Annotated in this window: 38 protein-coding genes and 1 pseudogene; 15 read left to right on the top strand and 24 right to left on the bottom strand. The window is 36.1% G+C overall.

Annotated features, from left to right (window positions below):
- Positions 1-347 precede the first annotated feature (347 nt).
- From U8D43_RS18070 to U8D43_RS18050, 5 genes are all read left to right on the top strand, one after another.
- Entirely contained in the window at positions 348-863 is a 516-nt protein-coding gene (locus U8D43_RS18070) for a hypothetical protein (RefSeq protein ID WP_335872579.1), read from the top strand.
- 16 nt (positions 864-879) lie between these two features.
- Positions 880-1,329 carry a transposase gene (locus U8D43_RS18065; protein ID WP_335872578.1) on the top strand — a complete coding sequence of 150 codons (450 nt, stop codon included), beginning with the start codon at positions 880-882 and terminating at the stop codon, positions 1,327-1,329.
- Positions 1,330-1,408: 79 nt separating this feature from the next.
- A complete protein-coding gene (locus tag U8D43_RS18060) occupies positions 1,409-1,597 on the top strand; it encodes a hypothetical protein (protein WP_335872577.1) in 189 nt (62 codons plus the stop codon).
- Positions 1,598-1,788: 191 nt separating this feature from the next.
- Entirely contained in the window at positions 1,789-2,691 is a 903-nt protein-coding gene (locus U8D43_RS18055) for a TetR/AcrR family transcriptional regulator (RefSeq protein ID WP_335872576.1), read from the top strand.
- Positions 2,679-4,286, top strand: coding sequence for an MDR family MFS transporter (locus U8D43_RS18050; protein WP_335872575.1), 1,608 nt, complete (start codon positions 2,679-2,681; stop codon positions 4,284-4,286). Before U8D43_RS18055 ends, U8D43_RS18050 begins: the two co-directional genes overlap by 13 nt.
- 106 nt (positions 4,287-4,392) lie before the next feature.
- On the opposite strand, the gene U8D43_RS21105 is transcribed toward U8D43_RS18050, so the two are convergent.
- The 3 genes from U8D43_RS21105 to U8D43_RS18040 are packed head-to-tail and all read right to left on the bottom strand — an operon-like array spanning position 4,393 to position 5,214.
- Positions 4,393-4,713 carry a GyrI-like domain-containing protein gene (locus U8D43_RS21105; protein WP_442893632.1) on the bottom strand — a complete coding sequence of 107 codons (321 nt, stop codon included), beginning with the start codon at positions 4,711-4,713 and terminating at the stop codon, positions 4,393-4,395.
- Positions 4,714-5,088: a helix-turn-helix domain-containing protein gene (locus U8D43_RS18045; protein WP_335872581.1), complete on the bottom strand. Its 375-nt coding sequence runs from the start codon at positions 5,086-5,088 to the stop codon at positions 4,714-4,716.
- The gene (locus tag U8D43_RS18040; protein WP_335872574.1) at positions 5,089-5,214 is read right to left on the bottom strand and encodes a hypothetical protein; all 126 of its coding nucleotides are present in this window, start codon (positions 5,212-5,214) and stop codon (positions 5,089-5,091) included.
- Positions 5,215-5,368: 154 nt separating this feature from the next.
- Between U8D43_RS18040 and U8D43_RS18035 the strand changes: the two genes are divergently transcribed.
- Positions 5,369-6,871, top strand: coding sequence for an HD domain-containing phosphohydrolase (locus U8D43_RS18035; protein ID WP_335872573.1), 1,503 nt, complete (start codon positions 5,369-5,371; stop codon positions 6,869-6,871).
- Positions 6,872-6,922: 51 nt separating this feature from the next.
- Here the strand turns inward: U8D43_RS18035 and U8D43_RS18030 are convergent.
- The 3 genes and pseudogenes from U8D43_RS18030 to U8D43_RS18020 form a co-directional block, all read right to left on the bottom strand.
- A pseudogene (locus U8D43_RS18030) lies at positions 6,923-7,842 on the bottom strand (MBL fold metallo-hydrolase).
- Positions 7,843-8,644: 802 nt separating this feature from the next.
- Positions 8,645-9,205 carry a hypothetical protein gene (locus U8D43_RS18025; RefSeq protein WP_335872571.1) on the bottom strand — a complete coding sequence of 187 codons (561 nt, stop codon included), beginning with the start codon at positions 9,203-9,205 and terminating at the stop codon, positions 8,645-8,647.
- A 9-nt stretch (positions 9,206-9,214) separates the two neighbouring features.
- Entirely contained in the window at positions 9,215-10,375 is a 1,161-nt protein-coding gene (locus U8D43_RS18020; protein WP_335872570.1) for an Alp7A family actin-like protein, read from the bottom strand.
- A 937-nt stretch (positions 10,376-11,312) separates the two neighbouring features.
- Between U8D43_RS18020 and U8D43_RS18015 the strand changes: the two genes are divergently transcribed.
- Entirely contained in the window at positions 11,313-12,806 is a 1,494-nt protein-coding gene (locus U8D43_RS18015; RefSeq protein WP_335872569.1) for a peptide MFS transporter, read from the top strand.
- 58 nt (positions 12,807-12,864) lie between these two features.
- Here U8D43_RS18015 and U8D43_RS18010 read toward each other — a convergent pair whose 3' ends face one another.
- The 3 genes from U8D43_RS18010 to U8D43_RS18000 all read right to left on the bottom strand — a co-directional run bounded on the left by U8D43_RS18010 (position 12,865) and on the right by U8D43_RS18000 (position 15,664).
- Positions 12,865-13,317 (bottom strand): hypothetical protein, encoded by a 453-nt coding sequence (locus U8D43_RS18010; RefSeq protein ID WP_335872568.1) that lies wholly within the window; start codon positions 13,315-13,317, stop codon positions 12,865-12,867.
- A gap of 429 nt (positions 13,318-13,746) precedes the next feature.
- Positions 13,747-14,604 (bottom strand): MBL fold metallo-hydrolase, encoded by an 858-nt coding sequence (locus tag U8D43_RS18005; RefSeq protein ID WP_335872567.1) that lies wholly within the window; start codon positions 14,602-14,604, stop codon positions 13,747-13,749.
- A 49-nt stretch (positions 14,605-14,653) separates the two neighbouring features.
- A complete protein-coding gene (locus U8D43_RS18000) occupies positions 14,654-15,664 on the bottom strand; it encodes a hypothetical protein (RefSeq protein WP_335872566.1) in 1,011 nt (336 codons plus the stop codon).
- 206 nt (positions 15,665-15,870) lie between these two features.
- Here U8D43_RS18000 and rluF point away from each other — a divergent pair, with 206 nt between their 5' ends.
- From rluF to U8D43_RS17975, 5 genes are all read left to right on the top strand, one after another.
- Positions 15,871-16,578 carry a 23S rRNA pseudouridine(2604) synthase RluF gene (gene rluF / locus U8D43_RS17995; RefSeq protein ID WP_335872565.1) on the top strand — a complete coding sequence of 236 codons (708 nt, stop codon included), beginning with the start codon at positions 15,871-15,873 and terminating at the stop codon, positions 16,576-16,578.
- Between the two features lie 1,010 nt (positions 16,579-17,588).
- Entirely contained in the window at positions 17,589-18,089 is a 501-nt protein-coding gene (locus U8D43_RS17990; protein WP_335872564.1) for a DoxX family protein, read from the top strand.
- A 513-nt stretch (positions 18,090-18,602) separates the two neighbouring features.
- Complete coding sequence (locus U8D43_RS17985; RefSeq protein ID WP_335872563.1) at positions 18,603-19,055, top strand: SRPBCC family protein; 453 nt, start codon at positions 18,603-18,605, stop codon at positions 19,053-19,055.
- A gap of 67 nt (positions 19,056-19,122) precedes the next feature.
- The gene (locus U8D43_RS17980) at positions 19,123-19,323 is read left to right on the top strand and encodes a hypothetical protein (protein ID WP_335872562.1); all 201 of its coding nucleotides are present in this window, start codon (positions 19,123-19,125) and stop codon (positions 19,321-19,323) included.
- Between the two features lie 651 nt (positions 19,324-19,974).
- Positions 19,975-20,157 (top strand): DUF3896 family protein, encoded by a 183-nt coding sequence (locus U8D43_RS17975; protein ID WP_335872561.1) that lies wholly within the window; start codon positions 19,975-19,977, stop codon positions 20,155-20,157.
- An 807-nt stretch (positions 20,158-20,964) separates the two neighbouring features.
- On the opposite strand, the gene U8D43_RS17970 is transcribed toward U8D43_RS17975, so the two are convergent.
- Positions 20,965-21,090, bottom strand: coding sequence for a hypothetical protein (locus tag U8D43_RS17970; protein ID WP_335872560.1), 126 nt, complete (start codon positions 21,088-21,090; stop codon positions 20,965-20,967).
- Between the two features lie 398 nt (positions 21,091-21,488).
- On the opposite strand from U8D43_RS17970, the gene U8D43_RS17965 reads away from it, so the two are divergent.
- Both U8D43_RS17965 and U8D43_RS17960 read left to right on the top strand, forming a co-directional pair.
- Complete coding sequence (locus U8D43_RS17965; protein ID WP_335872559.1) at positions 21,489-22,679, top strand: MFS transporter; 1,191 nt, start codon at positions 21,489-21,491, stop codon at positions 22,677-22,679.
- 526 nt (positions 22,680-23,205) lie between these two features.
- Positions 23,206-24,213 (top strand): DUF3231 family protein, encoded by a 1,008-nt coding sequence (locus U8D43_RS17960; RefSeq protein WP_335872558.1) that lies wholly within the window; start codon positions 23,206-23,208, stop codon positions 24,211-24,213.
- A gap of 344 nt (positions 24,214-24,557) precedes the next feature.
- Here U8D43_RS17960 and U8D43_RS17955 read toward each other — a convergent pair whose 3' ends face one another.
- From U8D43_RS17955 to U8D43_RS17900, 12 genes are all read right to left on the bottom strand, one after another.
- The gene (locus U8D43_RS17955; protein WP_335872557.1) at positions 24,558-25,616 is read right to left on the bottom strand and encodes an endonuclease/exonuclease/phosphatase family protein; all 1,059 of its coding nucleotides are present in this window, start codon (positions 25,614-25,616) and stop codon (positions 24,558-24,560) included.
- Positions 25,617-26,011: 395 nt separating this feature from the next.
- On the bottom strand, positions 26,012-27,226 hold the full coding sequence (locus tag U8D43_RS17950) for an ATP-binding protein (protein WP_335872556.1): 1,215 nt from the start codon (positions 27,224-27,226) through the stop codon (positions 26,012-26,014).
- 319 nt (positions 27,227-27,545) lie between these two features.
- Positions 27,546-28,970, bottom strand: coding sequence for an alpha/beta hydrolase (locus tag U8D43_RS17945; protein ID WP_335872555.1), 1,425 nt, complete (start codon positions 28,968-28,970; stop codon positions 27,546-27,548).
- A gap of 707 nt (positions 28,971-29,677) precedes the next feature.
- Complete coding sequence (locus tag U8D43_RS17940) at positions 29,678-30,454, bottom strand: sulfite exporter TauE/SafE family protein (RefSeq protein ID WP_335872554.1); 777 nt, start codon at positions 30,452-30,454, stop codon at positions 29,678-29,680.
- A gap of 210 nt (positions 30,455-30,664) precedes the next feature.
- On the bottom strand, positions 30,665-31,792 hold the full coding sequence (locus U8D43_RS17935; protein WP_335872553.1) for an MBL fold metallo-hydrolase: 1,128 nt from the start codon (positions 31,790-31,792) through the stop codon (positions 30,665-30,667).
- 41 nt (positions 31,793-31,833) lie between these two features.
- Complete coding sequence (locus tag U8D43_RS17930; protein WP_335872552.1) at positions 31,834-32,406, bottom strand: sulfurtransferase TusA family protein; 573 nt, start codon at positions 32,404-32,406, stop codon at positions 31,834-31,836.
- 216 nt (positions 32,407-32,622) lie between these two features.
- Positions 32,623-33,102 carry a DsrE/DsrF/DrsH-like family protein gene (locus tag U8D43_RS17925; RefSeq protein ID WP_442893631.1) on the bottom strand — a complete coding sequence of 160 codons (480 nt, stop codon included), beginning with the start codon at positions 33,100-33,102 and terminating at the stop codon, positions 32,623-32,625.
- Positions 33,103-33,153: 51 nt separating this feature from the next.
- Positions 33,154-33,381, bottom strand: a complete 228-nt coding sequence (locus U8D43_RS17920) for a sulfurtransferase TusA family protein (RefSeq protein WP_335872551.1) — start codon at positions 33,379-33,381, stop codon at positions 33,154-33,156.
- Between the two features lie 92 nt (positions 33,382-33,473).
- Positions 33,474-33,734, bottom strand: a complete 261-nt coding sequence (locus U8D43_RS17915; RefSeq protein ID WP_335872550.1) for a metal-sensitive transcriptional regulator — start codon at positions 33,732-33,734, stop codon at positions 33,474-33,476.
- A 438-nt stretch (positions 33,735-34,172) separates the two neighbouring features.
- Complete coding sequence (locus U8D43_RS17910) at positions 34,173-34,595, bottom strand: GNAT family N-acetyltransferase (protein ID WP_335872549.1); 423 nt, start codon at positions 34,593-34,595, stop codon at positions 34,173-34,175.
- A 335-nt stretch (positions 34,596-34,930) separates the two neighbouring features.
- Complete coding sequence (locus U8D43_RS17905) at positions 34,931-35,719, bottom strand: nitroreductase family protein (RefSeq protein WP_335872548.1); 789 nt, start codon at positions 35,717-35,719, stop codon at positions 34,931-34,933.
- Positions 35,720-36,403: 684 nt separating this feature from the next.
- Positions 36,404-37,231, bottom strand: a complete 828-nt coding sequence (locus U8D43_RS17900; RefSeq protein ID WP_335872547.1) for a DUF2971 domain-containing protein — start codon at positions 37,229-37,231, stop codon at positions 36,404-36,406.
- A gap of 420 nt (positions 37,232-37,651) precedes the next feature.
- Here U8D43_RS17900 and U8D43_RS21100 point away from each other — a divergent pair, with 420 nt between their 5' ends.
- Complete coding sequence (locus U8D43_RS21100) at positions 37,652-37,969, top strand: transposase family protein (RefSeq protein ID WP_442893633.1); 318 nt, start codon at positions 37,652-37,654, stop codon at positions 37,967-37,969.
- 192 nt (positions 37,970-38,161) lie between these two features.
- On the opposite strand, the gene rhuM is transcribed toward U8D43_RS21100, so the two are convergent.
- Both rhuM and U8D43_RS17890 read right to left on the bottom strand, forming a co-directional pair.
- Positions 38,162-38,623 (bottom strand): RhuM family protein, encoded by a 462-nt coding sequence (gene rhuM / locus U8D43_RS17895; RefSeq protein WP_335872546.1) that lies wholly within the window; start codon positions 38,621-38,623, stop codon positions 38,162-38,164.
- Positions 38,624-39,092: 469 nt separating this feature from the next.
- Positions 39,093-40,658, bottom strand: coding sequence for an ATP-binding protein (locus tag U8D43_RS17890; protein ID WP_335872545.1), 1,566 nt, complete (start codon positions 40,656-40,658; stop codon positions 39,093-39,095).
- Between the last annotated feature and the right edge of the window lie 1,326 nt (positions 40,659-41,984).

The following is a 41,984-nucleotide window of genomic DNA, read 5'->3' as shown; positions in this document are numbered from 1 at the left end:
GCTATCATTTATCTCATTTACAAGACTTCTTTTAATAAATGATCTCCCAATTGATTGGTTATCCGAAATGAGTGTAGTTTTAAAAAACGCCCGGATTTTCTACGGGATTAGTTTGCCTGAAAATGGATAATCAACACGCCTGATGCTAGAGAAACATATTATGCGAAAACAACCTTAGAGCTAAATTTTTCTGTCCTTTCACTATTCCAGGCAGACAAAAATTGAAACAACATCGAAAAAATGGGCTCTTCACCAAAAGAGGTGGTTTAAGCCTTTCCAAATGAAAAAAAGCAGAATTTCCCTTAAGATTAAGTTACCACACAAAATCAAGAAGGGAGAGGTTCTGCTTGTCTCAACATTTTATCATGGATTTGATTAATCTTCCAGATTTCGATCTTGTACGGATGTCTCAACGGTCTGAAGGGTGGGTCGCTATTTTGCGCCCTACTCTTCGTTCTTTTCTTTGTCCGATTTGTGGTTCCCGGTCGATTCCACATAAAAGAGGAAAAACTAGAACTTTACGACACCGTGTCACCCCTCATTTTGGGTTTATATGTGTAGAAGTTCCTTGTTACCATGAACAATGTACGAACTGTTTCAGCGTTTGGAGTGTAAAGTGGGAGGGCATCCCTCAGCGTGGAAAATCCACCGAATTATTTAAAGAAATTACATCCTCTCTCTGCCACGAAACGACGATTCAAGCTGTTTCCCGTGCGTATCAGATTCCTTATACGACGCTTGAACGTTGGTATTATCAGTGGGCTGAAAGGCAAAATGAAGTCATTTCCCGCCGTAGAAATACTCCCAAAATTATTTGCCTCGATGACTTTTCACGTCATTCAACTTTTTACGAAAGAACTTGATAATCACCGAAGGAAAATGACGAAAAAGAAAGCGACCACTCAGAAACAACGTCGAATCATCACACGCCTATTGACGACTAAACCAATCAATTTACATTTTAAGGAGTACTTACAACTGGAAGAATGGCTATCTGTAAATGACGAAATGGAAGAGCTATATCAAGCCTTACAAGGAATTCGACGAGTCTATTCACGCTGGGACCAACATCTAACAAAAAAAACCTTTAAAGCCTGGGTCGAAAGATATTTATTCTCCAAAAACCGAGTCGTTCATCGAATCGCTAAAACGCTACTACAATGGGAAAAAGCCATTTTAAATGCCATAAAATACAGTGTATCCAACGGACCTATTGAAGGGCTCAATAATAAAACCAAGCTAATCAAGAGACGAGCATATGGGTATAGAAATTTGGTTCATTTTGAAAAGCGGCTACAAATTGAAACTGCTTTAATAATAAACAACTAGTTATGGTGAAGAGCTAAAAAATGAAACTTATTCCAATTTTTAACGTAATTAAGGTAGACCATTTGAAAGGAGAATATAAATGATTGGTATCATTGTGTTTATCTTTTTCATATTGATTTATGCAATCAGTAAGTCCGTTCCTAAAGGGAATTCTCGCCATCATTGGAATCAATCAAGCCATCATTCAAGTGATGATTCAGGATTTTTCGGCTTTGGAGATAATGGCGGAGATGGCTTTGGAGGGGGAAACGGCGGCGGTGGAGATTGACCCAAAAGCGTTAGGATGACGTAGTATTTACGCATCCTAACGCTTTTTTTGGGGGAAAATAATAATCCTACCTTTAAGAAGGAAAAGAGCACAGACTTCACCATTGACTTCTAAATGGAATTACTTTAAAATACATTTGACTAATAAGTTCTACAAATGACTTTCGAGTTCTATATTTAAGAGGTGTTACTTTGAATCAAAAAGAGAAAACAATTATTGAAACGGCCATGAAGTTTTTTTCTGACAAGGGCTATTATGCTACTTCCGTTCAGGAAATTGCTGAGGAATGCAGTATTTCAAAAGGATCTCTCTATAAATATTTCCCCTCAAAAGAGGATTTATTTATCGGTGCCTGCTCCCATTCCCAACAAGAGATGTTTGAAAAAGCAACTTTTGTTCATATGAAAGAAACCACATCTCCAAAAGAGTGGTTGACGAAACAACTAACCATTCAATTGGAGGAATTTGTTTCCAAGCGAGATTTCTTCATTTTACAGTTTAAAGAAATGCCGCTTCAAGATAACGAGAAGATGATTTCACTGAAACAACAACTGAAGTCTAGAATTATGTCTTGGCAAAGAGATAGTCTATTAAAAGCCTACGGCGTGTCAATTGAACCTTTCATTTGGGACATTGTCGTCATGATGCAAGGAATGATGAAAGAATATATGATGCTACTTATTCTATCTCAACAAGAAAAACCGATGGAACAACTTGCCTTCTTTATTGTCGACCGAGTCGATGGAATGATTTCTGAAATGAAAAAAAGTCAACCTAAACCGTTTATGACAAGTCAAGACCTAGCTCCCGTTTTTGGTGAAAAACAAGAACCACATTCCGGTGAAGAGACTCTTTCTATGCTTATTGATTCTATGAAGACAATAGTAGAAAAACTACCAAAAGATAAAAGACAGTCCTACCTCTCTTCAGTACTCCTACTTGAGGAAGAGTGGAACAAACAAGAACCACGGCGCTTTTTATTGCAAGCTTTACTCTCTTATATAGAGAAGGAGCATTTGCTTAAGTTCTATGTACAAAAAGCCAATTGGTTATTAGAAGGAACGAATAAGGAGGAAGCATCTTGGAACATTTAGAAAAAAGACAAAAAGTGTTAATTATGATAGCCGTCATGGCAGCTATGTTCTTTGCTGCTGTTAACATGACAATTGTCGGTACATCTCTACCGAAAATCATCGCCCAGATTGGCGGTATGGAGTATTTTGATTGGGTATTTACAATTTACATGCTTGCCTCTACGATTACAGCAATGCTCGTTGGTAAATTATCTGATATCTATGGAAGAAAGATATTTATTTTAATTGGTATTGGAATTTTCTCCATCGGTGCTTTCTTTAGTGGGACAGCGGATAATATTACTCAATTGATTATCTACCGCGGGATTCAAGGGTTCGGCGCAGGGATGATTATGTCATCCGCTTTTACAACGGTTGGCGATTTGTTTTCTCCGCGTGAACGTGGTCGTTGGCAGGGTCTTCTCGGTGGGGTATTTGGATTATCTAGCTTATTCGGACCCACTCTTGGTGGATACATCGTCGATAACTATGATTGGCACTGGGTATTCTGGGTTTTCCTACCACTAGGTTTCATTGCCTTTGGATTGATTTTAAAGCTCTATCCTACCCATATCCGAAAAGAGAAGGAACCTGTTGATTATCTTGGTTCACTCTTGTTAACTGCCGTGATTATTTCTTTATTACTCGGCTTTACATGGGGAGGAAGTAAGTATGATTGGGCTTCCATTGAAATCATCGGCCTGTTCTCTCTAACCATCATTACTCTTGGCCTCTTTATCTTTGTCGAATCAAAAGCTAAAAGCCCCGTACTTCCGCTTTATTTATTTAAAAATAGTATCTTTACCGTATCGAATATTGCCGGTCTCTTTCTCGGAATGGGAATGTTCGGGACGATTATGTATGTACCGTTTTACGTTCAAGGTGTGCAAGGACAAACAGCTACTGTTTCAGGGTTAGTAGAAATGGTTATGACTTTATCAATGGTCTTTTCTAGTATCATCGTTGGAATTCTCATCACCAAAACGGGGAAATATAAAATCTTCTCTTTGCTCGGTTTTGTCATTATGGCAACAGGATTGTTTCTAAATTCAATGTTAGAAGTAGAAACGTCCATGACTCGCCTCATTCTCCAGCTAGTGATTGTTGGAGTAGGACTTGGAATGAATATGCCAGTTTTTAATATTACCGTTCAAAATGCGGTTAGTCATAAATACCTAGGTGTCGCAACTGCTGCGATGCAAACCTTCCGACAAATTGGTGGAACGATCGGGGTAGCCATCTTCGGTACCGTAATGGGTAACATTATGAAGAAAGAATTAGAACAAGTTCAACCCACTCTTCCTCAACCCGCACCTAGAGCAGAAGAAAATTTTGCACAAATGCAAGATCCGCAAATTTTAATGAGCCCTGAATTATTGGAGAGTATTCGCTCTTCCGTTCCAGCCGAAATGACACCACTTTTTGATTCCTTTATCGTGATAATGAAAGAAGCATTGAATGTTTCATTAACCGGTGTGTTTTTATGGGGAACGATTATCGTGCTCTTAGGATTGTGTACGACTTTCTTCTTAAAAGAAATTCCACTGCGTACAACGAATCAAGATGACGAAGAAGAAAAGCTGAAAACTGCGAGCTTACAAGAACAAGAAGTATAAGAAAAAGGTTCTAGTATTGAAAACTAGAACCTTTTTTCTATAGCAAGAAAAGATACATTTATTACGAGTTTTGTATCTAAATCCAGTCGTTTGCACTTTTTTTGCTTTACAGAGGGACTGAAGCAAAAAGGCCGTGAATGCCACAAATAATCATTAATACGAGAACATGATAAGGAACAGGTTTATCAAATTCGTAAAGTACATATTTCCCTTCTGAAAGCACTATTCTCTCTATACCTAAGTTCTGGGGAAAATCTTTTGAAACCGAGATATAGCAATCATATTGACGCTTATTGGCTGGAGTTATGTATGGATTACTCCGCGGAATTCCAACTGAAATGGTTTTATCACTGAACAGATTCCTTGCTTTACTCCAATAATAAATTTGTTCCCACGTTTCAGTAATTTCAGCTGAGTAATCACCCATTCACTGTTGTACAATAAATGTTTCTTCTGGAAGAATCACTGTTTTTATCTTTGAAAGATCAATCCATTGAAATTGATTATACGGCTGTTTCTCTTCTTTTTCTTCTTTATTATTGCTCAATTGTTTTGATCTCTTGCTATGAAGATATTGCCTTGGAAATTTTTCTAAGTAGGCACCTTCTCTCCAAGCCCTCGGACTCGCATTGAAGTAGTCCGTAAAGGCAGAAGAAAAATAAGAAAGCGACGAAAATCCATACTTCACCGTGATAGCTGTCACTTTCATTTTCGACTCATAAATTAACTCTTGCGCAGCTTTTTCAAGTCTAAACCTCTTTACATAATCCCTTGGTATCTCTCCTGCAAATTTGGTAAATATTCAATAAAAATAGTAAGAAGAGTAAGTTGATTTTTTGGCTAATTCAGCTAAAGTTAATTTCTCCTGCAAATGATGTTCGATATATTCCAATACTCTTTTTAACTGTTTTTGCGGTTCTTCATTCATCCGTATTCTTCCCTTTTCCATCTATCACTAAGACATAGTATCCTTATAAATTAGAAGCTTAATATACACTTTTTTTTAAAAAAATTGAATATCACACGCTGATTCTATGATAAAATATACCTATTTAGAAATTACAGAAGGTAGGAATACTCACTTGAATCCCTATCAAAAATTTGTCAACAAACTCATTATTAACTATGTTTTCGGGTCTTCAATTGCGGTCTTAGGCGTTGGCTCTGTCTTCACATTTTTCACGCTAACGCTCCAAAAACAAGATGTTTTTTATTTAATCATCGTTCTTTTTTCCTCTCTACTCTGTATGTTCATTGCTGAATTTCTTGTTTTTAATCATCACTTAAAAGATATTAAGATAGCATTTAAGGAAGAAAAAATAAGCTTAGAGCAGCTTGAAAAGGGCTTTCTAGCCGCGCATCACTTCCCAATTAAGACGCTAAAGCGCATTATGGGTCCTCATCTCTTTGGACTCTCCTTACCAGCTGTAACGCTCACTACTTTATTCATCCACTTCGAACTTCTCGCATTGCCGTATCGGTATGTTGTATTTGCTTGTGGTGGAGCGCTGCTGATTGGAGGAATGCACGCTCTGATAGAATTTTACTTAACCATTCATGCTGTGCAAACAATATCAACAGTGATTTCCCATAAAGCAGAAAAATTATATGGGACAACCTTAACACTCAAAGGAAAGATTATCGTTTCATTAAAGAAAAAAATATTATTCAGCACCGTATTTATCGGCATCTTTCCGTTACTTCTTTTTAGTTTGGCTTCTCAAGTTCGCCTCCAGCAAGCTTCAAGCGATTTCATTCAAACCTATTGGGAGTGGGCATTTGGCATTATTATTCTTGAGATCTTATTTGCCTTATTTTCGGCCTATTTATTTTTTCGGGATATCGAAAAGCCCATCCTCCAACTTCAACATGAAATGAAGGCGGTACAAGAAGGACAAATGCATCTTACAAGTGAGACGTATTCGGATGAGTTTAGTCATCTTGTCTCAGGGTTCAATCACATGGTTCAAGCCATTCAAGAACGAGATCAACAAAATAAACAATTATCTGAAAGTCTAATTACTATCCTAGCAGCCACACTGGATGCTCGCGATTCCTATACTGCGGGTCACTCTAACCGAGTGACCCAGTATTCTCTTCTTCTTGGTGAAAAATTTGGGTTAACCCAAGACCAATTGAGCCATTTACGAAAATCTGCACAGCTTCATGATATCGGGAAAATTGGAATTAGTGATGGAGTTCTATTAAAGGAAGGCAAACTAACTGATGAAGAATACGCTCAGATTCAAAAACATCCTGAACTTGGGTATGATATTCTACAACAAGTAAAACCGCTTCAAGATATTCGCTCACTCATGGAAGGAGTCAAATATCACCATGAGCGATATGATGGAAACGGGTATCCAGAAGGACTTAAAGGTGATGCAATCCCGCTATTTGGAAGGATTATTGCTGTTGCGGATGCCTTTGACGCCATGACCTCTGATCGACCTTATCGAAAAGGAATGTCGTTTGACACCGCCCTAAACATCATTGAAGCGGGAAGCGGAATGCAGTGGGATCCTGTTTTCGTAAAACTATTTATCGCTGAAATGAAATATAAGGAATTAAAAAACCTCGCCTAGCTCGAGGTTTTTTAATTTTTACGAAATTTCTCAAAACAACAGTCAATTTTCTCATTTCCACCAGAGAGAATTGGGATAATCCTCTCTGTCAATCCGCACCACTTCCCTATTTTAGGTGTCGCTACCACTACATTTCTTCTTTCGGCTTCTTGCGTTACTCGGTCAATTGGGTCCGTCCAAGCGTGAAGAGATAAAGTAAAAGCCCCCCAATGAATTGGAATCAATCGTTTGCCTTGAACATCCACTTGAGCTTGAACAGTTTCCTCTGGTGTCATATGAATGGCTGACCATCTCTCATCGTATTGGCCACATTCCATCATCGTAAGGTCAAATGGACCATATCTTTCTCCAATTTCAGCAAAGTGAGGGCCATAGCCGCTATCACCACTAAAAAAAAGATTGCTGCTTTGCCCTTTCATCACCCAAGAACACCACAGCGACCTATCTCGATCATTAATACTTCTACCAGAAAAATGTCTTGCCGGTGTGCAAACAAATGTAAGTTGATCCTGTTGAATTTGTTCCCACCAATCCATTTCAATAATTTTATTTTCTTCTACACCCCAATGAATTAAATGGCTTCCTAACCCTAGTGGTACATAGAATTTCCCCACCTTATCCTTAAGCTTCTTTACCGTATGATAATCTAAATGATCATAGTGATCATGAGAAAATAGCACAAAATCTATTAACGGAAGCTCTTCAATAGTAAGTGGTAATTTCTCACTATAGCGATTATTTGAAAATAAAGGAAATGGAGTGGGTGCCTTCCCTAACATAGGGTCTACAAAGATTCTTTTGCCCTCTAGTTCTATTAAAACTGCAGAATGACCAAACCAGGCTACTCTTGGAGCCTCATCGTCCGTTAACCACAGCGGTTCCACTGGAATTGCCTCCTTTGGTCTACGATCTTGTGAGCGTTTAGCATAATTTCTTAACAGTTGGAGCGACTCCTTTGCGCTCATCTTCATAGAAGTCGATGTTTCATTTACAAACTTACCCTTGACGTTCTGCTTGGAAAAGCTGAGAATTCCCTTTGAAGCTTTCCTCCCTAGAGGTGGATACAGTCGAATGAATAAAATGATGAACAATACTAGAAAAATAGTAACAAGTAGGGCCGTTGTGAACATGATGATTCTCCCTTTTATTTTATTTCACGCTTTTATTTTCTTATTATATTGTATTCAAACTGAAAATGTTGTATATTCACACCTCTCAAAAACGCTTTTATGACCTCGAGAAAAATCATGCCAAAAAAATCTGTGGCCCCCAAAAAAAGATCCTGATAAAAAGCTTATTTCACAATAGTATATTCGCTGTAAATAAGGAAGATTTCGGAGCATCTTTTCGTCTATTTTTAGACCGTACCCATAAAAGATAGAGGTATTCGGTCAATAATCATATTCATTTGCGACAAACTATACCAAAAATACCATATAGAAAAAAAGAAACCAAGAACCTACTACAAATAGGTCCTTGGCTTCTTTTTTTAGGCTGTTTTAGCAAAGTTTGTTCCTTTTCGAATCAGTCTATAAACGGTGATGTATCTTCGTTTCGGGGCATCATTTACGAAAAGCGGAAGTGGCTGCCCAGGGACGGCAGGCAAATGTTATCCAACGGAGAAGGTCCTGACCTTTGGAGTTGGATGTTATTTGTCCCATAGCAGCTAGCCACTGCAGCTAGATCCACCTATTTTTGATGTAAATCAACAGCAAAATGGAGGATTTAGTCAAAAATCAGATGAAATAGCCACAATGTATACGAAAAGAGCCTTTATTTATTCATTTGTGACAAAAAATCACCCAGCAAGCTTTCCATGCTTTCTTCGACTTCCTGATCTTCTTGATCTTCTTGAACTTCTTCTACTGGTTCATTATCCCATTCAAATTCTGCTAAATCCTCTTCAGAAAGAGGAATAATCCGTGTTTTAGCTTGTCGTACTAGTCGTTTTTTCTGGATTCCTCTCATACTTGTGTCTGGCTCTTCGGTAGAAGCAACCTCATCTTCTTGTGAATATTCTCCTGTTATAGCTGTTAAAATGGATGATGTTCTCACTGGATTTGTTAGCAGTTGGTAAACGATATTTCCCAACAATGCTTCAGAATGCTCATGCTTCAGCCAATCTTTTTCAACTTTACTTAAACTTTTAGGCAAGATAATTGTGATTGTCTCTTTTTCAATGGCGACTGATTGTCCAATACCTCTAATGACAATCTCAGCAATTGTGCTAGAAAAGTTTCGTCTCTCTTTTTCTTTAAGTTTTTCTAAGTATTTCAAAATATGATCAGGCGTACTTGGAGGAATACGAAAAGTAATCGGCTGCCCTCTATTCATATCATCACCTTATTTATTTTTGACTAATTTTTCATCTGTTTTTTCCTGACGACGGGCATAATCAGAGATTAATTTGTGGTAGGCATTTACCATCATCCAAATACTTTCCTTTTCGTCCTCAAAAAAGTCGATATTGTAACCATCCAAATTATTGTTTAACGTTTTTATATAATCTTTCAATACAGTCGACCCACCACCAATGAAATAACCAATTTCTGTTTGGGAGTTTCTTTGCCATGTATTACGGAGATGACGATATTGCTTTTTAGCCAGTTCCATTAAAATTCGGTCGACAATATCATGGACACTTGTCCGACTTCCTTTTACCATAATATGATTTCGGTCCGTTTTCTTCGTGATAATTTCTACCACATCACGGCGACTGTCTAATTCTACCCCGTGATGACGGCGAATTTCCTCCCGAATTTGCTCTAGCGCTTCCGTCACACCAAGATTATAACCTTGTGCTTTATCATCATCTACTTTTCGATTTTTGATGACAGCAATATCGGTTGAAAGACCCCCAATATCCTGAATTACAATTCGTTTATCAATTAAATCCTTGTTAATAATGTTTAAATTATGGTCCATCACCAAATTAATAAAAGCCGCAAATCCTTCCGGGTAGATCTTTACATCATCAAATCTTATGTTTACTTTAATACCTTGGTATTTTGGTGTAACAAGAAACTCAACCTGGTGGACAGCTCCAAGTAAGCGAGCGCGATAACCAACATCTTTTCCTTCCTTAACTTCTCGAAGGGGTAGACCTGTTCCTAAGGTATAGTTAGCTTCTATCACTTTATTTTTCATTTTAAATTCATTTGCCTTCACAGCATCAAAGGCAATTGAAGCAAATAGTAAAATCAAAGTTTGATCTTCTTCAGATTTAAAACTTCCGGGATCAAGCTCTGCAGGACTAATACTTTTTGTAGCTAAATTCCCCACCCGATAAATTGCATTATTTTCTTTTAATGCAGGAGAGTGAACCCTAATATGAATTCCATCAAGGGGGTCTTGTTGATTTAATTCTTCTATTCCAATAATCGGGCGATCTTCTATATCTCTAGCAATGACATTTGGAATATTTATTGACGTGTCTAGCTTTCCAAAAATACCTTTGAGAGAATCATTTCCTACATCAACTGCTGCGATTCGTGAGTGAACCACTATACCATCCCTTTCTAAAAAAACTGATTATTTTAAATACTTAGTGTTAATATAAGCGTACAAAAGAGAAAGGGATATGGTCAATGACATTTTTTGTCTAACTAAAAATATTAATCTACATAATTTTTGTATACATGTATATATATTTGTACACTTGTTTACTTGTGTATGTTTTTGTATACATGTTTACTCTTATTGTATATATGTAAACGAAATGCGTGTACATGTTGATATGACGGGATGTGTACGCTTTTGTATACAGATTTACTCTTGATTGTGTACATGTGTACATTTTTTGAACACATGTTTACATTTTTGTTTACTTGTATACATATTTGTATACGTTTTATTTGCTTCAATAAAACATACATCTTGATCCTCTTAGGTGAACTCAACTCTTCACTTTGTAAGAAAATACATTTTATCTTATTTAGTGGAGTGAGAAGGCTGATTAATACCTATACGTCCATATGCAGAGCAGGCTATCTGGTAACTTCAATACTTCTTCAATTATTTTCTACAAATGAAAAAACCATCTCTGAGTCTCGAAAATTTGATTGTTACCTGTCCCAAATACATAAAAATAAAAGATTTCAAACACACAGATAACATGTCTTTCTCATTTTTCATATTTTTGTCATAAAAGCATTATTTCTGTCTAATCTTTCCTCACAACTTTCAAATTTCGTGAAATAACTACATTATTATTAGTAGATTCTATTTGAACTACTATAAGATATTGCCTCAATCATTTTCCTACCATTTTATTCGTAAGTTCATGATAGAGAATCTAGTGTTTTTGTTCTTTAAATTATTTTAATATAATACTTTTACCGTTAAATAAATTACCAATATTCATTAAATTCAAATAAACCAACTACTTTTGACAACCATTTATATTACAAGTATTATATTAGAATGATTAAGGAGGTCAATTATGACTACAGTAAATAAACAGAAAATTGTTGATAGTGTGCCTCAAATAGGGTTTTTCGGACACCCTAAAGGACTTTTCACACTATTCTTCACCGAATTTTGGGAGCGGTTTTCCTACTATGGTATGAGAGCTATTCTTGTATTTTATATGTACTATGAAGTATCTAAAGGTGGACTAGGTATTGATCAAAATACTGCCTACGCCATCATGTCTATTTATGGAGCATTAGTTTACATGTCTGGAATCATAGGCGGTTGGCTCGCCGATCGCGTATTTGGGACGTCTAAAGCTGTTTTCTATGGTGGAATCCTCATTATGATCGGTCACATCGTCCTTGCTGTACCAGGAAGTATCACTATGTTCTTCCTTTCTATGTTCTTCATTATTATTGGTACTGGGTTATTAAAACCAAATGTATCGAGTATCGTTGGTGAAATGTATAGTGAAAGAGATCATCGACGCGATGCCGGTTTTAGTATTTTTTACATGGGTATCAACCTTGGAGCTTTCCTTGCTCCCCTTGTGGTTGGAACTGTCGGTATGAAGTACAATTTCCATTTAGGCTTTGGAATCGCAGCCGTTGGAATGTTCCTTGGTCTTGTCGTTTTTATGTTAACAAAAAAGAAAAGCCTAGGACTTGCTGGAACAACGATTTCAAACCCATTGTCACCTACAGAGAAAAGAAGCTATATTAAGTATTTAGCTATTTTCCTTGTGATATTAGCCATTACGCTGTTTATCACTATCCCACGTGGTTGGCTAACTTTTGAAGCGTTTATTGCACTAGTTGGGATACTAGGCTTTGTCATTCCGACACTATATTTTGTGACAATGTATCGTAGTCCTAAAACAACACTAGTGGAGCGTTCAAGAATTATTGCTTATATCCCCCTTTTCATTGCATCTGTAATGTTTTGGGCGATTCAAGAGCAAGGTTCAACAATTCTAGCCGGGTATGCAGATAAACGAACTCAATTAGAATTTGCAGGATTAACCATTTCACCTGCATGGTTTCAATCATTAAATCCGTTATTTATTATTGCACTAGCCCCTGTATTTGCTTGGTTATGGGTGAAGCTAGGAGACAAACAACCCTCTGTTCCTAAGAAATTCTCGTTAGGGCTATTGTTTGCTGGATTATCATTTTTAGTGATTTTACTACCGGTTTATCTTAGCGGAGAAGGTACGCTAGTTAATCCACTCTGGCTTGTTTTGAGCTATTTCATTGTTGTCCTTGGGGAGCTATGTTTATCCCCCGTTGGGCTATCTGCGACAACAAAATTAGCTCCAGCAGCGTTCTCGTCTCAAACAATGAGCTTATGGTTTCTATCCAATGCAGCGGCTCAAGCTCTTAACGCCCAAATTGCGAAATTTTATACACCTGAAACAGAAATGCTTTATTTCGGTGTAATTGGTGGAGCTTCTATTCTCTTAAGTATCATTCTTTACTTACTTTCACCTAAGATTCAGCTCTTTATGAAAGGTATAAAATAATATTATTTTTGCAAAAACCCCCGTCCAAAATGAAGTGGACGAGGGGTTTTTTAGTGCATTAATAGGGAAATTTATCAACAATTTGGTCTGCTTTACTACGATTCTCACACAGTTTGAACAATTGAGTGAGAAAAGAATCGACTTCATTTATGTTAGAGGGAATATTGATATTTACAAGCGTATCGCCAAATAATTGTTTAAAATAGGCTTTTCGATATGGGTTTTTCCCGTCCCGCTTTAAGGGATTATATCTCCACTTCAAAAATCTTTGGCTCTCTTGCTCTTCAATTTGATGTATTTCTGCTAGAGTAGTCGCTTTGTTTTCGGCATAAATCACTAGATAATAATTATCATTACGATGCCAATCGATGAGCAAAATATGAACCGTATTTCCTCCTAGCTTTGTTACTGTGTACCCTCCCACAAATGGTTTTCCATTCGCCCATTGATGAAAGCTAGAAACTGTGCCTCCATTAATATCTAGCTTCTTGATTTCATAGTAGGAGTTCACCACGGTTATCTGATTTTTTAGATGGTTTGATAGGGAAATGGCTAATTTTTTTTTCCACTATTTATCCTCATTTCTATTCTCACTAGGCTCTTTTTGTATACAATGTGGCTATTTCATCATATTTTTGATTAAATCTTCCATTTCACTGTTAAATTCCCTAAAAATAGACGGATCGAGCTACAGTGGCTTGAGGCTCGGGTCAATTTAATAACCGACTAAGTCACACCAATGAATACGAAAAGAGTCCTTCGTATTCACTATTACTTCTAACACCTAGAGGAAGCCGGTAGTAGCTACTTTTCCTTCCCCTAATAGCAATCCTTTTTTCGAACAGACTTTAAAAAACAGAGCTTTATGCTTTCACTTACTGCCAGCTACAATCGTGGCAACTCTAATCTCTACGTTTGAGGAGTGCAATCCTTGAAAAGTCTAGTTGTTCTTGTATCCATTCACAAAATAGCCAATTGCTTCTGCTTCTTCTTCATTCACTTTTCGATTGAGTTCCTTTTCGTACATTTCAGTAATCTTACTCCTCTCACCCTGAAAAGAATCGGTAAGGGATGCAAGAGTTTTTAATCGAAGTACCTCTTCTTGAAACTCAACTTTAGTCAGGACCCCCGAGTGAGAAAGAATATAGCTTTCGGCATCAAAACTCTCTAGAATCGATAAAAGCTTCAATGTTTTTTCCACAGTATAATTTGTTTTGCTAGAAAATATATCAGGATATATACAATCTCCTAAAAACAGGATTTTTTCTTCTTTAATATATACTACAACGGAATCGTGAGCGTGATCTCCACCAACCTCTTGTAATACACAAGTTAAACCTCCAAGATCAATCTCTAGACGATTTTGAAACGTTACAGTTGGAAGATTTATTGTAATATCGCGATGAGCTACAAATTCTTGTTTTATGGCCTTAGCACAAAACTCTATCTCAGTTCCCTCTTCTACTCGTTGATCTATTGCCTCATCTGACCATGAATACGAAACCATTTTTTCCATTCCCTTTTTCGTTTCGAAAGAAGCCATTGATACCGGCTCGGTGAAAAATGATAGACCAAAGATATGATCCCAGTGCCAGTGGGTTAATGCAATGATCTGTGGTTCTTTCACTTGTTTTTTTGCTAACATGTCTAAAAAAGCTTGTGCATGTGCTGTTGAATTTCCAGCATCAATCATCAGCGTTTTTTCATCGCCAATCACCATACCAAGAATAGGGCGATCGGTTTCACTTACAGGGGTCATATACCAAAATCGTTCCCCGATGTTTTGAATGGTTTGCATTATGATCTTCTCCTTCATCACTTATATATTTAGGTAAACTCTCGACTTTCTATGATTCTTTAGAAAGAAACTGTTGAATTCCATTGAGAATTTGTTCTCTTAATTGAACTAGCTCTGGATATTCATAGAAAAATAAAATCTTTTCCTTACGATCATTTGTCGACTTCGGCTGCAGTACAAAATAGGCAAAGGTTTCTGCAAAGTCCTCAGCCACACTCGTAGCAGCATAGTCATTCACAAATTGATTTTCATACTGCTCATAAAAAGCAAAAACCGAATCATCATCTTCCTGATCGACTTCATCTTCCCATTGAGCTTGAAGTTGTTCCTTCCAAAATACTCCATAGAAGTGGTTGAGGTACGCATCCTCCCTTAAACATCCTTCTTCTAGATAGAGCGTTGAACAGGCCATTCTGAGTTCCTCTATTAAATCCTCATCGCCATAGAAGAAAGCCTCTTCGTTCACCTCAATTTGCTCCTCATTTAAGCTGAGTATGTGAGCATATTCATGTATCATCGTAGCAAAAATCGACGAAAGGTTTTTACCATCTTGCTGATCAATATAAACGGCCCATTTCGCCGGGTCATCCTCTAATTGTTCAACATATGCCAAGGTTTCATCCGGTCCATCAGTGTAGAAACCAAATTCTCCAATATATTTTCGATTACTCGGCGGAATCAGAGTACGAAACATCTCCCACAACAGTTGTTGAGAATCGCTATCCTCTTGAAGCACTTCCAAGCGCTCGTCTACCTTCTCAAGATAGGGATGTTGAATGGTCTCTTTGTTGATTTCATAAACCGTTAATAGCTGATCTTCATCCACTTCAATGACTGCCTCATTTGCCTGAGAAATTTCGTCTTCAGCAAAAAACTTTGTACCTAACTGCTGTTCGAGTTTTGCAAAAAGGTCTTCCTCCCCAACCAAACCCTCTTCCTGCCAATCTACCGAAACAGGCTCCGAATCAATATCTTCACCACCAGAGAACCAATCAAATACAAACATTAGGCTAATGAATGCCAATAACACCGTTCCACTAAACAAAAGTGTCTTTTTCACTCAATATTCTCCCCCTTTCACCGAAATATATCTATTTCTATTACCATACCTTGATAGCTGACATTACTCAATCTAACATTTTATTTTTTTAGGAATCATCCTCACTTTATTGTACTCTTGTAACCAACGAGAGAAATTCTTGAAAAGAGAAAGGGATTTGGGTATCCTTAAAGCTACAACTTATCGAATAAGGGTGTGAAATTACTGTGCGTATCAACAAATTTATTAGCGAATCAGGAAAGGCCTCTAGGCGAGGTGCAGATCGCCTGATTACAGAAGGCAGAGTCACGATCAACGGTAAAGTAGCCGAAATCGGAAGCCAGGTTCACCCTGGTGATGATGTTCGAGTCAGTGGTGACCAGATTTATATGGCGAAAAACTACGTGTATATCGCCCTTAATAAACCCATTGGCATTACGAGTACAACTGAAAAAAATGTCAAAGGAAACATCGTTGATCTAGTCAATCACCCTTTACGTATTTTCAATATTGGACGTCTTGATAAAGATTCTGATGGACTTATTCTTCTCACTAACGACGGTGATATCGTCAATGAAATTCTTCGAGCGGAGAATCAGCATGAAAAAGAATACAACGTATCCGTCGATAAGCCGATAACACCTGAATTTTTGAAAAAAATGAGTGAAGGAGTCGACATTTTAGGTACAAAAACCCTTCCTTGTGAAGTGAAGCAACTATCTAAATTTGATTTTCAAATCATTTTAACCCAAGGCCTAAATCGTCAAATTCGTCGGATGTGTGCAGAATTAGGTTATGATGTTTTCCGCTTGCAGCGAACGCGTATTATGAATATTCACTTGGGAAATCTCCCTGTTGGACAATGGCGTGACTTGACGAAGAAGGAAAAAAGAAAACTATTTCAAGACCTTGATTATCAACCTAAGGAATGGTGAGCAATTCCATCACTTCTCCGATTATTACTGGCTGTTTTCGCAAAGTTTGTGGCTTATCGAACCAGTCTATACACGTTGATATAGCTTTGTTTCGGGCATCCTTTCGTCTATTTTTGATGAAAATCAACAGTGAAATAGCCACAGTATATACAAAAAGAGCCTTTATTAAATGGCTCTTTTCGTATTAATTGTTACTTTAAGAAGAAATTCTGCATGAAAATCGTTCATTTTTTTAAATTCACCTTCCAGATTATACGAAAATATAGCCCTTAGAGTAGTGATATTAAAGAAACTGAGCATATGCAAAAAGCCACAACCTTTGCCAAAACAGCCTAATAAATACAATAGTTCTTATAAAATGAGGCTTGGAGTAAGGATATAGAGGTTGTCATTGCATAGAATGTCTCTCTCTTTTTTTAAAGCTCTTTTCGTATTAATTGTTGCTCAAAGATGAAATTCTGTATCAAAATCGTCCTTTTTTCTAAACTTATCTACCGATTGATACGAAAAGATGACCCGTAGTGTAGTCATATCAAGGAATCTTTTCTGGTTCGAAAAGCCACAATCTTTGCGAAAATAGCCTTTTTTAAATATCTTCACTTAAATTCCAACAAAGGTTATCGCCTTAAAGGTTGGTTCGTCTACTATTAAGTATTAGAATAACCGGTTGAACAAGAGAGCTTTTCAACATTCATGAGCATTTTCTTTTACAATCTATTAAACATTGTGTACAATCTGATTACAAGAAATTAATTAACTTCATGGGGTTAACCAATTGGACTAGATGTTCCTTTCTCTTTTTTTACCACACTTTGTGAATTCAATCACACATAGGGTAAAAGGAAAGACTAGTTTCAACACTCAGGGACTGAAGAGACTGTTATTCGTTCATCACTTGGAGGGCCCAACTATGTGATCCTTTTCCATTCAACGGGATAGGAGCTACATTTCGTTATTTATTGTGATTAATTTCACAAAAAGATTACTACTTATTTAGGAGGACAACTTATATGAAAACATTTTTGAAAAATAGTTTAGTATTAGCCTGGGTATTTTTAGTTATTAGAATCTATCTCAGTTATACATGGCTAACCAATGCAGAAAGTAAATTAATTTTTGACTTTGATATAACCGCCATGCTAGAAGCTCAAGTAAATAGTGGAAATTTACCAAGCTGGTGGGCAGAATTTATGAATCTATTTGTCTTGCAAAATACAAACCTATTTGAATTTTTAGTAACCGTAGGTGAACTCAGTGTCGGAATTGCTTTGTTGATTGGAATATTTACTCGCTTCTCTGCAATGATGGGGGCGCTAATGAATTTCTCATTTCTGATGACCTTTCAATCATCATTGGATTTGCGGATGTTGATACTTCATGTTCTTCTTGTTCTCTTTGCTACTAGTGCAGGCCGAATCGGGCTAGATCGCTATATTATAAATTTTCCAAGCACCGTATTTAAACAACTGAAAAAACGATTCAATTCAAAAAGAAGGGGGACTTACGCATGACCATGATGATTATGGGATTCGCCATTACAGTTAGTATATGCACAGCTATTATTATAGAGATTCGTTCAGAAATTAGTTAAATGTGAGGGTAGATTAAACATTTTACTTCATCAATTTTTGTAATCTACTTACTAAACAAGCATCAATTTGTTTTAAAAATAGTTGCATTTCAATATAAATTATCATATAGTTAACTACACGGTTAACTATTATATCGATTAACTTTATCAAACCTTTTGATTTAGCAGATCCATCCGCAACAAAAAATACGGAAAAAGCCATTTTCAAACGACTATCATAAGGAAAAAACACTATAGCATCTGAAGTTTTTAGATATCACCAGGTTAGTCAAGAATAGCAAAGTAGGAAGATATAAATTTGAACCCCTTCAATACATTGCACTCAATAATCCTTCGCGTTACGTAAACAGTCTGAAGCGATTTAGGGATACTCCGTTATCCAGTTTAGAATACTAGTTATTGAATACTGATTACGAATTAGGAGGAAATGAACATGATCACGAAGAATAACCCTCATGACTTCACGTTACAACTTAGTAAAACGTTTCTTGTGAATATTGAAAGAGTTTATCGTGCTTGGACAAGGCCAGAAGAATTAGAAAAGTGGTGGGGTCCAGCTGGTTTTAAAACCACCATTGTTGAGATGAACCTTGAAGTAAACGGAAGATATAAATTTAATATGCTTGCTCCAAATGGCGAATTACACGTCGTAGCAGGTCAATACCAAGAGATTATCCCCTATGAAAAACTTGTCTTTACTTGGAAATGGATTGATCAGGATAACGAATTCCCTTTAACCAAAGTAACGGTTGAGTTTTTAGAACAAGGGGAGAATACAGACGTTATCATCTCCCACTCTGATCTCCCTAGTCAAGAAGCTGCTGAAAATCATAACCACGGTTGGACTAGCTTTTTAGAAGATACATTAAATGCCTATTTACAGTAACGACAAACAGCACTGAATAAAACAGATAGAATCAACTTCATCATTATTTTAGGAGGATATAAATTTTATGAATAATACTAAACCAGAATACGGTGGCGAATGCGCACTTGCAGTTAGCTTAGGGAAAAAAGATGTACATTGTGACGGAAAACATTTCATTGTTGATAATGGGAAGCAGTATAACTTCACGAATCCAGTAGCTAAGTTTTTGTGGAAGGTACTTCCTGGTCGAAAACAAAAAGCGGACTCACAATGGTCATCACGGTAAAATAAACAATCCTATCATGCTGTTTTCGCAAAGATTGTGGCTTTTCGAATCCGTCTATAAACGGTGATATTTCTTTGTTTCGGAGCATCTTTTCGTTTAGTTTTGACAGGTATCAACAGCAAAATGGAGGATTTCATCTATAATTAAACTATAGAGCCTACTAAAAAGAGCAGCGGCTGAAATTAACCGCTGCTCATTCATATTATGGATTGCGTTTAAAGATTAAATTAGATTTATGTTAGAAGTTACAGGCTACTTTGTAGGGCCAAAACCGATAGCCTAGGAACTAGTTTCATTATCTATGTCCTTCGTTTCTTTGCCTATCATCTACGTGAGTGAACTTCAATTTTTTCAAACGAAAAATCGCGGAAATATTCATTGGGTTTGTGGATTACATTTATCTGGCTTGAAGCATTGACTGAGGTGCGAGTTTGATAAGATCTAGAAATATGGGGTAAACAAAGAGTGTGAAGCGGTGCATAGAAGTACATTAATTATGTGAAAATAATCACAAAAGTTTTGATAAGTTTCACAAATTATCACATTATAGTCTAATTAAATTCCCTATACTATAGATAAACCCTTCTTATTTCATTTAATTTTTGCTGATACAAACTGCAAATCATTCAAAAGTAAGAAAGGATGCTGTACATGGAATACGAAGTGACAAAAGAAAAGCTAGAAGTTTTGAAGCAAGAAGTATTGAATAAAATGAAGGTCCCTAGTTTACCATCAGAAGAAATTGCAAATCTTCAACGGTCCCTGATGAACTACGAATACATTTTAGAATTAACCGATATGAATCATTTTGAAAGAGGAGTAAAAATTTCTTAAAGGAGATGAACAAAGATTCTCTCCTTTTTTGTCGTCTACGATGTTCTAGAGATGACCAATATTCACCTATTCCCATTCATGAAAATGAGCAAAGATTTTATAGAAATTGATTGCAGACTAAGCAAACACCCTTGAATGACAGAAGAGCTGATTGATCAATCCAGCTTATCGCCCACAACACTTTTTATAATTCTTTTAACCTATTTTTTATATTCAATCATTGAAACGACATTATTCTTAGCGACCCCCTCGCTAGCCTAACCCTTCATAAAAGGAAGCTTATCCGTTGGTTCACTTCTAATGATGTTTATCCTTTTAGCAGCCACCCATTAACTAAACGGCTAATTGAAATGGATATTTTAAAGCTACGAAAAACATGCGATTTCAAGGAGTTTTTTGGTGACAGCCGTATCAGTTTTTTTATTTTAGGCTTTTTCAGTTAAACACATAATAAAACTAACTGTCTGTTCGGACAGTTAGTTTTATTATGCAGTGGGTGATACTATGAAGGATGATTTGAGAGTAAAAAAAGAATTAGAAACGAATACCCTATACGCGCTGCTACAACTTCCATCCTTGCATGCGAAGAATACCCACCCCACCGCAAGTGCGAAGGGTTAAGGTTCAAAGTGAACTACGAACTAGGAAAATAGTAAGGTCTTAGAATAATGGAACCTCTACTCATTTGGTCGCTTAAGAAAAGCGATGTCTACGTTTTAAGTAGACATCGCTTTTCTTAGATCCAAATCCCATTGATAAATAACTATGTAAGGAACTTGAACTCTTTTTCTCATCGTCTTGAAGAGGTTACTTTCTTTTTTGACTGTTCATTTTATTTCTTTCAAGCTCAGCAGCATATTCCTCTTGAGACTTCCCTTGCTTCTGACTTTCAGACTGAATCTTTTTGAATTTATTATCATTAAGGTTTGGCATTCTCTCACCTCCTTTTCGCTCAGTTATTTTGTACAATTAATCTAAATTTATCCAGAATGAACTTTTTCTCCTATTTTTCCTTAATACTCAGTTGTTTGGGGAGATTATCCTTAATATCCCCAAACTTTTTACAAATTTTCATCAAGCTTACATTACTTAACCTCGACCAAAAATCAGTTGCATTTTACGGAAGTTGGATTAGAAAACGATAAATTGAATTAGCGGGGACGGTCGTAGTGATTCGTTTGAAATGGAGATAGTATAGTTTTTTTATCAAGAGAATAACAGATACCTTAGTCAAATGAAGATTTACTATAGCAAAATGATCTATGGTATGATTAATAAATTGCTTATCTACCAAGAGAATTAGATCTATTCACCTAAGAAAAGAGGGACTTATGCACAATACAAAATTAACGACGAGACACTGGGTGCTCATCTTGACACTAGCTTTATTAACTTTCGTGCTCGGGACAAGCGAATTTGTTATCGTTGGAATCTTATCCGAAATATCTTCGGGACTTAATATAACCAACCCTAAAGCAGGGACACTCGTCTCTGCGTTTGCGATTACATTTGCCATTGCAACTCCAATTGTCATGTCTACCACCAGTCATTTTCCGAAGCGAAAGTGGATGTTGTATTTGATCGGTGCCTTCACCATCTTGAATGCATTATCTGCGGTGACGGCAAGCTACACCGTCCTGCTTGGACTACGAATGATGACTGCGATTGTAACAGGGGTGCTCATCTCGCTAGCTATGATTGTAGCTAGCGAGACAATGCCTATTACTAAACGAGGGATTGCAATATCCTTCGTGTTCGGTGGTTTCACCCTCGCCAATGTTGCGGGGGTCCCTATAGGCACGGTTATCGCTAGTTGGTTCGGGTGGAATGCTACGTTTATGCTCACCACTTTATTGGGGGCACTTGCTTTTATTTCTTGTTTTCTTGTCTTACCTAAGAATCTTAGCCAAATACGTAGTTCGATGCGAGATCAGTTTTCATTATTAACCCATCCCCGCATCTTGATTGCCTTTTTCATTCCCGCCCTCGGATTTAGTGGAACATATGCCGTATTTACGTATCTCGTTCCCATTTTAGAGGGGATGGGTGCTCCTAATCATTCCATCAGTATCATCTTGTTTGGTTACGGATTTATCGCGATTTTCAGCAATATTCTTGCCGGTAAAATTGCCAGTCACAATGCCATCGGACGCTTAAGGTTTGTTTTTCTCGCCCAAGCCTTCGTGCTGTTCGGTTTATTCTGGACAACCAATCATTTCACGTTAGGATTGGTTAACATTGGCTTAATGTCATTAATGGGTATCCTCTTAACAACTTCAACCCAGATTTACTTAATCGACCTTGCTGGCACCTACCAGCCAAAAGCAACCGGATTAGCAGCTTCCTTAATGCCAGTGGCGAGCAACGTCGGGATTGCGATGGGATCCGCATTGGGAGGGCTTGTCTACCATCAAGGAGAATTAATGAACATAACCTGGGTCGGGGGAATTCTTGCCATCTGTGCAAGTCTGCTAACTTTCTTAAGCTACTTTTTAGATAAAAAACAAGGGGTCTCTTCGTAAACTTCTGGTTTCTCTCACAAAAAGCGGGCAGTATGCTTTTTCGTGATATTTCTTACTCCTTATCTAGAAATGAAAACTCTCATCGTTAGAAACATGAGGCTGAAATCATGCAATTTACGCACTTTACGTTTATTCAAATGGCTCTTTTCGTATGCATTGTGGCTATTTCATCTGACTTTTTATTAGATCTTCCATTTAACTGGTGATTTCCCTGAAAATAGACGGATCCAGCTATAACTTAGATAATAAACTGATTCGAAAACCACAAACATTGCGAAAACAGCCTTGCTAAAATAACCAAAATACAAGAAACAATTAGCATAAGCCATTGGCAACTTAGGAAGACAATAATTCAAAAAAAGAGGGAGGATTCAGTTTTTGAATCCTCCCTCTTTTCCTCTATTGCTCCATTGTCTCTATATACCTTCGCAAAAATAATACTATTCTCGCCTGCTTCCCATCAGTCACTTTGGTATTGTAATAAAGTTTCCTCTAAAAGGAACAATAAGGAAAAGGAGTGATAACTATGCTTAATTTAAGAACCGATAAACCTCTCGTTGGGTTAACAGCTACTGAAATATCAAGTATTTGGGCATCTTATTTAAAGAGCAGTATGGAAAAACGGTTTTTCGATTACTTTCTCTCCACTACAGAAGATGCAAATGTAATAAAAGTGGTAGAAAAAATGGTCACTCAATCTCAAAAAAATCTTGAAGAAACTACCGCGATACTTACCAAAGAAAATCTTACTATTCCACTGGGTTTTACTGAAGATGACGTGCGCGTTGGAGAAAATAAAGTATTTTCTGATACTTTTATTTTGTATTTATGCCATGATTTAACGATGCTGTCGATGAGTACTTATCCAAGTGCAATATCAGACTGTACAAGGAAAGACGTTCGAAATCATTTTCAAGTGAATATAGAATTTTCCATTATGATTCAGAATGAACTTACAGACTTAATGCTAACAGAAGGACTCTATCTGAAGCCTCCGCAAATAGCTATTGAGAATGGGGTGGATTTTGTCGATAGCCTGAAATATCTTAATGGATCCGTTGGTGATTCAAGACCTCTAAATACGGCTGAAATTGCTAACTTAACTAGAATTATTCATAGAGCACAGTTTTCAAAAATGGTTTTTGTTATTTTTTGTAAATTAGCTACTACTAAGGACATAAAAAAACATTTCAGCAAAGGAAGAAATGAACTCGAAAAAATAATAGATTCACTTCAAGAAATTTTTGAAGAAGAAAATATTCCCATTTCAGCATCCGGTGCTTTTAAAATTTTTGATGTAGAACTATCACCATTTACCGATAAGATTATGCTGTTTTTTGTTAATACTTGCCTAGGCATGTTCTGTTTTACAATGATCAATCAGGCAATGGCCACTAGTTTAAGATCCGACATTCAAATTAAAATCAATAAAATTTCAAAAGATATGAAGAAGTACTATGGACATGGTTTACTTTTAACTATAAATGAAAAATGGTTAGAGCAACCTCCGCATGCAGTAGACAGAAAAGTTTAGTCGTATGTTACCTATAAACTATGTACAATAAGTAATAGGAAAGTGCTTCGGCACAAGAGAGTAATCTACATAAATCAATGAGTAAACTACTTGCTCCCCTCTTAAATCCTATATTATCCACAAAAGAAGCTGAGGATGAACGAACCTCATATCCTCAGCTTTTTCAATTTTACTTAAAAATGGGACATAGGTAGATCTCACCCCATCAACATTAAGGTTAGCACGAAGCAAAAAATACACAAAAAGTAGATGATGGAAGTCATGCGTGAATTCTTGAAACATGGTTGGAAATTTCTTATCTAACTAATGAACTTGGGGAGCGACCGCTTCAAATTAAATCCGGATTATTTTAACTCCAATATAGCAGTAACAGGGTTATGGTCGCTATGTTCAAAGCCTAGATCATGTCCTGTTACATCTACAATTTCGATATTCGGTGACACTAAAAATCCATCAATGATGGTTACAAAATTTTCTCCGGCCACAAACGGTTTAACGTTATCACGAACAGTCCAAACCGTAGGATCAACCGCCCATTGAAACCCACCATCAGTAAAATCCTCTGGCAATTCTACAAGCCATTCAGGCCATTCCTTCATGAATTTGGGGTCTTTTAATTGAACATCAGACAGAAGCTGATTCCAATCACCACCTAAAACGACATAATCGCCATTTTTGTAGTGTTCATTCATATATTCTTTTAAGAAAACGACCTGTTGAGCTCTTATTTCCCCGCCCTTGTCGTATGCGGACAAATAAACGTTAACCATTCTTAAATATTTGCCATTATCAACTGGTATTTTGGATTCAACAATGGCCCGATCTAATTCAAACAGTTGTACAGGCCATTTTTCTCTTCCAGGTAGCTGATATCTCGTAGAATCCTCTACCTTATACTTAGAAAAGGAACTCATCCCACTATCGGCATAGCCCATTGGTTTTAGAATCGGAACTGGTACCCACGGAGTATTATAATTAGTCGCGAAGGTTGAACCATAGCCTTCTAAACCTTCATTAAACATGGCTACTTGATTCGTGTCATTGGACCTTTTAGATTTAACATCTATTTCTTGTATGAGTACAAAATCGGAATCGGTTTTTTGCAAGAAAGTTTGAGCATTTTCAAGATTGGTTAACGTTTGTTTCTTACTACTCGAACCTGATCCTTTTCCTCCATCCATAAAAAAATCTTGATCCTTATCCAATCCCCCATATCCAATATTAAAAATTGTCGTACTAAACGGTTCTCCTTGCTTCAATACCTTTTGGTTGTTATTGTCAACTTCCAACTTAATAACAGCTTCAGGGATTTCCTCTGTAATGGTCATATAGGCTAAAAATAACACAAGAGAAAGAATAGAAAACCCTACCACATAGACAAGCCATTTCATTAATTTTTTCAAATGAGTGCCACCTTTTTTCAATTAATCTAGAATATTGTGATAGTAAGTTAGACAACATACTAATGTACTATATTTCATTATATGATTTTATTAAAATAATTTCATTATTTTTCTAAATATTCTTACTTTTAATAATGTACTTCATGCTACTTAATAATGGTTTCTGTTTGCAAGCGTACGTTATCCACTCTGATAAACAACCATTATTAAGAGCCAGTCACTGCTCTGGCAGTATTAATAGTTGAAGTAATAAAAGGTGTGAAGGTGATCTATTTCATTACAAAAAATATCCTCTCTTTGTAATAGAGTGGATATTTTTAATAGGATTACAAACTAGAAAATCCTTATTTGTAAGAATCCAGGTTTATATGCTCTAAAGAGACACATAATTATCTTTATTCCTCAGCAAATGGAAACTGGAGTGTGACAGTGGTTCCTTCCCCTTCAACACTTACAAACTGAATCTTTCCATTGTATTTTTCAACGATGTTATAACAAATCATTAACCCAAGGCCTGTCCCTTTACTTTTCAAAGAATAAAAAGGGGTCCCTAAGCTAGCTAATTCTTCCTCTGACATACCGGAACCTCTATCCATCACAAGAATACTCACTCCATCTCTAGTCCTCTTTACCTGGACGATAACAGCACGTCCGTGAGGGGACGCTTCAATGGCATTTTTAATTAAATTGATGAGAAGTTGTTTGAATTCAAGCGAATTGATGGATACATAGCTATTCGCTTGAACTTCCAATTGAATAGGGTTGTTGTTAACTAACCCATATGTTTTCAGTAATTCCGTTACGTCATCTAGTACGCTCTTTACCTCCACTGTATCTAGCTTTTTTTCTTTATCTGGTTTGGAAATAGACAGGAATTGAGAAATGACCTGTTCCGCTGCATCCAATTCATCGATCATTAATGAAAAATTCCGTTTGTTTTTTTGGTTAAAATCCTCTAATTCTACGTAGAATTGGAGAAAGCCTTTTACTACAGTAAGCGGATTTCTTATTTCATGAGCGACAGCGGCAGCTAACTGACCCGTCGTCTTTAAACGCTCAGCATTTTGAGCCTCTTCAAAATATTCTCGCTGATTTTCCATCTGGACATTTGTTAAGAAGAAAATATAATAGAGTATAATCTGACTGCCAACAAAATTAATGATATTGCCGGTAATATCAATGTTAATATGGGAAAAATTTTGTCCCTTATCAATAAATAGGATATAACCGAACGTAATAGAAACAAGAACGGCATTCAGAAAAAATGTATAATAAAATAATTTTTTATCAAAAAATAAAATAGGTAGTGCGGGAATGAGCCAAAGAAAGATAAACGTAGACGAGGTTTGTGGATACACATAAAATAAGATATTAAAATATCCCATTGCCATTAAGATAATTATCACTCTGAAAAACCGGGTTTCATACTTGGGATAAAATAGTAAACACACAGAAAAAACAATAAAAATCACCACATTGGATAAGTAACCTAGATCATATGCGTTTTTTCTTGGATTATCCACGACTAATCCGATAAACATAATGACTATCGCAACGAACATAACACTATAATATGACTTTTTATGGAAGTTGTTTTTAAACAGTTTCAACAAACTCACCTTATTCTAGTTAGAATTCATTATCAAGATCCTCGAACATACTTCAATATCCACCAAGCGACTAAGCTAGGAATTGCATAGCTCAGCGTTAACCGAAGACTATTTTTATCGATCTAAACATTTTGCTTTTACCTTTGGACATAATCTTCTCTTAAATTCTGAATTCCTTCGTTTACCGTTCCTAGAATACACATTTTTATGACTAAACTGAATTACAATAATTTCTATTCAGTATAAAACAAATAGCTAGACCTGTCCAAGTTCGACTAAACACAAAAACGATAAATCGAAAAGTGACAGGCATCGAATATTAATTTTTATTACTAAATATGTTCTGAATATCATCATATTGCTTGGCAACATTGTTATTTTCTTGATTATTAAAATGGTGTTCAAAAAAAGTCAGGATAAAATCGTGTTGAATAGTCGCAGCTTCTCGCCCATCTCGCTTTCCTGTTATGCTAAAATATTTGCTTAGAGGTGAATACATATAAATCATCGAGAAATCTTGATGATGGGTACCGTTTATTTGATATAATTCAACGGGGGATCTACTCTTATTTAATAACAAAAATAAATTTTCGTTATTAAAGCCTTGCTCCCATTCACCACTTCTTAAAAACAAGCTTGGGATGTTTAGGCCGCCCTCGAGCTCTTTCTCTTCTACTGGTTCAACCCACGCATCCATCCCAATTAATGCTTTAATTCGGTTATCATGGAGTGCTGTTTTCACCGCCGCTCCACCGCCAGTAGAATGACCGATAATACCAATATTTGATAAGTCTAATTTACCTTTAAATTGCGAGTGGATTTCACCTTCATTTAACTCTTTTAATTGAGCAAGAGTGGCGAAAATATCACCAGCAAACGTTGAAACTAATGTATTAGCATAATCTAAAAAATTCGGCGTCTCTTCGCGATCAGGTAAAGCATCTTCATTAACATACGCTACTTCCCCGTCATTAAACACCGTGACAGCTGAACCATATGTATGATCAATTCCAACAACGATATAGCCATTACTCGCTAATAACTCTGCCACATCCGTGTGAATATTTCTAAAGCCCGTCCAGCCATGCGACAGAAGAATAACGGGATACTGCTCTTTAAAAAGACTGATTGGTGCATTGCTGTAAGAGTTAGATTTTATTAAAGAAGTATGACGTAAAACAAAGTCAGGAAACCCCATCATATTTGCGACACCTTCAGCTATTGCTCGCCCGTCCTCTAACCACGGAACTACTTCATACCCATCAATTTTTTCAGCAGGGTACCAAATTTGTAATTTTATTTTTCTATTATCCGACAAATCACCACCATAACGTTCCTTTCGTTTTTGGTCGATCACATCAAAGGATATCGTTCCAATATTATTATCTCCAGTTGGAATTGGAATTTTATTCACAGGAAAAGCATAAGAAAAAATAGCTGTTAAACTAATACTTATCGCTGTATAGACGATAACAATACGCTTTCGCTTCTTATTGCTAATAAAACTCGAACCTTTTCGTAACCTTATAACTAGTGTTACGGATTGTAGAATGATAATGAAATAAACAGGATAAAACTGCCACCTTACGCCTTCAATAAATAGGTGTACTATAAGAATAATCACTGAAAGGATAGGAACATATTGTACGAGCCTCAACCTTCCCAGCTTATTATTAAATAAAACACTTAAACTAAATAGGACGAAAAGTAGCATAACAATCTCTAGTAATCTTATTTTAAACAACCCCTCATATGTAGTTCTCTTCATTTCATTGTAGGGTATAAGATATAAGATGTCTTTTACATCGACTCCCCAAGTGACTACCCTTAATTGATAATCGAATATCTACTTTTTATTATTATTAATTTCTTCCTTGTAAATATAAAGAGATTTTATCACAATTGAACTTTGATGTGATTGAAATCCTTTATGATATTAGAACGCTTGTTAGTGGCACCGTTCGGGTTCCAAAATTTTTAAAAGGCTGTTTTCGTAGAGATTGTGGCTTTTCCTATTAGTTTATCATCTATGATAAAGCTTTGTTTCAGGCATCCTTTCGTCTATTTTGATGAAAATCAACAGTGAAATGGAGGATTTAGTCAAAAATCAGCTAAAATAACCACAATGTATGAGAAAAGAGCCTTTAAAAAAGAGTTCCACAGAAGAACTAATGGAATTCAATCGGTTCTTGAAAATGACTTTCCGATCTTCAGATTTATCAACAATGACCAAAAATCCTGTACTTTAATCGCATAAAAGGTGTTTCACCTCCTCCGTATCATTAATATATATTGCCTATTACTTTTTCGATTTGTATTTTCAACACAAAAAATAGAGTATAAACCATTGGAGTTTCATACTCTATTTCTTGATGTTATCTGAACTACCTACGATTTTAAATTACTCTTCTCTTATTTTAGGAAAAAGCTAACATACTAAGTTATTTATTTTTAGAGTATATCAAGCCATATTTTTATCGCAGTTCCTAAGATTAAAAAGGCTAAAATCATTTGTAGTATCTTTGTGTTCATTTTCTTACCAGCCTTTGCACCTAGAGGAGCGGCAATTAAACTTGCGATGACCATAATAATGGCTGAATAATAATCGACTTGACCAGTTGAGATCTTACCAACTGTAGAACCGATTGAAGAGATCAACGTAATAGCCAGGGATGATGCAATTGTCATTCTAGTTGGTATCTTAAGAACCACTAACATAATTGGAACTAATAGAAAAGCTCCAGCAGCTCCTACGATTCCTGCACCTAAACCTACGATTAAAGCTAGTGATGCTGATAACCATTTATTGAAGGTAACTTCATCCAATTTAATATCGTCAATCCCTTTTTTAGGAATAAACATCATAATTGCCGCAATTAAAGCTAGGACACCATAAACAATATTAATTCCTGCTTCACTCATAAACTTTGAACCGTAACCTCCAATGAAGCTACCAATTAAAATACTGACACCCATATACGTAATAAGGGATTTATTTAAGTAGCCGCCTTTTCGATAAGCCCAAACCCCACCAAGCGTGGCAAAGAATACTTGTACTGCACTAATACCTGAAACCTCATGTGCAGAAAAAGTAGCTACTCCTAATAAGGGTGGAATATAAAGAAGCATTGGATATTTAATAATACTGCCCCCAATACCTACCATTCCAGAGATATAAGACCCAATAAACCCGATTAAAAAGATGGTTATCATAAAAGCTAGATCCATGGATTTGTTTCCTCCTTTACTGTAAAGTCTGTTTTCGGAAAAAATGTTACTTTTCGTAATAGACTTAATTATTTTGATGAATAAAAACTTCGAGGATCCGTCTATTTTTAGGGAAATCAACAGTGAAATGGAGGATTTAGTCAAAAATCAGATGATATAGCCACAATGCATACGAAAAGAGCCTCTTAATATACGATTTAATAAGAAAAATTATCTAACGGCACAGCGGTTTGGACCAATTTCCATTTCACGTTGTTCCTCTTCATCAGGAGTAATTTTCCCCATATTCGTTTCTCGAATTTCTTGATAAGAATTCGGTTGAGGTGGTAGATTTTCAGAAACTAATTTTCTAAACTCATCATCACTTTCAATGTTTAAGCCGTGATTTTTCGCAAAAAGTGTACCAAGCTTTTCACCAACAGAGCCATCTTCATTTAACTCCTCGATAATCATAAAGTGAGCGGGAAGAACCGTTAGTTCCATTGAAAGGTTCTTATACCGTTTGTAAAGACTTTCTCTTAAGTCAGCTACCCAGTCTGCTGCTTTCCCAGCTAGATCTGGACGGCCAATGCTGTCAACAAATAAAATATCACCAGATAATAAATAAGTTTCATCAATGATAAATGATGTTGAACCAACCGTGTGACCGGGTGAATATAAAGCATTAATGTCAATTGTAGTATTTCCAATGAATACTTTATTTCCATCTTCAAGTGCTGAGTATTCGAATGAAACATCTTCCGCATCCTTTGGAGGTAACCAGTAAATCGCATTTGTTTCTTCTGCAATTTTACGACCTCCAGAAATATGATCCGCGTGTAAATGGGTATCAAATACATGGGTAATCGTTATATTTTTTTCATTGGCAAATTCGATATAGTTATCTGTCATCCGAGCGGCATCTATAATAGCTGCTTCTCCATTAGACACAACCATGTAAGAGAGGCAACCTTTTCCTAAACGGACGAATTGATAAAGCGCTCCTCCGTTTGTTAAGTCGCCTACTTTAATAGGCTCTAGGTGTTCACTCCAAGCTTTCATACCACCCTCAAGGTAAGAAATGTCCTTCCCTTCATCAGAAATCATCTCAGCAATCATTATAGAAGATCCTTCTTTAGCACAAACCACTAAGATCTCTTTATCCAGAGGAAGCTGATCTAAAATCCCCTCCACTCCGTCTAAAAGATCAAAGTATGGAATGTTTAAATACTCAACATTTTCTCCTTCAATTTTCCAATCTTCAAAGGCATCTACATTCCGCACATCTAATATAAATAACGCTTCTTTATTCATTACTTTTTTGGCTATTTCTTTTGAATTCATTGCTTTAACTGACACTTTTCCAACCTCCTAATGAATATGCTTAATTAAATTTCGACTTAGTTAACGCTAGATTCTACGTCTCCAGACCATTCGCTCATTCCTGGAACTACATTAATAACATTTAAGAATCCTTTTTCTGCTAATAATTGGGCAGCCATATCGCTGCGATTACCTGAACGACACACAACATAAATAGACTTATCTTTATCAAGTTCGACTGCACGTGACTGAAGTTCTCCAAGTGGTATGGAAATAGCGCCTGGAATATGTGTAAAGGCATATTCTGCTTTTTCACGCACATCAAGAACAACTACATTTTCTTCACTTAACTTGCTAGCTAAATCATGATTATCCACCACTGTGTCATGTTTACGTTCAACAGTATCTTCTCCACTTGATTTGCGAATAAAATGCATTAATACATCTCCTTCTTCAATCATCCCAAGATAGTCATGACCATTACTTCTTGCCCACGCTTGAAGATCAGCTTTAGATCCTTTATCAGTTGCTTGAATTTCAATAACATGACCAGCTTCTAAGTTTTTCATTGCTTTTTTTGTTTTCACAATGGGCATTGGACAAGCTAACCCTTTTGCATCTAAGACGAAATTTGATTCAATCGTATTCATATTGAAACCTCCAATTACCACAAGGGGTATATTTTTAATTTAATTGACTGTTTTCGCAAAGTTTGCTGCTGCTCGAACCAGTCTATAAACGATGATATCGCTTTGTTTAGGTCCTCTTTTCGTCTGCTTTTGATGGAAATCAACAGGAAAATGAACCGTTTAATCAAAAATCGAATGAACTAGCCACAATATATACAATAAGAGCCTAGAAGAGGATTAGATAAATAAATTCACATTTCCATCTTCTGCATCAGCTAAATAAGCAGCCACACCTGCATATTCGATTCCTTCTAATAATTCCTCTTTTTCTAGACCTAATAAATCCATCGTCATCGTGCATGCTACAAGCTTTATTTCTTGTTCTTTTGCCAATTCAACAAGAGCAGGTAAAGACATAACATTGTGTTTCTTCATCACACTTTTAATCATTTTAGGTCCCATTCCCATCATATTCATTGTTGAAAGACCTAAGTTATCTGCACCACGAGGCATCATTTTACCAAACATTTTCTCTATAAATCCTTTTTTAACCGGAACCATTGCTTCTTTCCTTAAAGCATTTAATCCCCAGAAAGTGTGAAAAATAGTTACTTCGTGATCATATGCTGCAGCTCCATTTGCAATTATATACGCAGCCATTGCTTTATCGTAATCTCCACTAAAAAGAATAATATTCGTTGTCTTTGTCTCTGACATTATATTTCCTCCTCTTTATACTGTATAGGGTATTAATTTCCCTAAAAAAATTTATGCTTTTTTAATCCAAAATAAGAATAAATCATTTTCTTCTTTAAAATCCAATAGTTCATGCCCAGTTGATTTAGCCCAAGCTGTTAAATCACTTTTAGCACCTTTATCCGTAGCTTGAACTTCTAAAATTTGGCCTGCTTCAATTTCTTTAATAGCCTTTCTTGTTTTCACGATTGGCATAGGACAAGCTAACCCTTTTGCATCAAGTACTTTATGTGCGTTCATTAATAAATCCTCCTAAATAATATTGAAATTCATCTTCCTCAAAATACCTATAAGGGTATATTAAATACTAAAAAAAGTTGTCGATACGACAATTATCTACTTTTTACTAATAAGTTTACTGCTTCATTTACAAGTTCTTCCGTGTTTTTACCAGACTTTTGTGCATCATTTACACATTCGACAAGATTTAAGCTAACAATCAGTCCTACAGAACGATCAAGAGCCGTTTTAGCTGCAGATAGCTGAGATATAACTTCCTTACAATCTTGTTCTTGCTCCATCATTCTTAAGACTCCCCGGAGTTGCCCTTCAACACGCTTAATACGATTTTTGACTTGAGAACTGTATTCCATCAAGACACCTCCTAAAAGCTAAACCAAACAATCTTTTTTTACGTTCTTATAAAGACTATATACCCCATAAGGTATTATGTCAAGGGTTAATCTTGTTTTAAACAGAATGGTGAGGTGATGGATTTGACTACTATCTTATTTTCCGGCAAATAATAAGAGCAGTCTTATAGACCACTCTTCCAAAAAATTGATTTACTTCTGGTACGGTTCACTGTGGTGATTTAAGAAGCAAAAAAAGCATTGGTTATTTTTAACTAATGCTTTTTTACTTGCTCACTTTTCTATTGGATTACTTAATTCAACACCGAACGCTTACTTACATTTGGTAAATTCATTAATATTTTTTCCTACTCTAAAAGGCTTGAATAGTGACCTTCACCTCTACCTACTGTCTGTTAGTTCAAGAATCATACCTGATTGCTGAATTAACGTTAAGTATTAATATTCTTCGATACTTTTTCTGTAACCATAGAATGCTCTGTAATGATTCTCTTCATAAAAAGAGCTTGATGATTTTGTAGCAAGTAAATCTATTCTCGTTTTTGGATATAGATTGTGAACAAATTTTATAAGCTCTTTTCCTATTCCCTGCCCACGATAGCGCTTATTGACTAGCAGTTCACAAATAAATGTTGTCACATTTTCATCAGTAAATCCTCTTAAATATCCTACAAGGTTGTTGTTATCAAAAACAAGAAAAGCTATATTTGAATGTATCCATGCTTGCTTAGTATCTTCCTTATTCTTAACAAGATTTGACCATTCCTCTTCGACGTTTAGATTATGGATACTATCAAAATCATTTTCCTTAAACTCTCTCACTATATAGAGTTTTCCGTTCTTTAAGGATAATTCCATCATTTATTATTCCTCACTTTCAGAAAGATAAGTCTTATCCTAATGAAAAATTCTTCATTTCTAGATAAAAAAGAAGAAATCAGTCGAAAAACCCACTGCCTGTTTTTTCTTTGTGTCAAAAGCAACAAAGTATGCGAAAAGAGCTTTTCGGTAACATATCTATTCAATCTAAAAGACCCTTTTAATATGGATAACCACCATTTCATTAAACAGGTTCCTGTCCCCGGGCACATCCATGTGGTCACGAACTGGGGGGACAGGCACCAAAATTTGATTACATACTTTACTACGGAGAAACATAACTAGCTATTACTCATTTTTCAGACTAGCAAAGCGAATCAACCATTCTTCATGAAATTCTGGCTTTCTAAGTAATTCAGCACGGTCTGCGAAAATTCGTGATGGGATTCTTTCGTATATTTGGCAATGGTATAGATTTCGGCAAGGTTCTTTAATCCCAATCGTTCTGTCATTTCCTTCAACTCAGGGTTATCCATATAACGTTTCCAACCCTTCTCATCTCTCTCTTTATAAATAGCAATAATATCTTCATCAGAATAATCTTGATACTGATCATAATGAACAAGTCCATGCTTTGGCAGCCGATCACGTGGAGCAGGGTTTTCTGCTGGATATCCAAGTGAATACCCTACAATGGGTACGACATTTGGTGGTAAGTTTAATAGTTTACCAATTTGATCACAGTTAGCAAGGGTTGAGCCCATATAGCAAATTCCTAACCCAGCGTCTTCTGCTGCTAAAGCACAATTTTGCGCTACCAGAGTCGCATCAATGGCACCAATCATAAAGCTCATGAAATTATCAAAATGCACAGGCGCATCATTAAGCGTCAGCCATTTTCTCATTCGATTAAAATCCACACAAAATGTTAAAAGAATAGGTGCATCCACAACCATGGATTGATCCATATGGGCAGTATATAATTTTCCCTTCAGCTCTTTATCTTTTGTCACAATGATCGAGTAGGGTTGCATATTCCCACTAGAAGAGGCTCGAATACCTGCATCTAGTATTTGGTCTAATAATTCTTGACTTACTTCCTTATCTTCATATTCTCGTATGGATCTGTGCCCATGAATAACATCATTTAACTCCAAAAAAATCACTCCTCTTATGACAATTCAGTTTTTTTATTCATTTTCAAATTTTCTTACTTATCTCTTTCTGCAAAATTTCCCCATAATATTTACCTACCACTCTTAATAAAACCATTTACTAAGAATATTTTACATATTTCGAGGCTAACTAATCAAACAACTCAACTTGAAGACCAAGGACCATGGGGACAGTTCTTCCGGTATGTTTTTGTTTCTTATTTGAAAAAAATAAAATTGAAGGGTGATTTAACACGGGTGGGCAAAAGGCCGTTCCCTTGTTGTAATTGTTTTGGAGCGGTTAATATTTTTCGTCGATTTGGTCAAAACGATGATTGCTGCTATCGTTCGCAGTTCATGATTACCCTATGGATAAGAAGTTTTGATACCAGGGGGACATTTCTCTTGGTCTTAATATAGAAGCAAAAAAGCCTGTCAAAGAGCGACAGGCTTTTTCTAGTGGGGTTGATGGAAATGAAAAGGCAAGAGACAATTAAAATCTAAACCTCTTACTTAGAAAGATGCCTTACTTTATGTCTAGTTTTTTTGTGAATGATTGGGATAAGGCACCTGTCTCTCCTTTCCTTAGATCACTCTTCCAAAAAACTGATTTACTTATGGTACGGTTCACCGGAGTTATTTAAGAGGAAAAAATAGGACGAGGGCTCACTTTTTCAGTCCTCGTCCATAATTTTTTTAACGTATTCGAAGGTTACTTTCTTTTATTACTGCATTTGGATTCAAATCATTGACCAGACTTTTTACGATTTGTCTTTGGGCATCATTAGCTCTTGGACCAATTAGGATTTCCAAATCATTCATGGACTGTTCATTAAGATCAAGATCAAAAAAGTCTTTCTTTAGCTCTTCTGTTTCTAAACGGTCAATCAATCTGACCTGATCTTCGTATGATTTTGCTGATTCTAAATCATTCATTGTCCAAGGAACTATAATAAATCTATATCGATACTCTTTTTGAAACTCCCATTGTATATTCTTATATATTCCAATATTTTCAAGATTGATAGTTTTACCCCAACCTGTTCTATTTGAGCCATTTTCTAGTTCGGTCTCTTGTTTCTCCGCCGTTAATACTTTCCTATTTAATTTATCTCGCACATCAGTGTATTTTACTTGAAAAAGATTTGCTAAATAAGGTGGATTTAGTAAATAACCGTGAACCGAAAGTTTTTCACTGGTTAGTGATGGATGCGTTACAAAACTTTCCTTAATATGCTTTCCATCTGGATTAATCACTACGGTTTTAAATGGACTGATTGGCAATCTAATCCTTACGCCAGTCATATTAGGTGTATAGAGATTCCACAACGGAATTGATTCCTCTGTTTCGTTTGTCCAACAACTAACAAAACAGAACCTTCCAAGATCCCCAAAATCCGATGTTCCCTGTTCCTCAATATCGTCAACTCTTGATAGACTACTAAAACGAATCGTTTTATTTTTCAATATTAAAGCCAGAGTTTCAATACTTGTATAATGATAAAGATATGACAATTCTCCCAACTGCTTATCCACCTCTAATTATAATAAAAATTACAGATACCATTTTAGATGATTTCTCAAATAACTTCTATCTTTAATAAAACACTTAATCCAACTCAGAAAAATAAAGTTTTTACATTCCCTTCCTTTTCCCCCAAAAAAAAGCACTCACCGGGAGACACAGTTATCCTTTGTCAATTTCTGGATAGTGCTTCTCTACGCAGAAATTAATTGGATTAATTCTGGCTCAACGCCAAAGTCTGTTCTTAACGAAAAAAATAGAAAAAACATCTGTATCCTCTATAGTTGAAAGTACGACCAAACAACAAGCGAGGTTTACAGATGCACTCTCATTTTACCAGTATTCTATTCAACTTAAAAGAGCTAACGATTTCCAATGTTGAAAACATACACGATGATTTTTTGATTCATGTCTAACCGATTGATTATCTTCAACCTTGTCCACAATGTCGGGGATTAGATGTAATTCGCAAAGAAAATGCTTATCAACGAAAAGTACGTCACCTTCCAGCCTTTGGACACCGTGTTTTCCTTTTCATTCCAGCCATTCGCATGATGTGCAAGCATTGTGAGATATCTTTCGTCTGGAAATATGAGTGTGTGGCATCTGGAAAAAGCTACACGAAACAATTTGAAGCATCTCTATCCTATCAAGTGCTTGGGGCGACTGTTACCCACGCAGCTATGGTTAACCGGGGACGGATTCGACTCTACTTTTTGCAGAAATATGGAATATAAGCGTTTAAACATCGTTTCTTTATGAAGCAAAAGACATGAATGCTGTCTGAAAAATGGTGCTTGCCCCCCGGTACGTTAATACAATAACACGATGAGGGACAGGCACCAATATTTCCAAGTTCCCGTCCGACAGTGGTAAATAAAGATGGCAAAAACAGGATTGACCTCCTTCCTTTATTAATAGGGTACCTATTAATTATTCATCAAGTTTTTGTGAAATCTCTTTATGTACCTATTCATGAAAAAAGTAGAATGGGATCCGTCCCCAATTAATTTATTTTGAACCGTTGCGAAAAACTCCTTAGAAATTTCAACTTTTGCATCATAATCCACTGTTGTAGCGTAGATATCAGTAATCTTCAAATAAAATCTTCTCTCTGATGCCCGTATATCTCGAATACGTTCAAGAAGTTCAGCAAAATAATCTTGACCGAAGTTACGCAATTCTTTCAAACGGTCATCATCATCCATTGTAAAGCCTTTTACCAGATATTCATTCAACCGTTCTGTTGCCCATTGGCGGAACTGTGTACCTCTATAGGAACGGACACGATAGCCGATTGCAAGAATCATTTCAAGATTGTAAAATGAAACCTCACGTTTACCCTCAATTTGAACTATTCGGTTTTTCCGAATAGTTGCCGACTCCTGCAATTCCCCTTCTGCATAAATGTTCGTTTATCGTATTAACACTTTTTGGTAAATATTAGCAATTGCTTTCTGCGTCATTTCAACTGTACCATTTTCTAAACGAACATCTATTTTTGTATTGCGTTCCTCCCCTGTATTTCTTTTATCTATGTTTTACTTCGTTGGAAGTAGAATTCTATGCCACTTTTGTTTTTTTACCTAAGAGTTAAGTAAAGAACTATCTAGAATAAGTTCAAATTGCTGCTTTACCATCACTTGTGATACGGTTCAATGTAACGTTGGATAGGGTAAATAAATAAGGAGAGGTCAACCCTCTCCTGGTTTTATTTTGTCTCTATTTTTGTCCCTATTCTTAACTGCACTTAAATATTTATCATTAACGTCCGCATTATGTCCTTATTTTTATTCAATTTTATTATAATATAGGGAGAAATGGTACCAATATGTCCTTATTCTGTCTCCATTTTTGTCCTTATTTTGGAGGATTATACACATACTTTGTTCCAGCGCCTCTTCCACTTACCTCTACTCCATCAGGTTCTAGTTCCTTAATTAGACGTTGTACTTGTTTACTATTCATTCCTGTTAATTGTCTTATTTCTTTATTAGTTAAAGTCCGTTCTTTAAGAATAGATAAAACTCTGATTTTAACTGCCTCTTTATCTAAGCTTTGTTGGCGTTCATACTTCATATTTTCTTTTAACAATTCATATGCCTTTCTCGATAAAGTATAGTACCTCCCTTTACCACGACCAACTGATTCTAACAAATTAAAATCATTGTACATTTTACTTAATAATTCTCTAGCTTGTTCGACACTTCGTTGAGAGACCTCTGCTGCAATTACAGTATCAATTTGTTCGTGTCTGATTAAATATTGCAAAATGAGTAAATGATCTACATCAATCTGATTGCCTTCATTAACCATTTGTTTTACCAAGTTCTTAAACCCTTTATTTAGAGGAGAGGATATAAAGGTCAATTCAATATTACTGCCAACTTCTCTATAAATGGGGGGTTCTTTACCTTCTACTAGTAGGGAGCGGAATATTCTAGATACGCCTAAATTAGACCTATTTACTAATTTTAATCTATCCAGTAGATCCATTAGATGGTTGTTTCTAGCTACTGGCGGATGGTGTAATATATTATTTGGAGTTATGCCTCCTATAAATTGGCCAGGGTTGGTTAGTACTAATTTATCCCTATATTGCTTTAACATAATTGTTCCACTTATTCTGTAATCTCGATGGCCAAAGGCATTTAACAATGCTTCTCTAAGTGCAATTGTTGGGTAAGTACTAAACTCAGGATGAACTAGTCCTGACTCTATTGTAACCATTGGGTTATCCACTGATATATATCTCTCTAATTCATATAAAGCAACAGGAATAGCGTGAGTTCCATCATCCCTATGGGAATAATCTATATCACTTAGCATTTTTCTATATGACCACTTATGTTGTGGAATTAGCCTTTCAATAGCATCTGGCTTACCAACTAATAATAGAGACCCCTTTGTAAAATATCCATTCTTAATACCACCGATAGATTTTAAAAGGTCTTCATCAGAAAGTGATAACAAACTATCATCCGCTCTCTCACGTGACATGAATTCACGTATTCGTTCCATAGCGGAGTGGGAAAACAAATTATTCCAATCTTCGTAAATTACCTCAGATGTAAAATCAACCTGTCCTGATGAATCAATCATTTGTCTTCTTAATGTTCCTGTGAAAGGCAAACAATCTTTTCCCTGTCTTATTGTTGCAGCACCGTCTGTTGTTGTATAAGGGGGCATTCCTGGGAAAACATTCATTATTAAAAGCCTTACAGAACCATCTTTTAGATAGATGTCATCGAATGAAGGAGTTAAATGAGGGTCAGTCTTTTCATAAATCCTTTTTTGCAGGGCAGGTATATCTATATCAAATGGTATTCCTATTAGAGCATTATCTATCCCCTGCACTTTGTCAGCTATACCAAAAACAACACTACCCCCACCACCGTTCGCCATACAAACAGCATAACTAATCATTGTTTTTATATTATCTTCTCTACTTCTATCATTCTATTGTTTGAAGTCCAAGTCTTGAGCTTCAAAATCATCTGCTATATGATCATCTAACTTGTTGATTATATCCATTATCTCTCTCTTACTCTTCATTAAAGTATTTCCTCCTCTCTTGTTAAATTTTTCATTCATATTATTTATCTTTATTTTACACATATTTGACACAGTATCATACTTTTTCTCAAACCATTTCTAAAAAACAAAATCTTCTTAACCTAAATAAGGTTCAAGATAATATTGAATAGTATCAGGTTTACCGTTTAATTGGCTTGTTATTGTAGTCATCTTCATTACCCTAACAACAGTGGAATTTCCTTCCTTAGGGAATTCATCCAATGTAAAACGATCTCCTAAACCCAATCTAGGATCTTTATCTTTTGGGTTAGTAGGATTAGTTATAATCTATCTAAATTGGCTTATTATCCCTTCCATAATAAGCTCATTGTTGTGGAAGAATTCTAATCTTGTTTCCAGGCTACCTCCACTATTCATATCCTTAATCTCTATCCTTGGATGACTTTTCAAGTCATCTAGCGCACTAAGTACAACATCTAGTTCCACAGGATACATTGTGAAAATTCCTGACCTGAATTTTGCCTCACTTTCAAAGCTAATAAATATTGGTCTCTTCTGATTTGCTGATTTTACTATATCATTGGCATACTCGATAACCTCAATCAACTTACTTGAAAACATAGGGTTAACCGGGGACGGATCCGACTCTACTTTTTTCATAAATATGGAATAGAAGAGTTTAAACATCGTTTCTTTATGAAGCAAAAGACATGAATGCTGTCTGAAAAATGGTGCCTGTCCCCCGGTACGTTAATACAATAACACGATGAGGGACAGGCACCAATATTTCCAAGTTCCCGTCCGACAGTGGTAAATAAAGATGGCAAAAACAGGATTGACCTCCTGCCTTTATTAATAGGGTACCTATTAATTATTCATCAAGTTTTTGTGAAATCTCCTTAGGTACCTATTCATAAAAAAAGTAGAATGGGATCCGTCCCCAATTAACCTAATCACTTTAGTCAATTGTTGTAGAGTTTAATAGAATAATAGAGATAACTCTTTACTGATGACATGTCTCCTTATTTTGTTTAGTCGCTTAACAGCGATAACATGAAATCAAGTTGAAGGGTCAAGAGTGTTGATTAACCAATTAAATCCATTAAAAAACTACAAAAAAGGACGCCCTTTTAGTAAAATTGTTGTTACGACACAAACAATTTAAAAAGGAGCGTCCCTATGAAACAGTCTACCACTTTCCCAAATTTGATTCAA

The sequence above is a fragment of the Bacillus sp. 2205SS5-2 genome, from assembly GCF_037024155.1.
GTDB lineage: Bacteria > Bacillota > Bacilli > Bacillales > Bacillaceae_K > Bacillus_CI.
The sequence above is the reverse complement of the archived record's forward strand: the minus strand, read 5'-3'. Positions and strand labels throughout refer to the sequence as shown.

Excerpts from the sequence above, each read along its gene's own strand:
- U8D43_RS18065 (WP_335872578.1), top strand. The coding sequence starts at position 880 with ATGACGAAAAAGAAAGCGACCACTCAGAAACAACGTCGAATCATCACA.
- U8D43_RS18060 (WP_335872577.1), top strand. The coding sequence starts at position 1,409 with ATGATTGGTATCATTGTGTTTATCTTTTTCATATTGATTTATGCAATC.
- U8D43_RS21105 (WP_442893632.1), bottom strand. The coding sequence starts at position 4,713 with ATGGGTGATTACTCAGCTGAAATTACTGAAACGTGGGAACAAATTTAT.
- U8D43_RS18040 (WP_335872574.1), bottom strand. The coding sequence starts at position 5,214 with ATGAATGAAGAACCGCAAAAACAGTTAAAAAGAGTATTGGAATATATC.
- U8D43_RS18025 (WP_335872571.1), bottom strand. The coding sequence starts at position 9,205 with ATGAATAGAGGGCAGCCGATTACTTTTCGTATTCCTCCAAGTACGCCT.
- U8D43_RS18015 (WP_335872569.1), top strand. The coding sequence starts at position 11,313 with ATGACTACAGTAAATAAACAGAAAATTGTTGATAGTGTGCCTCAAATA.
- U8D43_RS18005 (WP_335872567.1), bottom strand. The coding sequence starts at position 14,604 with ATGCAAACCATTCAAAACATCGGGGAACGATTTTGGTATATGACCCCT.
- U8D43_RS17990 (WP_335872564.1), top strand. The coding sequence starts at position 17,589 with ATGAAAACATTTTTGAAAAATAGTTTAGTATTAGCCTGGGTATTTTTA.
- U8D43_RS17985 (WP_335872563.1), top strand. The coding sequence starts at position 18,603 with ATGATCACGAAGAATAACCCTCATGACTTCACGTTACAACTTAGTAAA.
- U8D43_RS17980 (WP_335872562.1), top strand. The coding sequence starts at position 19,123 with ATGAATAATACTAAACCAGAATACGGTGGCGAATGCGCACTTGCAGTT.
- U8D43_RS17975 (WP_335872561.1), top strand. The coding sequence starts at position 19,975 with ATGGAATACGAAGTGACAAAAGAAAAGCTAGAAGTTTTGAAGCAAGAA.
- U8D43_RS17970 (WP_335872560.1), bottom strand. The coding sequence starts at position 21,090 with ATGCCAAACCTTAATGATAATAAATTCAAAAAGATTCAGTCTGAAAGT.
- U8D43_RS17965 (WP_335872559.1), top strand. The coding sequence starts at position 21,489 with ATGCACAATACAAAATTAACGACGAGACACTGGGTGCTCATCTTGACA.
- U8D43_RS17960 (WP_335872558.1), top strand. The coding sequence starts at position 23,206 with ATGCTTAATTTAAGAACCGATAAACCTCTCGTTGGGTTAACAGCTACT.
- U8D43_RS17940 (WP_335872554.1), bottom strand. The coding sequence starts at position 30,454 with ATGGATCTAGCTTTTATGATAACCATCTTTTTAATCGGGTTTATTGGG.
- U8D43_RS17930 (WP_335872552.1), bottom strand. The coding sequence starts at position 32,406 with ATGAATACGATTGAATCAAATTTCGTCTTAGATGCAAAAGGGTTAGCT.
- U8D43_RS17925 (WP_442893631.1), bottom strand. The coding sequence starts at position 33,102 with ATGTCAGAGACAAAGACAACGAATATTATTCTTTTTAGTGGAGATTAC.
- U8D43_RS17920 (WP_335872551.1), bottom strand. The coding sequence starts at position 33,381 with ATGAACGCACATAAAGTACTTGATGCAAAAGGGTTAGCTTGTCCTATG.
- U8D43_RS17915 (WP_335872550.1), bottom strand. The coding sequence starts at position 33,734 with ATGGAATACAGTTCTCAAGTCAAAAATCGTATTAAGCGTGTTGAAGGG.
- U8D43_RS17910 (WP_335872549.1), bottom strand. The coding sequence starts at position 34,595 with ATGATGGAATTATCCTTAAAGAACGGAAAACTCTATATAGTGAGAGAG.
- U8D43_RS17890 (WP_335872545.1), bottom strand. The coding sequence starts at position 40,658 with ATGATTAGTTATGCTGTTTGTATGGCGAACGGTGGTGGGGGTAGTGTT.